53 protein-coding genes and 1 pseudogene (1 of these 54 only partly in view) are annotated in these 57,084 nt (G+C 65.4%); 20 read left to right on the top strand and 34 right to left on the bottom strand.

Annotated elements, in window-relative coordinates; all coding sequences use genetic code 11:
• Positions 1-350, top strand: the 3' portion of a protein-coding gene (locus tag ACSU1L_RS15695) for a response regulator (RefSeq protein WP_439256420.1). It extends 328 nt beyond the left edge of the window; only the last 350 of its 678 coding nucleotides appear in the window; the start codon falls outside the window, past its left edge; it ends in the stop codon at positions 348-350.
• 120 nt (positions 351-470) lie between these two features.
• On the opposite strand, the gene ACSU1L_RS15690 is transcribed toward ACSU1L_RS15695, so the two are convergent.
• Positions 471-1,043: an NADPH-dependent FMN reductase gene (locus tag ACSU1L_RS15690; protein ID WP_438252738.1), complete on the bottom strand. Its 573-nt coding sequence runs from the start codon at positions 1,041-1,043 to the stop codon at positions 471-473.
• A gap of 173 nt (positions 1,044-1,216) precedes the next feature.
• On the opposite strand from ACSU1L_RS15690, the gene purS reads away from it, so the two are divergent.
• Positions 1,217-1,465 (top strand): phosphoribosylformylglycinamidine synthase subunit PurS, encoded by a 249-nt coding sequence (gene purS, locus ACSU1L_RS15685; protein WP_439256486.1) that lies wholly within the window; start codon positions 1,217-1,219, stop codon positions 1,463-1,465.
• Complete coding sequence (gene purQ, locus ACSU1L_RS15680) at positions 1,462-2,169, top strand: phosphoribosylformylglycinamidine synthase subunit PurQ (RefSeq protein ID WP_439256419.1); 708 nt, start codon at positions 1,462-1,464, stop codon at positions 2,167-2,169. The genes purS and purQ overlap by 4 nt, the downstream gene beginning before the upstream one ends.
• 132 nt (positions 2,170-2,301) lie before the next feature.
• Here the strand turns inward: purQ and ACSU1L_RS15675 are convergent, their stop codons facing one another.
• Entirely contained in the window at positions 2,302-2,730 is a 429-nt protein-coding gene (locus ACSU1L_RS15675) for a DUF1761 domain-containing protein (protein WP_439256418.1), read from the bottom strand.
• A 106-nt stretch (positions 2,731-2,836) separates the two neighbouring features.
• Here ACSU1L_RS15675 and ACSU1L_RS15670 point away from each other — a divergent pair, with 106 nt between their 5' ends.
• The 3 genes from ACSU1L_RS15670 to ACSU1L_RS15660 all read left to right on the top strand — a co-directional run bounded on the left by ACSU1L_RS15670 (position 2,837) and on the right by ACSU1L_RS15660 (position 6,605).
• Positions 2,837-3,763 carry a 2-hydroxyacid dehydrogenase gene (locus ACSU1L_RS15670; protein WP_439256417.1) on the top strand — a complete coding sequence of 309 codons (927 nt, stop codon included), beginning with the start codon at positions 2,837-2,839 and terminating at the stop codon, positions 3,761-3,763.
• Between the two features lie 163 nt (positions 3,764-3,926).
• Positions 3,927-5,585: a glycoside hydrolase family 13 protein gene (locus tag ACSU1L_RS15665; protein WP_439256416.1), complete on the top strand. Its 1,659-nt coding sequence runs from the start codon at positions 3,927-3,929 to the stop codon at positions 5,583-5,585.
• Between the two features lie 9 nt (positions 5,586-5,594).
• On the top strand, positions 5,595-6,605 hold the full coding sequence (locus ACSU1L_RS15660; RefSeq protein ID WP_439256415.1) for a LacI family DNA-binding transcriptional regulator: 1,011 nt from the start codon (positions 5,595-5,597) through the stop codon (positions 6,603-6,605).
• A 22-nt stretch (positions 6,606-6,627) separates the two neighbouring features.
• On the opposite strand, the gene ACSU1L_RS15655 is transcribed toward ACSU1L_RS15660, so the two are convergent.
• Positions 6,628-8,127 carry a SulP family inorganic anion transporter gene (locus ACSU1L_RS15655; protein ID WP_439256414.1) on the bottom strand — a complete coding sequence of 500 codons (1,500 nt, stop codon included), beginning with the start codon at positions 8,125-8,127 and terminating at the stop codon, positions 6,628-6,630.
• A 143-nt stretch (positions 8,128-8,270) separates the two neighbouring features.
• Here ACSU1L_RS15655 and ACSU1L_RS15650 point away from each other — a divergent pair, with 143 nt between their 5' ends.
• A complete protein-coding gene (locus ACSU1L_RS15650) occupies positions 8,271-9,485 on the top strand; it encodes an amidohydrolase (protein WP_439256413.1) in 1,215 nt (404 codons plus the stop codon).
• On the opposite strand, the gene ACSU1L_RS15645 is transcribed toward ACSU1L_RS15650, so the two are convergent.
• From ACSU1L_RS15645 to putP, 7 genes are all read right to left on the bottom strand, one after another.
• Positions 9,482-10,177, bottom strand: a complete 696-nt coding sequence (locus ACSU1L_RS15645) for a GTP pyrophosphokinase (RefSeq protein WP_438252729.1) — start codon at positions 10,175-10,177, stop codon at positions 9,482-9,484. The two genes, ACSU1L_RS15650 and ACSU1L_RS15645, sit on opposite strands and share 4 nt — an antisense overlap.
• 149 nt (positions 10,178-10,326) lie before the next feature.
• A complete protein-coding gene (locus ACSU1L_RS15640; RefSeq protein ID WP_438252728.1) occupies positions 10,327-11,715 on the bottom strand; it encodes a tripartite tricarboxylate transporter permease in 1,389 nt (462 codons plus the stop codon).
• A complete protein-coding gene (locus tag ACSU1L_RS15635; RefSeq protein ID WP_438252727.1) occupies positions 11,715-12,149 on the bottom strand; it encodes a hypothetical protein in 435 nt (144 codons plus the stop codon). The genes ACSU1L_RS15640 and ACSU1L_RS15635 overlap by 1 nt, the downstream gene beginning before the upstream one ends.
• 13 nt (positions 12,150-12,162) lie before the next feature.
• Positions 12,163-13,104, bottom strand: coding sequence for a hydroxymethylglutaryl-CoA lyase (locus ACSU1L_RS15630; RefSeq protein ID WP_438252726.1), 942 nt, complete (start codon positions 13,102-13,104; stop codon positions 12,163-12,165).
• Complete coding sequence (locus tag ACSU1L_RS15625; RefSeq protein WP_439256412.1) at positions 13,101-14,363, bottom strand: hydroxymethylglutaryl-CoA reductase, degradative; 1,263 nt, start codon at positions 14,361-14,363, stop codon at positions 13,101-13,103. The genes ACSU1L_RS15630 and ACSU1L_RS15625 overlap by 4 nt, the downstream gene beginning before the upstream one ends.
• A 92-nt stretch (positions 14,364-14,455) precedes the next feature.
• On the bottom strand, positions 14,456-16,282 hold the full coding sequence (locus tag ACSU1L_RS15620) for a helix-turn-helix domain-containing protein (RefSeq protein WP_439256411.1): 1,827 nt from the start codon (positions 16,280-16,282) through the stop codon (positions 14,456-14,458).
• Positions 16,283-16,381: 99 nt separating this feature from the next.
• Positions 16,382-17,914: a sodium/proline symporter PutP gene (putP, locus tag ACSU1L_RS15615; protein ID WP_439256410.1), complete on the bottom strand. Its 1,533-nt coding sequence runs from the start codon at positions 17,912-17,914 to the stop codon at positions 16,382-16,384.
• Positions 17,915-18,333: 419 nt separating this feature from the next.
• On the opposite strand from putP, the gene ACSU1L_RS15610 reads away from it, so the two are divergent.
• A complete protein-coding gene (locus ACSU1L_RS15610; protein WP_439256409.1) occupies positions 18,334-20,337 on the top strand; it encodes a hypothetical protein in 2,004 nt (667 codons plus the stop codon).
• Between the two features lie 146 nt (positions 20,338-20,483).
• Here ACSU1L_RS15610 and ACSU1L_RS15605 read toward each other — a convergent pair whose 3' ends face one another.
• From ACSU1L_RS15605 to ACSU1L_RS15580, 6 genes are all read right to left on the bottom strand, one after another.
• On the bottom strand, positions 20,484-21,539 hold the full coding sequence (locus tag ACSU1L_RS15605) for a DUF998 domain-containing protein (protein WP_439256408.1): 1,056 nt from the start codon (positions 21,537-21,539) through the stop codon (positions 20,484-20,486).
• 204 nt (positions 21,540-21,743) lie between these two features.
• Positions 21,744-22,685: a siderophore-interacting protein gene (locus ACSU1L_RS15600; protein WP_439256407.1), complete on the bottom strand. Its 942-nt coding sequence runs from the start codon at positions 22,683-22,685 to the stop codon at positions 21,744-21,746.
• The gene (locus ACSU1L_RS15595; protein WP_439256406.1) at positions 22,675-23,475 is read right to left on the bottom strand and encodes an ABC transporter ATP-binding protein; all 801 of its coding nucleotides are present in this window, start codon (positions 23,473-23,475) and stop codon (positions 22,675-22,677) included. Before ACSU1L_RS15595 ends, ACSU1L_RS15600 begins: the two co-directional genes overlap by 11 nt.
• Complete coding sequence (locus ACSU1L_RS15590) at positions 23,472-24,494, bottom strand: FecCD family ABC transporter permease (RefSeq protein WP_439256405.1); 1,023 nt, start codon at positions 24,492-24,494, stop codon at positions 23,472-23,474. Before ACSU1L_RS15590 ends, ACSU1L_RS15595 begins: the two co-directional genes overlap by 4 nt.
• Positions 24,491-25,516, bottom strand: coding sequence for a FecCD family ABC transporter permease (locus ACSU1L_RS15585; RefSeq protein WP_438253061.1), 1,026 nt, complete (start codon positions 25,514-25,516; stop codon positions 24,491-24,493). The genes ACSU1L_RS15590 and ACSU1L_RS15585 overlap by 4 nt, the downstream gene beginning before the upstream one ends.
• A 17-nt stretch (positions 25,517-25,533) precedes the next feature.
• Positions 25,534-26,607, bottom strand: a complete 1,074-nt coding sequence (locus ACSU1L_RS15580) for an iron-siderophore ABC transporter substrate-binding protein (protein ID WP_439256404.1) — start codon at positions 26,605-26,607, stop codon at positions 25,534-25,536.
• 133 nt (positions 26,608-26,740) lie between these two features.
• Here ACSU1L_RS15580 and ACSU1L_RS15575 point away from each other — a divergent pair, with 133 nt between their 5' ends.
• Together ACSU1L_RS15575 and deoD are read left to right on the top strand one after the other, a co-directional pair.
• Entirely contained in the window at positions 26,741-27,766 is a 1,026-nt protein-coding gene (locus tag ACSU1L_RS15575) for an FUSC family protein (RefSeq protein ID WP_439256403.1), read from the top strand.
• A gap of 28 nt (positions 27,767-27,794) precedes the next feature.
• A complete protein-coding gene (gene deoD / locus ACSU1L_RS15570) occupies positions 27,795-28,505 on the top strand; it encodes a purine-nucleoside phosphorylase (RefSeq protein WP_438252710.1) in 711 nt (236 codons plus the stop codon).
• A gap of 15 nt (positions 28,506-28,520) precedes the next feature.
• On the opposite strand, the gene ACSU1L_RS15565 is transcribed toward deoD, so the two are convergent.
• Both ACSU1L_RS15565 and ACSU1L_RS15560 read right to left on the bottom strand, forming a co-directional pair.
• Positions 28,521-30,152, bottom strand: a complete 1,632-nt coding sequence (locus ACSU1L_RS15565; protein WP_439256402.1) for a SulP family inorganic anion transporter — start codon at positions 30,150-30,152, stop codon at positions 28,521-28,523.
• On the bottom strand, positions 30,149-30,511 hold the full coding sequence (locus ACSU1L_RS15560; RefSeq protein ID WP_439256401.1) for an ArsR/SmtB family transcription factor: 363 nt from the start codon (positions 30,509-30,511) through the stop codon (positions 30,149-30,151). The genes ACSU1L_RS15565 and ACSU1L_RS15560 overlap by 4 nt, the downstream gene beginning before the upstream one ends.
• A gap of 74 nt (positions 30,512-30,585) precedes the next feature.
• Here ACSU1L_RS15560 and ACSU1L_RS15555 point away from each other — a divergent pair, with 74 nt between their 5' ends.
• The gene (locus ACSU1L_RS15555; protein WP_439256400.1) at positions 30,586-30,960 is read left to right on the top strand and encodes a zinc ribbon domain-containing protein YjdM; all 375 of its coding nucleotides are present in this window, start codon (positions 30,586-30,588) and stop codon (positions 30,958-30,960) included.
• Positions 30,961-31,107: 147 nt separating this feature from the next.
• Entirely contained in the window at positions 31,108-33,636 is a 2,529-nt protein-coding gene (locus tag ACSU1L_RS15550) for a DEAD/DEAH box helicase (RefSeq protein WP_439256399.1), read from the top strand.
• 37 nt (positions 33,637-33,673) lie between these two features.
• On the opposite strand, the gene ACSU1L_RS15545 is transcribed toward ACSU1L_RS15550, so the two are convergent.
• Genes ACSU1L_RS15545 through ACSU1L_RS15520 form a run of 6 tightly spaced genes read right to left on the bottom strand, consistent with a single transcriptional unit; the run spans position 33,674 to position 40,562 of the window.
• Positions 33,674-34,348, bottom strand: a complete 675-nt coding sequence (locus ACSU1L_RS15545) for an N-acetylmannosamine-6-phosphate 2-epimerase (protein WP_439256398.1) — start codon at positions 34,346-34,348, stop codon at positions 33,674-33,676.
• Entirely contained in the window at positions 34,345-35,292 is a 948-nt protein-coding gene (locus ACSU1L_RS15540; RefSeq protein ID WP_439256397.1) for an N-acetylglucosamine kinase, read from the bottom strand. Before ACSU1L_RS15540 ends, ACSU1L_RS15545 begins: the two co-directional genes overlap by 4 nt.
• A gap of 27 nt (positions 35,293-35,319) precedes the next feature.
• Positions 35,320-37,470, bottom strand: coding sequence for an alpha-N-acetylglucosaminidase (locus ACSU1L_RS15535; protein ID WP_439256396.1), 2,151 nt, complete (start codon positions 37,468-37,470; stop codon positions 35,320-35,322).
• An 8-nt stretch (positions 37,471-37,478) separates the two neighbouring features.
• Complete coding sequence (locus tag ACSU1L_RS15530; RefSeq protein ID WP_439256395.1) at positions 37,479-38,300, bottom strand: carbohydrate ABC transporter permease; 822 nt, start codon at positions 38,298-38,300, stop codon at positions 37,479-37,481.
• Entirely contained in the window at positions 38,297-39,232 is a 936-nt protein-coding gene (locus ACSU1L_RS15525) for a carbohydrate ABC transporter permease (RefSeq protein ID WP_439256394.1), read from the bottom strand. The genes ACSU1L_RS15530 and ACSU1L_RS15525 overlap by 4 nt, the downstream gene beginning before the upstream one ends.
• 4 nt (positions 39,233-39,236) lie before the next feature.
• Positions 39,237-40,562, bottom strand: a complete 1,326-nt coding sequence (locus ACSU1L_RS15520) for an ABC transporter substrate-binding protein (RefSeq protein ID WP_439256393.1) — start codon at positions 40,560-40,562, stop codon at positions 39,237-39,239.
• Positions 40,563-40,668: 106 nt separating this feature from the next.
• Here ACSU1L_RS15520 and ACSU1L_RS15515 point away from each other — a divergent pair, with 106 nt between their 5' ends.
• A complete protein-coding gene (locus tag ACSU1L_RS15515) occupies positions 40,669-41,592 on the top strand; it encodes a BadF/BadG/BcrA/BcrD ATPase family protein (RefSeq protein ID WP_439256392.1) in 924 nt (307 codons plus the stop codon).
• 13 nt (positions 41,593-41,605) lie between these two features.
• Positions 41,606-42,310, top strand: a complete 705-nt coding sequence (locus ACSU1L_RS15510; protein WP_439256391.1) for a GntR family transcriptional regulator — start codon at positions 41,606-41,608, stop codon at positions 42,308-42,310.
• A gap of 173 nt (positions 42,311-42,483) precedes the next feature.
• Here the strand turns inward: ACSU1L_RS15510 and ACSU1L_RS15505 are convergent.
• The 7 genes and pseudogenes from ACSU1L_RS15505 to ACSU1L_RS15475 form a co-directional block, all read right to left on the bottom strand.
• Positions 42,484-42,912: pseudogene (locus ACSU1L_RS15505) on the bottom strand (hypothetical protein); the annotation flags it as partial.
• Positions 42,913-42,956: 44 nt separating this feature from the next.
• Entirely contained in the window at positions 42,957-43,730 is a 774-nt protein-coding gene (locus tag ACSU1L_RS15500; protein ID WP_439256390.1) for a tyrosine-protein phosphatase, read from the bottom strand.
• A complete protein-coding gene (locus ACSU1L_RS15495) occupies positions 43,714-44,520 on the bottom strand; it encodes an ABC transporter ATP-binding protein (RefSeq protein WP_439256389.1) in 807 nt (268 codons plus the stop codon). The genes ACSU1L_RS15500 and ACSU1L_RS15495 overlap by 17 nt, the downstream gene beginning before the upstream one ends.
• Positions 44,517-45,326 carry an ABC transporter ATP-binding protein gene (locus tag ACSU1L_RS15490; RefSeq protein ID WP_439256388.1) on the bottom strand — a complete coding sequence of 270 codons (810 nt, stop codon included), beginning with the start codon at positions 45,324-45,326 and terminating at the stop codon, positions 44,517-44,519. Before ACSU1L_RS15490 ends, ACSU1L_RS15495 begins: the two co-directional genes overlap by 4 nt.
• Positions 45,323-46,228: an ABC transporter permease gene (locus ACSU1L_RS15485; protein ID WP_439256387.1), complete on the bottom strand. Its 906-nt coding sequence runs from the start codon at positions 46,226-46,228 to the stop codon at positions 45,323-45,325. The genes ACSU1L_RS15490 and ACSU1L_RS15485 overlap by 4 nt, the downstream gene beginning before the upstream one ends.
• Positions 46,225-47,241 carry an ABC transporter permease gene (locus ACSU1L_RS15480; protein ID WP_438252700.1) on the bottom strand — a complete coding sequence of 339 codons (1,017 nt, stop codon included), beginning with the start codon at positions 47,239-47,241 and terminating at the stop codon, positions 46,225-46,227. The genes ACSU1L_RS15485 and ACSU1L_RS15480 overlap by 4 nt, the downstream gene beginning before the upstream one ends.
• A 1-nt stretch (position 47,242) precedes the next feature.
• Entirely contained in the window at positions 47,243-48,751 is a 1,509-nt protein-coding gene (locus ACSU1L_RS15475) for an ABC transporter substrate-binding protein (protein ID WP_438252699.1), read from the bottom strand.
• Positions 48,752-48,861: 110 nt separating this feature from the next.
• On the opposite strand from ACSU1L_RS15475, the gene ACSU1L_RS15470 reads away from it, so the two are divergent.
• Positions 48,862-49,656, top strand: a complete 795-nt coding sequence (locus tag ACSU1L_RS15470; RefSeq protein WP_439256485.1) for a GntR family transcriptional regulator — start codon at positions 48,862-48,864, stop codon at positions 49,654-49,656.
• 59 nt (positions 49,657-49,715) lie between these two features.
• Here the strand turns inward: ACSU1L_RS15470 and ACSU1L_RS15465 are convergent, their stop codons facing one another.
• Together ACSU1L_RS15465 and ACSU1L_RS15460 are read right to left on the bottom strand one after the other, a co-directional pair.
• Positions 49,716-50,585: a metallophosphoesterase gene (locus tag ACSU1L_RS15465; protein ID WP_439256386.1), complete on the bottom strand. Its 870-nt coding sequence runs from the start codon at positions 50,583-50,585 to the stop codon at positions 49,716-49,718.
• A gap of 174 nt (positions 50,586-50,759) precedes the next feature.
• Positions 50,760-52,277, bottom strand: coding sequence for an SDR family NAD(P)-dependent oxidoreductase (locus ACSU1L_RS15460; protein WP_439256385.1), 1,518 nt, complete (start codon positions 52,275-52,277; stop codon positions 50,760-50,762).
• A gap of 171 nt (positions 52,278-52,448) precedes the next feature.
• Here ACSU1L_RS15460 and ACSU1L_RS15455 point away from each other — a divergent pair, with 171 nt between their 5' ends.
• Positions 52,449-53,513, top strand: coding sequence for a M4 family metallopeptidase (locus ACSU1L_RS15455; protein ID WP_439256384.1), 1,065 nt, complete (start codon positions 52,449-52,451; stop codon positions 53,511-53,513).
• Positions 53,488-53,838, top strand: a complete 351-nt coding sequence (locus tag ACSU1L_RS15450) for a protealysin inhibitor emfourin (RefSeq protein ID WP_439256383.1) — start codon at positions 53,488-53,490, stop codon at positions 53,836-53,838. Before ACSU1L_RS15455 ends, ACSU1L_RS15450 begins: the two co-directional genes overlap by 26 nt.
• On the opposite strand, the gene ACSU1L_RS15445 is transcribed toward ACSU1L_RS15450, so the two are convergent.
• The gene (locus tag ACSU1L_RS15445; RefSeq protein WP_438252694.1) at positions 53,804-54,871 is read right to left on the bottom strand and encodes a mechanosensitive ion channel family protein; all 1,068 of its coding nucleotides are present in this window, start codon (positions 54,869-54,871) and stop codon (positions 53,804-53,806) included. The genes ACSU1L_RS15450 and ACSU1L_RS15445 overlap by 35 nt on opposite strands.
• A 124-nt stretch (positions 54,872-54,995) precedes the next feature.
• Here ACSU1L_RS15445 and ACSU1L_RS15440 point away from each other — a divergent pair, with 124 nt between their 5' ends.
• The 3 genes from ACSU1L_RS15440 to ACSU1L_RS15430 are packed head-to-tail and all read left to right on the top strand — an operon-like array spanning position 54,996 to position 56,907.
• Positions 54,996-55,898 (top strand): VOC family protein, encoded by a 903-nt coding sequence (locus ACSU1L_RS15440; protein WP_439256382.1) that lies wholly within the window; start codon positions 54,996-54,998, stop codon positions 55,896-55,898.
• A gap of 7 nt (positions 55,899-55,905) precedes the next feature.
• A complete protein-coding gene (locus tag ACSU1L_RS15435; protein ID WP_439256381.1) occupies positions 55,906-56,133 on the top strand; it encodes a hypothetical protein in 228 nt (75 codons plus the stop codon).
• Between the two features lie 48 nt (positions 56,134-56,181).
• Positions 56,182-56,907, top strand: coding sequence for a ribonuclease H family protein (locus ACSU1L_RS15430; protein WP_438252691.1), 726 nt, complete (start codon positions 56,182-56,184; stop codon positions 56,905-56,907).
• The last annotated feature ends 177 nt before the right edge of the window (positions 56,908-57,084 follow it).

Genomic DNA, 57,084 nt, shown 5'->3' with positions numbered 1-57,084 from the left:
GCGGCCCGGAGGATCTGGTCGCCGCGGTGCGCGTGCTCGCCGCAGGCGACGGGATGCTGGCACCAGAGGTGACCAGGCGTGTCGTGCAGCGGTATGCGACGGCCTCGACGGGGGACGGAGCTGTGGCCACGGCATCCGCCCCTTCACTCGATCTCATCGAGCCGCTTACCGAGCGTGAGGCAGAAGTTCTCGCGCTCCTGTCCGAAGCGATGAGCAATGCAGAGATCGCGACAGCACTGTTCATCGGTGAAGCGACGGTGAAGACCCACGTCTCACGCGTGCTGCAGAAGATCGGTGCCCGCGATCGGGTGCAGGCGGTGGTGCTGGCGCTGCGGCATGGGTTGGCGTGAACCTTACATTCGGTATTTCGAGACCTCACTGAGACCGACGTACTGGAGTTCGACGCATGCGAGAAAACGACGGATGCCCCGCAGCACGAGGCTGCAGGGCATCCGATCAAGCAAGAATGCTTAGGAGTTCACGAGCTCCGCGGAGTGCTGCACGCGGTTGATGAGGCCGTTGAACGCCTCGAGGTAGCCGACGAGGAAACCAGCGGTCGAGTCATCCGTGACCTGGCCCTCTTCGGTGAACAGGCCCGGGCGGTCCTGGATGAAGCCCTCAGGCTGGCCCATCGTGATTGCGCTGAAGTGACCGAGGATCGCGCGCAGGTGCTGCTGGGCCGCTGCGGTTGCGACACCGGATCCGGAGGTGCCGATGACGGCGACGGGCTTGCCGTAGAACGACATGTCGCCGTAGGGGCGGGTCGACCAGTCCAGGGCGTTCTTCAGCACGCCGGGGATAGAGCGGCTGTACTCGGGGGTGACGATGATGACGCCGTCGACGTCGGCGATGGCCTTCTTGTACTCGGTGGCCACCTCCGGGAAGTTGCCGTCGAAGTCCGGCGAGTAGAAGGGGAGGTCCTTGATCGGGATCTCGACAAGTTCCGTGCCCTCAGGAGCGAGATTCGCGAGAACGCGCGCAAGGCGGCGGTTGATGGAGGCGCTGGAGATGCTGCCGACGATGTAGCCGATAGTGCGAGTCACAGGTGTTTCCTTCTGTTCGGGCTCAGCTGAGCCGATTGCGGTCTGCCGGTGTCAACGACCGACGCGTCGATTCTATTCCGACGCATGCAATCACTTCCCTGGGAGCACAGAGCGGATGCTACGAGGACACTAGACTGGGCATGCCCGCCTTCCCGCGACATCCGGAGCCGTTCATGCCCACCATCGTCGTCGACGTCATGCCCAAGTCCGAACTGCTCGACCCGCAGGGAAAGGCCGTCTCGGGTGCGTTTGCACGTCTGGGCGTCACCGCCTTCAGCGACGTGCGCATCGGCAAGCGCTTCGAACTCACCGTCGACGGTGAGGTCACCGACGCTGTGCTCGCCGAGGCCGAGAAGATCGCAGCAGACGTGCTCTCCAACTCGGTGATCGAGGACGTCGTCGGTATCGAGGTCGTCGAGTGACCGTCCGCATCGGGGTCATCACCTGGCCCGGGTCGCTGGATGACCGCGACGCCCAGCGCGCCGTACGCCTCGCCGGCGCCGAGCCCGTTGCGCTCTGGCACGGTTCGCACGATCTCGAAAGCGTCGACGCTCTCGTCCTGCCCGGCGGTTTCAGCTACGGCGACTACCTGCGCTCCGGCGCCATCGCCGCGCTGTCGCCGATCATGGCCGAGGTGAAGGATGCCGCCGCGAAGGGCATGCCCGTGCTCGGAATCTGCAACGGATTCCAGATGCTCGTCGAGGCGCACCTGCTGCCCGGCGGCCTCATCCGCAATGAGCACCAGAGCTTCGTGCGCCGCGATCAGAAGCTCATCGTCGAAGACACCGGCTCCGCCTGGACGAACGAGTTCACGCAGGGCCAGGAGATCATCATCCCGCTGAAGAACGGCGAGGGCGGCTACATCGCCAACGACGAGACGCTCGACCGCCTGGAGGGTGAAGGTCTGGTGGCGTTCCGCTACGCCGGGGTCAACCCGAACGGCTCGCTGCGCGATATCGCCGGCGTGCGCAACGAGGCGGGCAACGTTGTCGGCCTCATGCCGCACCCCGAGCACGCCACCGAGGCGGGCTTCGGCCCGAACACGGCTCAGGCCATGCGCTCGGGCATCGACGGTCTGGCGTTCTTCACGAGCGCCATCGCCGCCGTCAGCCGCGTAGCCGCGTAGCCTTTCCCCGCCCGGGGCGGATGCCGCGGCATCCATCTGTTACATCCGTCGGAGACTGTTACATCCGTCGGACCTTTTTCCACAAAGAGTCCGACAGGTGCAACACCCTCCTGCAGACGTAACGCGCCAGAACTAGCCGAGAACCGGCGGCCAGACTCCGATGATCACGGCCATGATCACCACGGTGACCAGTTCGTGCGCGATGTTCAGCGTCGTCAGCTGAGTGGGGCGACCTTCGAAGGCGTCGTGCGTGATGAAACGGGCGGCGGTGAATCCCGCCCACAGCAGGATGGCCGTGACGACGGCCGCGCTGAAGAATGACCCCTCGTAGAAGTGCCAGGCGATGGCGGATGCTCCGGCAAGAACCCCTGCCGTCATGAAGCTCACGAGAACTGTGGTGATGATCGGCCACAGGGCGCTCTTGGCAGAGCCTTCGATGTCGACATTCGCCAGCCGCGCCCAGCGGGTGCCGAACACCTTCGGGGTGTACCAGATCGACCCGACGATCATGCTCGAGAGCATGGCCAGCAGCACCGCCCAGTAGTTGATCTCCGGAATCATGACTCCTCCTTGAGAATCTGCGCGACCGAGCGTCGCCGTTGTGGCCGAGGCTACTCCCCTGCCCGGTCACGATCGATAGGCCCTCCGCGGTCGATAGGCTCAGAGTGTGAATCTCTTCGTCACCGTCCCCACCGCCCGCCTGGCCGAGAACATCGGCACGCTGCCCGAGGGCGTGGAGCTCGAGGTCTGGGATATGCACTCCCCAGCGCCGCGCGAGCGCATCGATCTGGCGGTTTCTCCGTACATGGGCAGCTCGAAGGTACTCGGCAACCTCGAGGGCCTCGACATCGGACTCGTGCAGAGCCAGTCGATCGGATACGACGGGGTCGCCGATGTCCTGCCTGCGGGGATGCCTTTCGCCAACGCCGCAAGCGTGCACGAGGCATCCACCGCTGAGCTCGCACTCGCCCTCACGCTGGCCGCGCAGCGGCAGTTCCCCCGGTTCGTGCTCGCGCAGCAGCAGGGCGAGTGGTCACCGGTATTCGCGGAGAGCCTGGCCGACCGCAAGGTACTGCTGGTCGGATTCGGCGGCGTCGGCGAAGCCATCGCGCTGCGCTTGGAGCCGTTCGAGGTTGAGCTGACGGTAGTCGCGCGCACCGCCCGACCGGTGTGGCACGAGCGCCTGGGCCGCGTGCAGGTGCATGCGATCGATGAGCTCGAGACGCTGGTCGCAGATGCGGAGATCGTCATTCTGACCCTCCCCGGAGGCGCGGCAACGCATCATCTGTTCGACGAGCGGATGCTCGCACGCATGCCCGACGGCGCGCTTCTGGTCAACGTAGGCCGCGGCACCCTCATCGACACCGATGCACTGGTGCGCGAGGGCGGCCGCATCCGTGCAGCCCTCGACGTCATCGATCCGGAACCGATCCCGGCGGGGCATCCGCTCTGGAAGACCGACGGCGCCCTCATCTCACCGCACGTGGGCGGAGCATCCACTGCCATGAATCCGCGCATCGCGCGTTTGATCCGCAAGCAGGTCGAGCGGATGCTGCGCGGCGAGGCCCCGGTCAACGTCGTGATCGGCAGCTGACACCGGCACGGATGCAGGTCCGATTCACGGATGCAGAGGCATTTCACGGCGTGTCGCCCTGCGCCCGTACGATCGCCCTGCAAGTGTGCCGGAGGGCAGGATCACCGAACCGATTCGATCGGCGCTCTAGCGCATCTGTAAGCGCTTGCAGTAGGCTCGTCGCATGACAGAGCTTGAGCAGTCCGCGGCGCCCGGTTCCGAGTGGTGGCGCAGCGCCGTTATCTATCAGATCTATCCCCGGTCATTCGCTGACGCGTCCGGCGACGGAATCGGCGACCTTCCCGGCATCACCGGCCGGCTGGACTCGTTGCAGGAACTCGGCATCGACGCCATCTGGCTGAGCCCGTTCATGACGAGTCCGCAGAAGGATGCCGGTTACGACGTCACCGACTACCGCGACGTCGACCCACTCTTCGGCACCCTCGCCGACTTCGACGCGATGCTCGCCGCAGCTCACGCCCGCGGCATCCGCGTCATCGTCGACCTGGTCCCGAATCACTCCTCCGACCAGCACGTCTGGTTCCAGGCGGCTTTGAAGGCGGCCCCCGGCAGCCCCGAGCGCGCGCGGTATGTCTTCCGCGACGGCAAGGGCGAGAACGGCGAACTGCCCCCGAACAACTGGGAGAGCGTCTTCGGCGGCGGCATGTGGGAGCGTGTCACCGAGGCCGACGGCACGCCCGGCCAGTGGTACCTGCACATCTTCGATGCGACCCAGCCCGACTTCGACTGGACCAACGAAGAGGTGCGCGAGGAGTTCCGTGGCGTGCTGCGCTTCTGGCTCGACCGCGGTGTCGACGGCTTCCGCGTTGATGTCGCCCACGGCATGATCAAGGCTGACGGCCTGCCCGACTACACGCCTCCGGCGGACGCCGGCTCGATGGGCGGCGTGGACGACGTGCCCTACTGGGGTCAGGACGGCGTGCACGACATCTACCGCGACTGGCACAAGGTGCTCGCCGAGTACGACGGCGATCGCGCCCTGTGCGGCGAGGCTTGGCTGCCCACGCTCGAGCAGACCGCCCTCTGGGTGCGGCCGGACGAGATGCACCAGACCTTCAACTTCCCGTACATGATGACCGAGTGGGATGCCGAGCGCATCCGCAGCGTCATCAGAGAGTCGCTCGAGCAGTTCGGCGACGTCGGGGCACCCAGCACCTGGGTGCTGTCCAACCACGACGTCATCCGCCACGCTTCGCGTCTGGCACTGACCGCCGACAGCCCGCAGGGCGATGGCATCGGCCCGCTCTCCGCCGGCAAGCCTGACCAGGCGACCGGGCTTGCCCGCGCGCGCGCCGCGACCACCGTCATGCTTGCCCTGCCGGGTTCGTCCTACCTCTACCAGGGCGAAGAGCTGGGTCTTCCCGAGGCGATGGAGATCCCGGACGAGTTCCGACAGGACCCGACCTGGTTCCGTACGAACGGCGAGCGCTACGGCCGTGACGGCTGCCGCGTACCGATCCCGTGGGAAGCGAATGCCCCGGCCTTCGGCTTCAACGAGACCGGTGGCTCCTGGCTGCCGCAGCCGGACGAGTGGGCCCGTTTCGCCCGCGACGTCGAGGAGGCGGATGCCGGATCCACCCTCAACCTGTACAAGCAGTTGCTGCGCCTGCGCCGCGAAAGCGCGCTCGGCACCGGCTCGATGGTGTGGGAAGACCTCGGAGCGGATGCTGTCGCATTCCGCCGCCGCGACCTGCATGTGGTGGCGAACCTCGGTTCCGCTCCGCTCGAGCTCGGCGAAGGCGTGACCTTCGTCGCGCAGAGCCAGGCGTTCGAGGGGACCGCGGTGCCCACCGACACCGCAGCCTGGTACCGGAAGGCCTGACCGCCGCACATGGTCGGCATCGATGAGGTCGCGCAACTCGCCGGAGTATCAACGGCGACGGTTTCGCGCGCCCTCAGCGGTCGCGGCTATGTGTCGGCGGCATCCCGCGAGAGAGTCCACGTGGCCGCGCAGAAGCTCGGCTACGTGGTCTCCTCGCGGGCATCCAGTCTCGCGTCGGGGCGCACGCGCAACATCGGCGTGGTCGTCCCGTTCCTGGACCGCTGGTTCTTCAGCACGGTCCTGTCGGGGGTATCCAGCGCGTTGATGCGGCAGGGCTACGACATCACGCTCTACAACATCACCGCAGACAGGGATGTTCGTCGGAGCGTTTTCGAAACCGCCCTGAGACGTCAACGCGTGGATGCTGTGATCGCCGTGTCGATCGAGCTGAACGACGAAGAGACCGACCGGATGCTCGCACTCGGGTTGCCGATCATCGCCATCGGCGGCCCCAATCCGAAGCTCGACACGCTCAGCGTGGACGACCTCGCGGTTGCACAGCTTGCGACCGAGCATCTGCTGAGCCTCGGGCACACCGCGATCGCGCACATCGGGGCGAACCCGGAGTTCGATATCGACTTTCACATTCCGACCAACCGTCGGCTCGGTTTCGAGAAGGCACTGGCGGATGCCGGAGTCGCTCTGAAACCAGAGTTCCTGGAGCCGGCGGACTTCACCGTGGACGGTGGCTACCGCGCCTGCAAGCAGTTGCTCGGGCGTCCGGGGCCGCGCCCGACCGCGGTGTTCGCTGCATCCGATGAGATGGCCATCGGTGCCCTTTTGGCAGCCCGTGATCTCGGGTTCCGCGTACCGGAAGATCTCTCGATCATCGGCATCGATGGTCACGAGCTCGGGGCGTTCTTCGGTCTGACAACGGTCGATCAGTTCCCGCTGGGCCAGGGTGAACGGGCGGCTGACGCCGTGCTCACAAAGCTCGCAGCCGATGCGGCAGCGCCCGCCCAAGAGCACGAGGAACTGCCGTTCGAGCTCATCGTGCGCGGGACGACCGCCCGGGTCTGAAGCGGCGCGGTCCTGGCTGCGGCTACGCCGCCGGGAACCCACCGCTCAACCGGCCGTGGAAGACTCCGGTCGCATCGTTCATACCGACGAGCTCGACCTGCTTGTCGAGTCGGGCGTACTTCGTCACGATGGCATCCAGAGCCGCGACCGTCGAAGCATCCCAGATGTGAGAGCGCGACATGTCGATGATGATGCGGCCCGGGTCATCGGTGTACTCGAACTGGGTGGTCAGGTCGTTGCTCGATGCGAAGAACAGCGCCCCGTCGACCACGTAGTGTGCGCGGTCTTCGTCAATCGTGCGGGTGACCGAGACGACGTGCGCGACGCGGCGGACGAACAGCACAGAGGCGACGATGACCCCGGCGACGACGCCGATGGCGAGGTTCTCGGTCAGCACGACCATCACGACGGTCGAGACCATCACGATCGTCTCGCTCTTGGGCATGCGCTTCAGTGTCGAGGGGCGGATGCTGTGCCAGTCGAAGGTCGCAACGCACACCATGATCATCACGGCGACCAGGGCCGCCATCGGGATGATCGCGACGATGTCACCGAGGGTGACGACCAGGACGAGCAGGAACACGCCCGCGCAGAACGTCGATATCCGCGTCCTGGCACCGGACACCTTCACGTTGATCATCGTCTGCCCGATCATCGCGCAGCCACCCATGCCGCCCAGGAAACCGGACAGCATGTTCGCCACGCCCTGCCCCCATGCCTCGCGCGTCTTCCGCGAGTGCGTATCGGTGATCTCATCGACGAGCTTCGCGGTCATGAGCGATTCCAGAAGCCCGACCAGCGCCATTCCCAGCGAGAACGGGGCGATGATCGCGAACGTCTCCCAGGTGAGCGGAACATTTGGGAGGAACAGCTCGGGAAGGCTCCGCGGCAATTCGCCCTCGTCGCCGACGGTGGGAACATCCAGCGCGAACACGACGACGACCGCGGTGATCAGAACGATCGACACCAGCGGACCCGGGATGACCTTGGTGATGCGCGGCATGAGGACCATGATCGCGATTCCTGCCGCGACGAGCGGATACACCAGCCATGGCACATCGATCAGGTGCGGAAGCTGCGCAATGAAGACGAGGATCGCGAGTGCGTTGACGAATCCGACCATGACGCTGCGCGGGATGAAGCGCATGAGCTTGGCGACGCCGAGTACCGCGAGCAGCACCTGGAAGATGCCCGCGAGGATGACGGTCGCGATGAAGTAGTCCATCCCGTGCTCGCGCATCACCGGGGCGATGACCAGAGCGACGGCGCCGGTGGCAGCGCTGATCATGGCCGGGCGTCCGCCGACGAACGCGATTGACACGGCCATCACGAACGCCGAGAACAGGCCGACCTTCGGGTCGACTCCGGCGATGATCGAGAACGCGATCGCTTCGGGGATGAGAGCAAGTCCCACAACGAGTCCGGCGAGCACTTCCCGGGTCAGCAGTCGCGGGCTCTTCAGCGCGTCGAGCACAGACGGATTCGCACGGTAACGGGCACGGTCGTCAGCGGTTGTGGTCATGAAGACTCCAGGGGTGATTGCCCGGAAGGGGGCGGCTTCCACCCTAGCTCGGAGCCCTAGCTCGGAGCCCTAGCCTGCTGCCCTCGCCCGAGGCGGGCTCAGGACACCGTGAACTGCGCGCGGAGCGCCGATAAGCTCAGCCCATGAGCATCGACCTCGAATCGCTGTACATCGACCTCCACCGGCATCCCGAACTGTCGTTCCAGGAAACGCGCACCGCCGGCATCGCCGCCGGCCACCTGCGCGATCTCGGGCTCGAAGTCGAAGAGGGCGTGGGCATTACCGGTGTTGTCGCGCTGCTGCGCAACGGCGACGGACCTGTCGTCTGGATGCGCGCCGATATGGATGCACTGCCCGTCCAAGAGCAGACCGGGCTGGCCTATGCCAGCACCGCGACCGGAATCGATCCAGCCGGAAACACGGTCCCCGTCATGCACGCGTGCGGCCACGACATGCATGTGACCGCGATGATCGGCGCCGTGGAGCAGCTGGTCGCAACTCGCGGCGAGTGGTCGGGAACCGTTGTCGTCGTCATGCAGCCCGCCGAGGAGTACGGCGCCGGTGCGCGGGCGATGCTGGATGCTGGCATCCTCGACCGCTATCCGAAGCCCGACATCGTGCTCGGCCAGCACGTCACTCCCCTCGCCGCCGGCATCATCGGCGTTCGCAGCGGCACACAGATGGCAGCATCCGACGGCCTCACCGTGACGCTGCACGGCCGTGGTGGGCACGGATCCCGACCGCACACGACTGTCGACCCCGTGGTGATGGCTGCCGCCACCGTCATGCGACTGCAGACGATCGCCTCCCGGGAGACCGATCCGCAGGATGTCGCGGTCGTTACGGTCGGCTCGATCCACGCCGGGCTAAAGAACAACATCATCCCCGCCGAGGCGGCGCTCGAGCTCAGTCTGCGCTACCCAAACGACGAGGCACGGGCGCGTGTGCTCGCGAGCGTGGAGCGAATCGTCCGGGCCGAGGCCCTGGCATCCGGAGCCGAGCGCGAACCCGAGATCCGCACCGACCACGTCCTGCCGCCCACCATCAACGACGTGGATGCTGTGACGCGGGTCACCGCAGCGTTGAAGCGCACGCTCGGCGAAGCCGCCGTGATCGACCCGGGGATGATCACCGGCAGCGAGGATGTGTCGTGGTTCGCGCGCGATGCCGGCGCACCGCTGGTCTTCTGGTTCTGGGGAGGCATCGACCCCGCGACGTTCGCCGCGGCGGTCGCCAGCGACTCGGTCGCCCAGACCATTCCCACCAACCACTCCCCGTTCTTCGCGCCGGAGATTCACCCGACGATCGAGGTCGGCGTCACCGCGCTGGCCACCGCTGCCCGGGAATTCCTCGACTAAACCTGCACGGTTCTCGGCGGCGGCGCTGGCAATTCCCGCTGCTGCACGCCGTGCGCTTCGCGGTGTAGGCGCTCCATCTTCACATCGAGCTCGCTCGCGGCCTCGGCCGCATCGGTCAGGCTGTCGACGAGATGCGCAGGCACCTGCTTGGCGAACTTGTAATAGATCTTGTGTTCCAAGCTCGCCCAGAAGTCCATCGCGATCGTACGGAACTGCACCTCGACCGGAACTAAAAGCGGTCCGGTCGATAGGAACACGGGCACTTCGAGAATCGCGTGCAGACTCCGGTAGCCGTTCGCCTTCGGCTTGGCGATGTAGTCCTTCACGACACGAATGGTGATGTCATCCTGTGCAGCGAGCAGGTCGAACAGCCGGTACACGTCTGCGACGAAGCTACAGGTCACGCGAACACCGGCGATATCGGTGATCTCTTCACGGATGCGGGCGAAGTCCGGGTCGTCGATTCCCCTGCGGGCGATCTTCTCGACAATGCTGTCGGGGCTCTTCAGCCGCGTCTTGACGTGCTCGATCGGGTTGTAGGCGTGATCGTGGGTGAACTCATCCTGCAGAATCGAGATCTTCGTCTCGACCTCGCGGATGCCGAACTCGTACTCCCGTAGGAACCGCTGAAACTCGTCACGGAGCTCCTTCACGTGGCCCAGGTCGGCCTCGGTCACATCGACGCTCGTCATAACCCCGACGTTACGCGTCCGCGTTCAGAACGCGCTGTGCGTTTCGCTCTCGGCGGATGCTGGAGCATCTAAGCCCGTGCCCGTAGAACTACACGCGAAGAAGCCGCCACCCCTGCGGGTGACGGCTTCTTCGTCGAACGCTCCTGCGATCAGCCCGCGAGCAGCCCGGCGATCGCCGGCACGGTGAGCACGGCCACGTAGTAGCCCATGAATTGAACGCCGGTGTGCACCTGGAACAGCTTGTTCAGCAGCCCGCCGACAAGACCGATCGTGAGGGCCACCAGCAGCGCGATGATCCCACCCTCGTAGAGGCAGATCACGGCGATGAGACCGGCGAATGCGCCGATGATGGCCTCATGCGAGACCTTCTTCATGATCCAGGACGCCGCGCGGTGGGCCTGCGTCATCGCGAACGGGTAGGTGATGATCATGGCGATCAGCACCGCGGCGAGCCCGAAGAAGAGGAACTCCCAAGCTCCGAGCATGTTGTGCAGGTTGTTCGTCTCGCCCGTCTCGGCATTGATCGTGTACACCGGCGGTGCATTGAACAGCGGGTTCGCAGGACCTGCGGCCATCGGCGACAGCGGCAGGCCGATCGCGATCAGCGGGATCAGCGTCTCGGCGATGTAGGTGGATTCCGTCGTGCCGTTCTTCACCGCCATCATCGTCGTCAGACGGCGATACCCGTTCTTGATGCGTCCACCGAATGCCTCACCCATCAGCACCGTCATCGCCACAGGCGAAATCACGAAGGTTGCGCTGGAGATCACCGCAGCCCCGGCCGTGCTGGCCAGCTGGCCGCGATCGAGCACGCGCATCGGGTTCGGCATCCGCCCCTTCCAGGTGCGCACATCAGGCGCGAGGTCGAATGAGCGCGGTGCATCGCGCTTCATCAGCACGCGGCCGGCCGGCGTCGAAGCCAGGACGAGGTCCGCGATGAGCGGGCCGATTGCGATGCCGAGGAAGAAGCTGATCGACAGGCTCTTGCCGAGAATTTCGGAGGAGAAGCCCTGCAGACCGACGACGATCAGCACGAACGGCACCAGCGCGATCAGCGCACCCCAGCGTCCCTTCGAGAGCACCGCGATGAGCACAGTCGCTGCCAAGAAGAGCCAGGGGGCCACCGAGCTGATCGCCGCGGAGAACGGCGTGAGGATCCAGGCGAAGAACACGGCCAAAGGAACGGCGATGATCGCGGCGACCACACCACCGGAGATGGCTTTGCGCAGAGCGATGTGCGGCACGCCCAGCTCCCTGAGCATCTGCGCATCGCGCAGCAACGGGGCGGCAAGCGTGTCACCCGGTATGCCCAACAGGGTTGTGGGAATGGCGTGCGTGATGTGCTTGGCCGCGATAGCTGCCATGAAGAACGCGAAAACACCGGCCGGCGGAACGCCGAGCAGGATGACCAGAAGCGTCAGCGGGGCGATCGTCGCCGTCTCATCCGTTCCGGAGACCAGGCCGATGAGCGCGAAGATGACGGTGCCGAGCACTGCCATGCCCAAGGCCCACAGGGTGGGTTCAAGGAAGGTTTCCATCACACCACCTCCCCGGCTGCGAGCTTGCGCTGGTTCTTCTCATGCTGGGCGCGCAGGTCGTCATACAACCCGAGCTCCTTGACCTCGGCGAGTGTCGCTCTCGGGAGTTCGTCTGGGTCACCGAGAGGGCCGAGCTCGGCTTCGATGGAGTCCATCGCAGCTTCGCGAGATCCGGTGGGAGCCTCCCCGATGCTGACGATGCGCTTGGGCTTGAATAGGCGTGCCGCGATCACTGCTGCGAGCACGCAGGCGGCCAGCCCGGTCACCAGTGCGTAGGAGCCGCCGAGCGCATCTCCGCCGGTGAGCTCTGCGAAGCCCCACTCTGCGACGAGGAAGACCGGCACGGCGATGCCGACACCGAGTCCGATCGAGGCGAGAAGGTGCTTGCTATCGACGGTGTCGCCCCACACCTCCAGGAGTTGTCTTTCTGACAAGGGAATGTCCTCTCTATCGGGTCAGCGCCGCTGCGACTCGTGACGTGGTGGGCTTGGAGAGCACCTGGGAAAGCCAGGCGCTCGTCTCGGTAAGTGCATCAAGGTCGATGCCAGTGCGGATGCCGAGCCCGGTGAGCATCCAGACAAGATCGTCGGTGGCGAGGTTGCCGGTGGCGGACTTCGCGAACGGGCATCCGCCCACGCCTCCTGCTGCGGCATCGAAGATGCGCACACCCTCTTCCAGACCCGCGTAGACGTTCGCGAGCGCCATGCCGTAGGTGTCGTGCATATGCAGTGCCAACGCCGAGGTCGGGATTCCGTCGGCGACGAGCGCTCTGACGACACCGCGAACCTGGCCGGGGGTGGCGACGCCGATGGTGTCGCCGAGCGAGAGGTCTGCGATGCCCCAGTCGCGCATGAGACGCGCGAGACGCACGACCTCTCCGACGGCGACCTCACCCTCCCACGGGTCTCCGAAAACCATCGACAAATAGCCGCGAACGCGTACTCCGTCGGCTGCAGCGCGCGTCACAACCTGCTCCACGGCCTGTTCCATCCGCTCTCTCGACGCGCCGAGGTTGGCCTCGGAGAACGACTCGGTGACGCTCAGGAACACGGCAATATCGTCCGCTCCCGCCTCACGCGCAAGGTCGTAACCCCGCACGTTCGGCACGAGAACAGGGGTGCGTGCCGCGAGATGCTTCGTGCGGGAGAAAACCTCACGGGAATCTGCCATCTGCGGCACCCGGTCGGCACGTACGAAGCTGCCGACCTCGATCACCGGAGCACCGGCCGCGGCCAGACGCTCGATGAGTTGGACCTTGGTATCGACGTCGACGAGCGTCTTCTCTGCCTGCAGCCCATCGCGAGGGGCCACTTCCCAGATCTCCACGTCGTCGGCAAGGCCCTGGTGCGGGGCAACGGTAGGGAGGCCGAGGCTGCGGGTGGTCGTCATCGCGCGGCTCGAAGTTCGGCGAGGATCTGCTCGGCGACATCGGCGCGTACCGCACCCCGCTCCACCAGTGCGGCGGCAACCCGGTCGACCTCATCGGCGCCGGCGCCAGCCGCGACGGCGACATTGCGGGCGTGCAGGCCCATGTGCCCGCGCTGGATACCCTCGGCGGCCAAGGCACGGACAGCGGCGACGTTCTGCGCAAGTCCGATCGCGGCGACGATCTCGCCCAGCTCTCGCGCGGTGGTGACCTCGGTCATCGCCACTGCTGCGCGGGCTGCGGGGTGCGACTTGGTCGCTCCCCCGACGAGACCCACCGCCATCGGCAGTTCAATCGTTGCGGTGAGGTTGCCGTCGGCATCCTGTTCGAAGCGCGACAGCGCACGGTACTGGCCGTCGCGTGCTGCGTAGGCATGTGCGCCGGCTTCCACTGCTCGGGTGTCGTTGCCCGTGGCGAGAACGACGGCAGAGATGCCGTTCATGATGCCCTTGTTGTGGGTCGCGGCGCGATAAGGGTCGTCATAGGCGAGGGCCGCGCCGGCGACCATGTTCGCGACGATCTCCGGCCCGCCGACCTCATCGGGGTGGATGGTCAGGCGTGCGCGGGTGAGGCGCAGGTCCGCGAGGTTGGTGAGAATCCGTAGCAACGATCGCCCGCCGGCGATCTCTGCAAGCCTGGGCGCGATCGCCTCGGCCATCGTGTTCACGGCATTCGCGCCCATGGCGTCGCCGACGTTGACCACCAGGTGCACGATGAGGTGCTCGTCGAGCAGCCCATGGATCGTGCGTACCAGCAGGTCGCGTGCGCCGCCGCCGACCGATACGAGCTTGGGATCCTGCTCGTCCGCCAGCGCGAGGATTTCGTCCTTCGCTTCGAGGATGCGTGCACGGGCGCCGTACGGATCGGCGACATCGAGCAACTGGATCTGGGCCTGCATGAGGGGCTCGGTGGAGGTGGTGACGATGCCGCCGAACCGGCGCGCCATGCGCGCGATGTTGGATGCGGCGGCCACGACCGAGGGCTCCTCCGTGGCCATCGGCACCAGGACCTCACGGCCGTTGACGATGACGTTCGTGGCCACACCGACCGGGATACTGATCTGCCCGATCACGTTCTCGACCATGCGGTCGGCCTGCTCGATACTCAGCCCGTCTCCGGCCAGGGCGCTCAGATCGACGTCGCCGATCGCTTCCGTCACGGTCTTTCGTCGTTCCTCGACAGTCAGATTGCGTAGTCCGCTCAGGCGGGATGTCGTAGCCACGTCGTCGTCCTTTCATGTGGCAGTCGTTGCCACCCAACTTCGACATCTAATCAGCGGCCGCACCCCTCGACATAGATCCGATTCGGACACATTCAATCGATGTGCAATGTCTGTTCTGCAGCTCTTCTGGCCCGCTCCACCCGTACGGCGAGCTCCAGCCGGAAGCGCGTTTCCGGCTGGTTCAGCTCGTCGCCAAGCAGCATCTGCATCCGCTGAATGCGCTGCTTCAGCGTGTTGAGGTGGATGTGCAGCGTGCGTGCGGTGGCAGCCAACGACCAGCGCTCGTCGAACAGTGCGGCGAGGGTGTCCACGAGGACACTGCCGTGTGTCTGATCCCAGCGCAGCACCGGCGAGAGCATGCTACCCACGAAGTTGGCCAGCGCGGCACCGTCACCCCCGAACAGCAGCGCATACGGCGAGAGCGAGACCGCGTCGAGCACGCCGGAGCTGATGCCGAGACCTCGTGCGAGCGCCGCAACATGCCACGAGTTCGGCGCCTCTGCGGCTGCCGCATCGAGCGTGGTGGATCCGGTGGCGAGAGCGAACGGCGCCGCATCCGCACAGATCTCCTGCACGACGCGCGCGACGGCGACCGGTGACGACTGCGCGGGCTGCGCTCCGAGCGGCGCGAGAACCGTCACGCCATGCGGCGATGTCGCGACGAGCCAGTCGGTATGCGAGCGCAGCCGTGCGACCAGTCGCGTGCGATCTCCTGCGGCGCATGGCAGGACGATGGTGACCCACGGATCATGGATGGCATAGTTGCGTGTGGCCGCACGACGAATCCCCGACGCCCGGTTGGTCGGCCCCTCGAGCAATTCGGTGGCGAGCTCGCCGCGCACACGCTCTTCTGCATCATCCAGGGCGTCGAGGCGCAACCGGACGAGCGCAGCCATGAGGGCCGCGCGTTCGACCGTGCGCCGCTCGATCTGCGTCAGCATCCGCTCGCCGCCGGCCACCAGGAACGTGCTGGATCGTGTTCCCGCTCCGAGTACCGCGGCCACCAGTTCGATCCGGGGATGGGCAACCATGACGCTGCGACCGCTCTGAGCGGCGTCGGTCGCGGCTCGTCGCACCACGGGGTCGGCGGGCAGGTCCTCATCGCCCGCCAGCGCCACCTGCCGACCAAGTGCCTCCGCGAGCGCATCGACGATTGCCTCGGCACCGTGCCCATCGACGACCAGTCGGGTGAGCGCATCGTGCAGGCCCGCCGCCCACTCGACGTCCCGCTGGCGTGAGGCTGCCTCCGCCGTCGCCTCAGTCGCGTCGCGCAGCAGTTGCGCCTGGTGCAGCGCGAGGGCGGCGTGTCCGGCGAAGGCCGAGAGCAGCGCGACCTCGTCCGGACGGAAGGCATGGGGCACACGACTGGCAGCGAACAGCACCCCGAGAACCCTGCCGTTGACGACCAGCGGCGCTCCGAGCAGCGAGCGCAACTGCTCCTCCCTCATGATCGCGTCGATCGTCGGATCGTGGGGCACGCTTGTGAGCGTGGAGTAGTCCTCTACCCACTGCGGATGCTGAGTGTGAACGGCGACGCTGGCGAGGCCGACACCGGCAGGCACGACCATGCCGAGGAACCGGGGAGAGATAGTCCCGGTCTCGGCACGGACATAGAGCTCGTCCTGGACAGGCTCGTAGACGGAGAGATAGGCGACGTCGACCTCCATGAGCTCGTGCGCGCGATCCACAATGCGCTGCAGCATGAGGTCAGGATCGGTCACCGAAAGCAGGTCGCGAGTCGACGACATTACCGCGCGCAGCTCGGCACCCCGCTGACGAAGTGTCGCCAGGCTGCGCCCCAGGTGCACCAGTGCATCCGCAGCATCCGCGTCGCCTTCCAGCGCGGTTCGCAGCGCATCGGAATCGACGGCTGCGCCGTCGGCCAGCGAGCGGATGATCGTGGCGAGGTCGGAGGACATGCTTTCATTCTCCCGCGCGGCAGGCGTGCCCCTCTGCACGCCGGGCGAGCGCCACGAGGGGGCGGATGCCGCAGCATCCGCCCCCTCGTCAGGCAAGCCCTACGGCGTCATGCGGTTCGTACGCGCTCCGCGCCCCACCCCGTTGACCGTCAGCAAGGTGCCGGTGTCAGTGAACTCCTGCAGGATCTCGTCCTGGCGCTCCGTCCCGTCCTTGTGGGTGATGAGGCTGACTACCACCGCGACGATCATCGCGCAGATGAAGCTGGGCAGCAGTTCGTACATCTCGGGCCACACGGCCTTCCAGATGAAGACGCCGGCGGCACCGACGAACATGCCAGCCAGGGCGCCCCAGTTGGTGAGCTTGCGCCAGAACAGGCTGAGCAAGATCAGTGGGCCGAAGGCCGCACCGAAACCGGCCCATGCGAACGAGACCAGCCCGAGGATCGTATCGTTGGGAATGATCGCGAGCAGCGCGGCGATGATGCCGACGCCGAGCACAGTCAGTCGTCCGAGCATCACCAGCAGCTTGGGCGACGGCTCTTTCTTGACCACTTTGAAGAGGTCTTCCACGAGAGCCGACGAGGCGACGATCAGCTGGCTGGAGATCGTGCTCATGATCGCCGCGAGCACCGCCGCCAGCACGAGGCCTGCGACGAACGGGTGCAGCAGTGTCTGCGCCATCACCAGCACCACCGTCTCAGGGTTACCGAGATCGATGCCCTGGTGTGCCATGTAGGCGATGCCGACGAAGCCAGAGAACACTGCGCCGATCAGCGAGATGATCATCCAGCTCATCCCAATGCGGCGGGCAGCCTTCGCCTCGCCGGGGTTACGTAGTGCCATGAACCGCACGATGATGTGCGGCTGGCCGAAGTAGCCCAGTCCCCAAGCGAGCGACCCGATGATAGCCAAAACCGTTCCACCGGTCAGAGCAGTTCCACCGATGAGCGAGATGTGGTTCGGGGCAAGGTCTTCGACGTACGTGGCCACCTCGCCGAAACCGCCGACGGCGATGATCGCAGCGACCGGGACGACAATCAGGGCGATCACCATCATCAGTCCTTGCACGACGTCCGTGAAGGAAGCGCCGAGGAACCCGCCGAACAGCGTGTAGAGAAGAGTGACTCCGGCAACCAACACCATGCCGAGCAGGTAGTCGGAGTTGAACGAGCTCTCGAAGAAGAAACCGCCGGCCACCATGCCGGAAGAGATGTAGAGCGTGAAGAACACCAGGATCACGACACCGGCGAGGATGCGCAGCATCCGCGACGAGTCACGCAGCCGGTTCTCGAAGAAGCTCGGAATGGTGATCGAGTTGCGCGAAACCTGTGTGTACGCGCGAAGCCGCGGGGCGACGAGCAGCCAGTTCAGGTAGGCGCCGATCGTGAGGCCGACGGCGATCCATGCCTCGATGAGTCCGGAGAGATAGATCGCGCCCGGAAGACCCATGACGAGCCAGCCGGACATATCGGATGCTCCGGCGCTCAGCGCCGCGACCCACGGCGGCAGATCCCTCCCCCCGAGCATGTAATCCTCGTGGTCCTTCGTCCGGCGAAATGCCAGATAACCGATGATGAGCATCGCGGCGAAGTAGAGCCCCAGCGCGATGAAGATGAATACCTGATCGGACATCGTCGTCCCTCTTTCGTTGCAGATCGGTGCAGCGGTTCTGCCTCGATACTGACAGGGACGGATGCCGGGGGCCACCCCTATTCGACGATGGTGGACGATCACGGTCAGAGTTTTGCTGAATCGCGTAATGTTGCGACGTTTCGTGCGTCTCATCTCTAGGCGCAGTTGTGCCCGCACATCTGCATTTAGTCACTTCTGTAAGTTCAGGAGTTCGCACAGGGGGAAGAATGAAAGCCCATCGTCACCGGCGACGCATCGTCGCCACGGTCGTAACTGCCGCGATGGCGGCTTTGGGAATCGCCGGTGTTTCACCGGCTTTGGGAGTCGAGCAACCGGTTACAGCCTCGGCATCTCAGCAGGTGAGCCTGAGTGCCATTCCCCCAATAGCAGAGGCAGATCCGTTCTCTGCCCCTGCCTGCGTGGGGTCAGACCCTTCCGAGGCAAGCTTGACGGTCACGGGCGCCCAGCTCGACAACTACAACGACGGCGGCATCGCGGTTTTGTACGACGTCAGAGGCACCCGGTTCAACACCAATGGCGCCCCCTTTGGCTGGGGATCCCCTGCAGGGTGTGGCGTTCGCTATGTCGAGAATGTCGGTGCGGTCTCTGAATGGATGTACTGCACGGATAAGGAGGCCGCGGCCTGTCTGCGTGTCGACGAAAATGGCAACCTCACTGACACACCAGGTGTCGCCGTGCCGCCGATGGAGTGGCAGCCGAACAACGAACGCCTGACCGAGGACCAAGAGCGGATAATCGCGTACATCATCAACACTGACCTCGCGGTTACTGCTAAGCCTGATGCCGACCCGGCGCGGGCAACAACTCTTGCCTCCAACGCAACGGAGGAGGACCGTCGGGCTCGTCAGGATCTCGTGTGGTGCGTGTCTGACCGCGAATTCTTCGAATCGGAAGACGGCGCCGATGCCGATTTGGCTTGGTGCGATGACAATATGAGCCCCGAACGCCAGGCGGAGATCTTGCATCTGATGCCTGACGATCGAGAGCACGTTTTGAGTATCTCTGGTGACGGAGTCGACGTGCCTGTCGACGAGATTGCGGAGTTCGCGGTCACCACAAACTTCTTCGACCAGAACATCGCGGTTACAACTTCGGGCGGGCCTGTGGCGCTGTGCGAGAACAACGAGAGCAACGCAACGCTCACAAACGGGACTCTGACTGTGACAAGTGACGACCCCGACGCAACAGCGACAGTACTTCTCTGCGTCACCGGCAGCGCTGCAGGTGAAACCACGGTGTCTCTGGAGGCCACCCCTCCCGCGCGTGAACATCTCAGCTGGTCCCAGGCGCAGGCGCCAGAGGGCGAAAAGCCGTGCCAGGTCTTTGCCGCCCTCGAGCGCGACCGGATGGAAACGCTGAACGTGGAAGCCAGCGCCAACTTCGTCGATGAGGAGGCTGACGCAGCAGACGCTGACGCTACCGACGCTGACGCGACTGACGCAGACGCAACTGACGCCGATGCAACGGATGCAGATGCAACCGACGCAGACGCAACGGACGCAGACGCAACAGACGCAGACGCCACTGACGCTGACGCCGACGCCGATGCGACTGACGCCGACGCCACGGACGCAGCCGCAACAGACGCAGACGCCGACGCCGACGCCGACGCCGATGCGACTGACGCCGACGCCACGGACGCAGACGCCACAGACGCCGACGCCACGGATGCTGACGCCACAGACGCCGACGCCACAGACGCCGACGCCACGGATGCAGATGCGACTGACGCAGATGCAACTGACGCCACCGACGCAGACGCAACTGACGCCACGGACGCAGATGCGACTGACGCAACAGACGCAGCCGCAACAGACGCAGACGCCGACGCCGACGCCGACGCCGATGCGACTGACGCCGACGCCACGGACGCAGACGCCACAGATGCAGACGCCACCGACGTCGACGCCACGGATGCAGATGCGACTGACGCAGATGCGACTGACGCCGACGCCACGGATGCAGACGCCACGGATGCAGATGCGACTGACGCCGACGCCACGGACGCAGACGCCACAGATGCAGACGCCACGGATGCAGATGCGACTGACGCCGACGCCACGGACGCAGACGCCACCGACGCCGACGCCACCGACGCAGATGCGACTGACGCCACGGACGCTGACGCCACCGACGCAACAGACGCAGACGCCACAGACGCCGACGCCACCGACGCAACAGACGCAGGCGCCACGGATGCTGACGCCACCGACGCAGACGCCACGGATGCAGACGCCACTGATGCAGACGCTAGCGACGCAGACGCGACCGACGCAGCCGGCGGTACCGACGGGGGACTTGCTATAACGGGTGCTTCCCCAGCTGGACCCCTAAGTCTCGCTGGCTTGCTGCTCGCGATCGGTGCTGTTGTTCTCCTCAACAGGAAGAAGCGAGTGGGCTGAGCTTGGGGTATAGCTACCCGGGCCGATATGCGTATCTCTCGGCCCGGGTAACACGTATCGACGTGATCGCCGGAGCACCGCCCCGGTCAGTGATCCTGGATACCGAACTTGTGGTGCGTGAAAGCGCCTGACCTTCAGCGCCGCCGTCAGGCGTGCAGTAGTGATCCGCGCGCCGAGGCCCGTGGGCTCGACGGAGTCAGCACCGCGAGGATGCGCACGAGAGTGGTCAGCCACAGCAGCCCGAGACCGATCACGATCGCCTCGAGCACCGTGAGCGAGTACAACTTGAACCCGTCCGCGAGGACGAACGCGACCACGAGCAGCAGCGCGATGCCGACCGTGACCACCAGCAGCGGACGCGGTGGCCCCGGCATCGCAACGGTCGTCGCGACTCCGGCCGCGACGAACAGCACGAGCGTCGAGGCGGCCGCGATGTTGTGCACCACGACGATCTGCTCGACCGGGAACAGGCCGACCCCGGCGAGCGCGACTCCGGTCCCCACCCACAGCAGTGACACAGCCGCAATGCGGCCGAACCAGGCGTCGCCGCGGATGCGGTGCAGATCACGTCCGATATACATGCCGACGGTCGCAGTCAGGATGCCGGCGACGACGAGCGTCCCGTTGAACGCCCAGGCCCCGTCGCCGATGCCGAGCTGTGAGAAGTTCAGCTCCCACCAATGAGGATCAGCTGCGGTGAGCATGGCGAACAGCGTGCCGATGGCGAGATAGCTGAACAGCAGTGTTGCGAGGTCGGTGGTGCGCAGGCCAATGCCGGCGTCGAATGCGAGGCGACCGCCAATCGCGCTGGCCACCGCGATGACGAGGGCACCACCGAATGCCGGAAGCTCCAGTCCCTGCAATCCGACGCCGAGCACTTCACTGGCCAGCAGCACGCCCAGTGCTGTGACCCCGGCGAAGGCCAGGGTGAGGGCAACGGCGGAGGATGCCGAGATGATGATCTGCCAGCGCGGCATCTCCTGGTTCTGACCGCGGCGATGCAGGAATGTCGAAACCGCGAAGGATGCTGCGGCGATGCCTCCCGCGACGAACGCGGCGGGTAGACCCACCGAACCGTCACCCGCGATCGGGCGTGGGCTTCCCCACAGCACGAGCGTTCCCAGCGCTGCCCCGATGACGAAGCAGATGAGGGTCGCCCAGATCGCACGGGTCTCCCGTGTCATCTCGGGTTCCTGCGCCATCTGCGGATCCTGCTCCATGCTTCGATCAAACCACGCACTGCCGACGTCACCCCCCGTTCCGGTCGCAGTTGATGTCGCTAAACCCGCGGAATAGCAGCACCAAGTGCGACCGGAACAGGTGGGTGGTGGGTGCACGGGGCGCGCGGGCACCGGGCGCGCGGGAGGTGTGGACGCGCGGGCGCGCGGGGGCGCGGTGCGCGCGGGCTAGCCGCGCATGGCGACGCCGCGGCGCCAGTAGCCCATGAAGGCCACCTGTGCGCGGTCGATGCCGAGCTCCTTCACGAGGTGGCGGCGCAACGTCGTGACGACGCCGCTCTCCCCCGCGATCCAGAAGTACCTGTTGTCGCCCGAAGCAGTGGGCGCAACGTCCTCGCCGCTGCCCGAGTAGATCGGCGTTTCCCACACCAGGTCTTCGCCCTCAGCATCCTGCACGACGATCTCGGCGTGACCGGTGTCTCCCAGATAGTCCAGCACGGTCGGGATGACTCGCAGCCCGTGCGCCGCGTCACCGCGCGGTAGCCAGTGCACGTCGACTCCGGCGGGTGCATTGATCGTCAGCTGGTCTGCTGCCGCCGGAACCTCGATGAACGCGATTCCACGCAGATCGCGCGGAGCATCCTCCAGGATCCGCGCGATCGCCGGGGCAGCCGTCTCGTCCCCGACCAACATCACGGAGGATGCACCGCCCGGAGCGTACTCAATACCGTTGCGGTCCTCCCGCCCACGCCGCGGCCCGACGATCAACAGCTCATCACCAACCTCGGCGCGGCTCGCCCACAGCGAGGCCGGTCCGGTGAGTCCCGGTTCCAGATGCAGCACGAAGTCGACGACGACCTCGGTGCTGGCATCCATCACTCGCAAATCACGCACCGAATAGGTGCGCATCGAGCCGCGCTCCTCCTCCGGGACGGCGAGATACGCACCCCACCAGTCGTCGGTGTCACGCGCGACCGGAGGCAGAATGCCGGATGCCGGCGGGAAAACCAGCTTGATCCGCGCGTCATAGATATCTCCGGGCGTGCCGAACTCGACAAGTTCCGAACCGCCGAAGGTGACGCGCACGAAGCTCGGCGACACCCGCTCAACAGCTCGCACCTCGGCGCGGGCGAGGACATAGGAGGGACGAGTACGAGTTTCAGCGGACATGATGCCTCCCGATCGGGGTGACCATCGGCTTCCCGGAAACCGGGTCGGTCGTGATCTGATTAGCCATGCCGAAGACCTCTTCGACCAGCGTGTGGGTGAGAATTTCATCCGGTGCGCCCAGCGCGTGCACCTTGCCGTCACGCATCGCGACGAGCTCGTCGGAGTAGCGGGCGGCGAGGTTCAGATCGTGCAGCACCATGACAATGGTGGTGCCGCGCGAGACGCTGAGGTCCGTGAGCAGGTCGAGCACGTCGACCTGGTGAGCGACATCGAGGAACGTGGTCGGCTCGTCGAGCAGCAGGATATCCGTCTCCTGTGCGAGAGCCATGGCGATCCAGACGCGTTGGCGCTGACCACCGGAGAGTTCGTCGACGCTGCGATCGGCAAGATCGGTAATGCCGGTGACAGCAAGCGCATCGGCGACAACCTCGTAGTCGTGTGCGCTCCACCGCGCGAGCATCTTCTGGTGCGGATGCCGGCCACGGCCCACCAGGTCGGCCACGGCGATGCCCTCCGGTGCGATCGGCGACTGCGGCAGCAGTCCCAGCACCCGTGCGATCTCCTTAGTCGGGCGCGAGTGCACGGATCTGCCATCGAGGACGACCTGACCGGATGCCGGCGACAGCAGACGTGCGAGCGAACGCAGCAGCGTCGACTTGCCGCATCCATTCGATCCGACGATCGAGGTGATCTTTCCCGGAGCGATGGCCAGATCAAGCCCGTCGATGACGGTGCGGTCACCATAGGCGAGCGTCACTGCCTCGGCGGACAGCGTGTGGGCCTCGGTCACAGCGAGCCTCCCGAACAGTTGGTGCGGATGAGTAGATAGATCAGGTACGGCGCACCGAGAATTCCGGTGATCACGCCGACGGGGTAGCGCGCGTCGAAGACGAACTGACCGATCAGGTCGCCCGCGAGCACGAGCACCGCACCCACGAATGCGGATGGCAGCAGGAGGTTCGCCCCAGGTCCGGTGACGCGAGCGGCGATGGGTCCGGACATGAATGCGACGAAGGCGATCGGTCCGGTCGCGGCTGTCGCGAAAGCCAGCAGCGAGACAGCGCCGATGATGAACATCAGCCGTGTCGCGTGCACCCGCACGCCGAGGCCTGCGGCCGACTCGTCGCCGAGCTGCAGCATCCCGAGCGCTTGGGCCTGGCTGAACAGCAACGGCAGCACGACAACGCTGGCAATGACGAGCGGGACGATATCGTCCCAGGACGCATTATTCAGACTGCCGGTAAGCCAGCGCATAGCCGTCTGAATGTCCCACTGCGCAGCCCGGGAGAGCACGTACGACACGACGCTGTGCAGCATCGCTGCGACGCCGATCCCGATCAGAATCAAACGGATGCCGGCGAAGCCGCCCTTGTTCGAAAGCAGGTAGATCGCCAGGGCGGTGATCAGGGCGCCGGCCAGTGCGAGAACCGAGACCATCGGGCCGGTGAGGCCGAGGACGACGATGCCGACGACGGCTGCTGCACTCGCCCCCTCGGTGATGCCGATGATGTCAGGGGATGCGAGCGGGTTGCGCAGCAGCGTCTGAAACGCCACACCGGCGATTCCGAACGCGAAACCGGCGAGGATGGCGAGCACGGTGCGCGGCAGGCGGAGTTCACCGACGGTGAAGGATGCTCCCGGCACGGTCTCACCCAGGATCACTCGGATGACCTCACCGGGGGTGTAGAAAGTGTTGCCCACCATGAGCGCGATCGCGGCGAGTGCAAGCAGCAGCACGGCCAGCACGATGCTCGCGATGGCGTGACGGCGGTGGCGCGCGCGGCGACCGGCGATGATCGCAGCCGTCACAGCTCACGCACCTTCTGCCTGCGGACGATCCAGATGAAGAAGGGCGCACCGATCACCGCAGTGATGATGCCGACCTGAATCTCTTCTCCGGAGGGGGCGATGACGCGGCCGACGATGTCACTTGCGAGCAGCAGCGCCGCGCCCGCGATCGCGGAGAACGGCAGCAGCCAGCGATGATCCGTGCCGATCAGGAGGCGGCACAGGTGCGGGATGACGAGGCCGACGAAGCCGATAGGGCCGGCGATCGCGGTGGCGGCTCCGGCGAGGATCACCGCACCGAGAGCCGAGATGAGCCGCGTTCGAAAGACGTTCTCTCCGAGGCCTGCGGCCATGTCGTCACCGAGCGCGAGCGAGTTCATCCCGCGAGAGCATGCGAAGCAGATGAGCGCGCCGATGCCGAGCGCCGGCGCGATGACCGCGATCCGGGGCCATTCAGCACCCCCGACACCGCCGATCATCCAGGACTGGAACGTCTGCAGCAGGTCAGCGCGCGGCAGCATGATGGCGCTGATGAGCGCGCCCAGCGCAGCCGAGGTCGCAGCCCCCGCCAGGGCGAGTTTCAGCGGAGTTGCGCCGCCGCGCCCCAATGATCCGACGGCGTAGACGAAGACGCCGGCCACGGCCGCACCCGCGATCGCGACGAACATCTGGCTGGATGCGCTGGACAGGCCGAAGAAGGCGATGCCGAACACGACGGCGAGGGAGGCGCCGTTCGAGATACCGAGAATCCCCGGTTCGGCGATGGGATTGCGCGTGACAGCCTGCATGGTCGCCCCGGACAGGGCGAGGGCTGCGCCGACGAGAATCGCCAGCACCGTGCGCGGGATGCGCTTGATGATCGCCGCCTGAGCGATGGTCTCGTCGTGTCCGCCGAGGGCGGTGAGCACATCGTCGATCGAGACCGCACGCACCCCGAAAGACAGCGAGAGGATGCTGAGGACGACAATGACGCCCGCACCGATGAGCAGCCAGACGATGCGGGCAAGCGCCGGGCGCCGCAGTTCTGCGGCACCCGGCGTCATGGTCGTGGCGACTGAGGTCACTCGCTCAGCAGCGGCGCCTCGAGGATCGCGAAGTAGTCGTCGATCCCCCAGCCGATGGACAGCGGCGACGGGTTCGCGGAGGCCGCGATCGGCGTAGCATCCGGAAGGATCGCAATCCGCCCCTCGGCGACGGCGGGGATCTTCGACAGCAGCGGGTCGGCCTGGAGCGTGGCGATCATCGACTCGTCTCCATAGGAGATGAATACGTCGACGTCGTTGAACTTGTCGGCTTCCTCCGCGCTGAGCGTGAGGTAGAACTCGGTGCTGTCAGCGTTCTTCTCGAGGACCTCCGGCACCGGAAGGCCGAGGTCCATGAGGAAGCCAGGGCGCGTATCAGCGGGGGTGTAGAAGCCGACCTGGCTCAGATCGCTCGGGTCGAGGTAGGTGAACAGGAGCTTTGCGTCCTTGAGCGCCGGGTGGGCCTCAAGCGCAGCATCCGTCTCGGCGTGGATCTCGTCGATCAGAGCGTCGCCCGCCTCGGCGAGGCCGAGCGCCGTCGAGTTCATCGTGATCATGTCCTCGACCGAGGTCGCCCAGGCAATCTCGGGGTAGGCGATGACCGGTGCGATCTTGGAGAGGGTGTCGTACTCCTCCTGCGTGATGCCGGAGTATGAGGCCAGAATCACGTCGGGGTTCGTGTCGGCGACTGCTTCGAAGTCGACGCCGTCCGTCTCGTCGAACAGCACGGGAACGTCGCCGGCTTGCTCGGCCTTCTCATCGCCGATCAGCGAGACGTCAACGCCGAGTTCGGTCATCTCGTCCTCGACCCACGGGAGCACCCCGTTGTCATTGTCGTCGCCCCAGGTCGCCTTGCTCATACCGACCGGGACGATGCCCAGAGCGAGCGGCACTTCGTGATTCGCCCAGGCGACGGTCGCAACCCGTTCCGGCTTCTGCGTGATCGTCGTCTCGCCGTAGATGTGCTCGACCGTTACCGGGAACGCATCATCGGATGCCGGATTCGAGCCAGCGGATGCGTCGGTGCTGGTGGGGGCGGGCGACGAGCAGGCTACGAGGCCGACGGCCAGAACAGCTGCTGCGCTGATGCCCACGGGACGGGAAATGCGCACAGGCTTCCCTTTCGGGTTGGTGGTTTCGGGTGACGTGAAGCGTGGAGACTTTGGTAAGCCTCGCCTAATGTAACACGAGGTTAGGGTCACCTCACAAGAGTGAGTTTTGACATTACGGCGCTAACGTTGCCTCATGCGGATGACAGTGCGCAGCGCGAAGCGCGCTCCCCTGCTGCAGGTCGTGAAGTCGGCTGTGGCGACGATCGGCGCGTGGTTGATCGCCGGATGGCTGATGCCGGGACCACTGCCCGTGTTCGCCGCGATCGGCGCCCTGCTGGTCGTGTTGCCGAGTGTGAACCAGTCATTCACCAAGGCCATCGAACGCAGCCTCGGAGTCATCGTCGGCGTTGTCATCGCGTCAGCGCTCAGCCTGCTGCTGGGCCCGCAGAGCTGGGTCGTGCTGCTCGCGATCGTCGTGGCGATGCTCGTCGCCTGGGCTTTCCGCGCGACACCGGGGGTGGGCAACCAGGTTGCCATCTCAGCGATGCTCGTGCTGGCACTCGGGTCCTCAAGCCCGCAGTACGCGGTCGATCGGATCCTGGAGACGTTGATCGGCGTCGCGATCGGGCTCATCGTGAACGCGCTGATCGTGCCGCCCGTCCTCACCGCTCCGGCACGCCGTGACCTCGGTCTGCTCGGTGCTGAGCTGGCCGCGAGCCTGGATCGGCTGGCCGTTGCGCTGCCCACGGCCCGAACGCCGCAGCAGCTGCAGGAGCTCATGCTGGAAGCACGGCTGCTGCGTCCGATGAAAGAGGCCGCCGAGGAATCGGTCACCGCCGGCGAGGAATCACTGACCCTGAACCCGCGCCGCGCCGCTCGTGGCGATCTCGCCGAGATGCGCACCCTGCTCACCCGGCTGGCACCGATCGTCACGCAGGTGATCGGAATGACGCGGGCGTACTTCGACCACTATGACGATACTCTCGCCGACGAGCCGACCGTGCGCGCGATTGCCGAGCAGCTGCGCCGCGCCGGGCACGACGTGCGATTGGCCGTGCAGCTCGCTGAAGTCGCGCCGGAAGAGACGACCGAGACATCGGCGATCCAAGCGCTGACGGCTCCGCTGCGGGTGAGGCCGCCGGCATCCGGTCACTGGATTCTGATCGGCTCACTCATGGAGGATCTGCGCCGCATCCGCGAAGCGCTCGTCGAGGACTGAGCCCGCGAGGGGTGACTACGCTCGACACATGAGCACCCACATCGCCGCTGAGCCCGGTCAGATCGCCCCCGTCGTCCTGTTCCCCGGAGACCCGCTGCGGGCGCAGTGGATCGCGGAGACTTTCCTCGAGGATGCCGTGCTGTATTCGGAGACCCGAGGGATGCTGGGATTCACCGGCACCTGGCAGGGCCATCGCATCTCGGTGCAGGGGTCCGGCATGGGTCAGCCGTCGATGGCGATCTACGCCAATGAGCTGTTCAACGAGTACGACGTACAGAAGATTGTGCGCGTCGGCTCCTGCGGTGCGCTGACTGAGAAGCTGGCGGTGCGCGACATCATCATCGCCAATGGCGCCTGCACCGATTCGGGCATCAACCGCGTGCGCTTCAACGGCCTGGACTACGCGCCCGTTGCAGACTTCGCGCTCCTGCGCGCAGCGGTGGAGGCGAGCGAGGAGCTGTCGATTCCGTCGAACGTCCACGTCGGCTTGCTGTTCTCGAGCGACCAGTTCTACAGCACGCGGCCAGAGCTCAGCGAACCATTCGTGAAGCACGGCGCGCTGGGCGTGGAGATGGAGACCAGCGGGCTCTACACGCTCGCGGCGTACTACGACCGTCAGGCGCTGAGCATCTGCACCGTGTCGGATCACCTCATCACCGGCGAGGAGACGACCGCGAAGGAGCGCGAGCAGACCTTCGGCGACATGATCGAGATCGCGCTGCGCGCGGCGACGGCCTGAGACCCGACCCGAGCCTCACCCCGCCGAGGCCGCCCGCACGATGTGGCTGCGCGCATGCGCGACAGCGGTGCCGAGATCCTCGAACAGGTGGTTCTGGTGACGCAGGGATGCGATCACGCCCACGCGCTCGGCGAGCTCACGATGCTGCGGCGCGATGCCCTTCACCAGCACGGTGATGCCCCGCCGCTCCAGCGAGGTGATCAGCTCGGTGATCACCTGCGCGCCGGTCGCATCGAGAACCTGCAGCTGAGACATCCGCAGCACGACGACCTCGACATCGCGCAACTCATTGACCCGCTCCATGGTCTTCTCGGCTGCACCGAAGAACAGCGCACCCTCCAGTCGGAACACCGCGATGCGCTCATCCCCCGGCTGCGCCGCACCCGGCAGCTCCTCGCGATACACACCGCTGGTGCGCGCGAGCTGACGAAGCGCGAAGAAGCCGGCCGCGACAAGGCCGATGAGCACGGCGTAGATGAGATCGACGCTGACAGTGATCACCGCGGTGAGGCAGAAGACGACAGCATCCGCCCGCGTCGAGCGCATCACGGTGCGCACCGTCGACGGCGCGACCATGCGGCAGGCGGTCACCATCAGCACACCGGCGAGAGCTGCGAGCGGAATGTGCGAGACGACGGATGCTCCGACCAGGGCTATCGCCAGCAGCAGCACGGCATGGACAATCGACGCGAGCCGCGTGCGCGCCCCCGCCCGGACGTTCACTGCGGTGCGGGCGATGGCGCCGGTCGCCGGCATCCCGCCGAATAGTCCCGCGGCGAGCGAGGCGAGTCCCTGCCCGACCAGCTCGCGGTCGGCGTCGTAGTGGCCGGTGTCGGCGAGCGTGGATGCCACGCGCACGGAGAGCAGCGACTCGATCGCGGCAAGCGCGGCCACGGCAGCGGCGGGACCCGCCAACGACAGCAGCACCGCGGGGTCAAGTGTGGGCAGGGTCGGCGCGGGCAAGCCCGTCGGCAGCTGTCCGATGGTGTCGACGGGCAGAGCCAGCCCGATCAGGGAAGCAACGACGATCGCGAGCAGGGAACCGGGAAAGCGCGGATGAATCTTCAGCGAGACGAGCATGATCACGACGACCACGACGACGAGCAGCAGCGACCAGCCGAGCTTCGGCCAGCCCACCATCATCAGTGATTGCCACGCGGCGATCGCGGCATTTGTGCTGTCACCGATCGGGGTGCCGGTCGCGGTTGGCACCTGCTGCAGGAAGATGATGATGGCAATGCCGAGGGTGAAGCCCTCGATCACCGGCCACGGAATGTATCCGACGGTGCGGCCCAGGCGCAGCACGCCGGCGAGGAGCACCATGATCCCGGCGAGCAGGCAGACCGCGGCCAGGGCACCTGCGCCATGCTGCGCGAGGATCGGTGCGAGCACGACCACCATGGCGCCGGTCGGCCCGGACACCTGCACGTGGGACCCGCCGAACACCGCTGCGACGAAGCCCGCGATGATCGCGGTCACCAGCCCGCTTGCTGCTCCCGCGCCCGAGCTGACACCGAAGGCGAGTGCCAGCGGTAGCGCGACGATGCCGACAGTGATCCCCGCGAGGATGTCGCCTTTCCAGCTGCGGCGCAGTCCGTGATAGTCGGATGCCGCCGGCAGCAGCGTCAGCGCAGATCGAAGGCTCATGAACGGACCAGGATCTCGGGGAGCCCTTCCCGCGCGATCAGTTGTTCCTGGGTGGTCTCGAGTATCTCGGCTAGCAGTGCCCGGGCGACGTGGAGCAGATTCGCCACCTGCGGGTAGGCGAGGCGGTAGAAGACGAGGCTGCCGCGACGTTCCGAGATGACCAGTCGGTTGCGGCGCAGCACGGACAGGTGCTGGGAGACATGTGAAGCCTCGATGTCGATGGCTTTGAGGAGCTCGGAAACCGAGGCTTCAGGCGTCGCGGAGAGCACCTCGAGGATGCGGATCCGGATCGGGTGTGCGAGGCCCTTGAAGAGCCCGGCCTTCACCTCATAGAGCGGCCGATTCGGGTCGGTGAACATGCGGCGAGCCCTCCTTCGGCATCATCAGGCCGTGGCGGTCTGATGATTTCATCATATCGCGGTATCATGGCGGCATGGCTGATTCGCTTCCCCTGTGCCCCGAGTGCTCCAGCGAGCACGCCTATGAAATGGGCGCGCTGCTCGTCTGCCCGATGTGCGGACATGAGTGGTCTCCGGCTGAGGCCGATGCCGCGTCCGCCGATGCTGATGCTGACGCCTCTGCTGGCGATGCCGCTGTCGTGAAGGACTCCGTCGGCAACGTCCTCACCGATGGCGACTCGGTCGTGGTGACCACCTCCATCAAAGTGAAGGGGTCGCAGGGAATCAAGGCCGGCACCAAGGTGCGCGGCATCCGCCTCATCGATCCGGTCAACGGCCACGACATCGACTGCAAGGTCGACGGATTCGGCCCTATGCTGCTGAAGTCGAGCGTCGTCAAGAAGGTCTGAGCCGGGTCTTTCTGGTTCATAACTCCTGAAAACTGGCGCAGATCGGGCCGTTTCGGCCGATGTGATCGTCACCACGCAGCATTTCTCAGGAGTTGTGCGCGGCGAGGGTGCGTGCCCATCGGTTGAGTGAGAGATGATCGAAGGACCATGACTTCCTCCGCGCGCCTCGATCCGACCTCCTTGCGCGACGATACGGGGGCCGTCGACCCGGATGCCGTCTACCTGGCGTTCGTCGAATGGGCAGAGTCCACCGGCATCCAGCTCTACCCGGCGCAGGATGAGGCGGTCATCGAGATCGTCTCCGGGAACAACCTGATCCTGTCGACGCCGACCGGCACCGGAAAATCGCTCGTCGCGATCGGGGCACACTTCTCCGCTCTTGTCCACGGACGCCGCAGCTATTACACCGCTCCGATCAAAGCCCTGGTGAGCGAGAAATTCTTCGCTCTCGTCGAGACCTTCGGCCCCGAGAACGTCGGGATGATCACCGGCGATTCGTCGGTCAACGCGGATGCGCCGATCATCTGCTGCACGGCCGAGATCCTGGCGAACCTCGCGCTTCGCCAGGGACCGGATGCCGACGTCGGACAGGTCGTCATGGACGAGTTCCACTTCTACGCCGACCCCGAGCGCGGGTGGGCGTGGCAGGTTCCGCTGCTGACGCTGCCACAGGCGCAGTTCGTGCTGATGTCGGCGACGCTCGGCGATGTCACTGAACTTGCCGAAGACCTGACCCGGCGCACGTCGCGCGAGACCGCCGTGGTGACCGGAGTCGAGCGCCCGGTGCCGCTGCACTTCTTCTATGAACTGACCCCGATCCACGAGACCGTCGAAGATCTGCTGAACACCAGCCAATCGCCGGTCTATGTCGTGCACTTCTCACAGGCCGCGGCCATGGAACGCGCGCAGGCACTGTCGAGCACGAAGATCGCGACGCGCGAGCAGCGCGATGAGATCGCAGCACTGATCGGCGAGTTCCGCTTCACCACGGCATTCGGCCGGACGCTGTCCAAGTTCCTGCGTGCCGGCATCGGTGTACATCACGCGGGCATGCTGCCGAAATATCGGCGACTTGTCGAACAGCTCGCCCAGCGCGGGATGCTGCGTGTGATCTGCGGCACGGACACCCTCGGCGTCGGGATCAACGTCCCGATCCGCACGGTGCTGCTGACGGCGCTGACGAAGTTCGACGGCACGCGGATGCGTCAGCTGAATGCGCGTGAGTTCCATCAGATTGCGGGCCGCGCCGGTCGCGCCGGGTTCGACACCGCGGGCACCGTGGTTTGCCAGGCTCCGGAGCACGAGAGCGAGAACGCCGCCGCGATCAAGAAGGCCGGCGACGACCCGAAGAAGAAGCGCAAGCTCATCCGCAAGAAGGCTCCGGACGGCTTCGTGTCGTGGGGAGAGCCGTCGTTCCGCAAGCTCGTGGACGCGGAACCGGAGACTCTGACTTCGCACATGCAGATCACGAGCGCGATGATGCTCAATGTGATCGGCCGTGGCGGCGATGTGTTCGGAAATATGCGCGCACTGGTATATGACAACCATGAACCGCGATCGCGCCAGCGTCAGCTCGCGATCCGGGCGCTCGGCATCTATCGCACGCTGCGTGAGTCGGGCATCGTCGAGCAATCGGATTCTGGCGAGATTCGTCTCACCGTTGATCTGCAACCGAACTTTGCGCTGAACCAACCGCTGTCGCCGTTCGCACTGGCAGCCTTCGAGCTACTTGACCCGGATGCCGCGACATTCGCGCTCGACATGATCTCGATCGTGGAGTCGACCCTCGATGACCCGCGTGCGGTGCTAAGCCAGCAGGAGTTTCTCGCCCGCGGCGATGCCGTGGCGGAGATGAAGCGCGAAGGCATCGAGTACGACGAGCGCATGGAACTGCTCGAGCAGATCACGTATCCGAAGCCGCTCGAGGAACTTCTCGGTGCGACGTTCGAGACGTACAGTGCCGCGCAGCCGTGGATTCGCGACTTCGAACTGCATCCGAAAGCTGTCGTGCGCGACATGTATGAGCGAGCCATGTCGTTCGGGGAATATGTCGCGTACTACAAGATCGCTCGGTCAGAGGGCGTGGTGCTGAGGTACCTGTCGGATGCTTATCGTGCGGCGTCGCAGACCATTCCGGAGGAACTCAAGAACGAAGACCTTCGCGACCTGATTGAGTGGCTCGGTGAGCTTGTGCGCCAGGTCGACTCGAGCCTGCTCGATGAGTGGGAAGAGTTGCGTGCCGGCACGGATAACGGCATCGTCGATCTGCATCGTGCGGATGACGATCCGATCGTGCCACCTGCTCCGAAGCGGCTCACGAGCAACGTGCGTGCATTCCGAATTCTGGTGCGCAACGAGCTGTTCCGTCGCGTGCAGCTGGCCGCGCTCGAAGATGTCGATGCCCTGGCCGCGCTTGACTCCGAATTCGGCGCCGATGGGTGGAACGATGCGCTCGACGCCTACTTCGCCGACCACGACGAGATCCTCACCGGAGCGGATGCCCGCAGCTCGAAGCTGCTGCTCCTGACTGAGGGCGCCACGAGCTGGACGGTGCGTCAGATCATCGACGACCCGGCTGGCGACCACGACTGGGGTATCTCCGCGACGGTGGATCTTGCGGCATCCGATGAGGCCGGCGAGGCCGTGGTCACGGTGAGCGGGGTTGATCGGCTTTAGCGACGGCGCGATTGCCGCGTCCGGTTGCGCCGCCCTCCTATCCGCGCATCGCGTCCGCGAACCACGACGTGATCGTGCTTGGGTGGGTGATGGCCGTCCCGACGCAGACGGCCCACGCTCCGGCATCCCGAGCAGCGGTGACATCGGCCGGCACTCGGACGCGCCCCTCGACGATCACCGGCTTCGTGCATCGTTCGACGATCTGTGCGATGAGGTCCAGATCCGGACCCGCCGACTTCGGACGCTCTCCCGTGTATCCCGCCAGCGTCGTCCCGAGGATGTCCGCGCCGGCAGCCTCAGCCGCGAGTGCGTCATCCACCGAGCCGCAGTCGGCCATGACCAGCACGTCGCTCCTCGCACGCACACCAGCGATCGTCTCCGCGAGAGTGAGCCCATCCGGACGCGGGCGTCGCGTGCCGTCGATCGCGACCACGTCGGCACCCGCATCCACGACCGCGAGCGCGTGCTGCAGCGTGGGCGTGATGAACACCGCGTCGTCGCCGTCCTTCCACAGGCCGATGATCGGCACCTCGAGGTCGGATGCTGCGCTGATGTCATCGACACCCTGCAGGCGGATGCCGGCGGCTCCCCCGATGACGGCGGCCCGGGCTATCTGAGCCATCGTCGCCGGATTGCGCATGGGCTCCCCTGGATACGCCTGGCAGGATACGATCAGTGCTCCGGCCAGAGCTTCTAATACCCCGCGCTTCATCGCTGCTCCCGTCTTGCGAGCGCAAGTGCGCCCTGTGTGCCGCTCGCTGCGAAGCGCAGCCGATCGCCGTACTCGGGCGTCAGGAGTTCGCGGACGGCCCTGCCGGTCGGCAGCGATTCCTCAAGGATGCTCCCGGCCAGCACCACGGGCCCGTCCTGGGCGCGCGAGAGCAGCCCGCACACCGTCCGGACCAGGTGCCTGGCCGCCTCATCGACGATCTCGGCCGCATCTGAGGACCCTTCGGCGCATGCCAGGGTGATGAGAGGAGCGAGCTCCGCGAGAGCCAGCGGCCCCGAATCATTCACGATCCGGATCAGAGCCGAAGCCTGTGCCTCCCCCGGCCATGCCTCCGCGCTCTGCTGCACTCCGGGCCGCGTCGTCAGGCCGAACTGGTCGATGACCAGCGATGCGAGCGTCGAGATCCGACCCTCCTGCAATGCCGCCAGCGTCGCACGCACCGCAGCGCGTCCGAGCCAGACCCCCGCCCCCTCATCACCGAGCAGCCATCCATAGCCTCCGCGGCGCTCAACCACCTGCCAGCCATCGATCAGCGCTGCAGAAGCACCGGTTCCTGCGATGAGCACGACACCGGTATCTCGATCGGTCGCTGACGCGTAGGCGGCTTCGAGATCCGAGACGATGCGCGGAACTCCGGTTAGGCCGCACTGCGCCCACGCCGCGTCGAAGCCGGCCCGTCGCGCGGGCTGCTCTCGCAGCGCAGCACTCCCGGCCATCCCGATCACGCCTCCGCGGATCCGTGCCGGATCCACGTCGCCGAGCGCTGCGCGCAGCGCGGCGGCGAAAGCGAGGTGCGCCGTCTCAGGCTGCGACACGGGATTCCCACCGCGGGCCGTCCCCTCTCCCCGCACAGCACCGACCGCATCGGCTATGACGATGCGCGTCGTCGAGCCACCGAGATCGCCTCCGAGGACCAGGTCGCTCATCTCACCCACCTGTGATGGCCGCTCGAGTCACGGCTGCGCCACTGCGGCGACGGCACGATTCCACTCCCGCAGCCGGACTGCGGTATCGAGGACGCGCTCCGACACCGGTTCCTCGAACTTTGGCGCATGCTGCCACGCCGCTTCGAACTGCGACAGCTGCTCGTTGAAGGCATCGACGTCGAGTTCCGACTCCCAGGCCGCCTCCAGCGCGTGCACCCAGCGCGCCCAACGCTCGCCGTAATAGCCGGAGATGAGACCGCTCCAATGTTTGCCCGCGTAGTCCTGGATCGGAAGACCCGGCGCGAACCACGAGGTGTTGATCAGCGTGGCGTCATGCACGAGGATCTGCTCCTCCGCTTCGCTCGTCGCCCAGCCGCGTGCAGCGTCCAGCCACGTGCGGAACCGATAGCCGGGGTATCGGTCTGCGAGCTCATCCATCGACCGGATGCTGTCGAGCAGTGCACCCGCAGCCGCGTCGAACTCCGCTCGGTCGCGCTTGACGAAAGCCGAGCGCGCACGGATCTGGATGCCGTTCGCGGTGCGGGAGAGCACCTCGAGTCCGAGATCGACGATGTCGCGCTCGAGCCCCGGTGTCGCGCCGTCTGCGAGCGCTGCCTCAATGAGCAGTTCCCACGCACGGATCATGTCGGCCGAGAGATCCTTCGGCTCGAAGTCTTCAGTGGTGTTGCCCGTCCATTCAGCGGCGAGGTCGCCCTCCACTCGCGGGCGGCACATGATGACCGAACGCACAGGACCGGTGCGCTCACCGTGTGTGTACACCTCTCTCAGGAGAATGCGCCAGGCCTCGCGGATACCATCATCCAGCCGCCCGTAGCGGATCCGCGCATAGTCGTCGATCCACGTATCCAAATCGATCGCCTCACGGCGCCACACGGCGTCGGCCATCAGTTCGTAGGCGACCGGGTCGTGGTCGAGGGCCTCGGGCGAGAGGCCGATGCCGGCCATGCTCCGCGCGGGCTGGTTGAGAATGCGGAAAGGCTCGTTCGCCACGAGGTCGAGCGCACCGTGCATACCGGGGCGACCCCCGAAGTTGTGCAGCATGGTCCATACCCAGGGACGACCCTCGAACTCCTCGGTCTTGTCCCACACCGGCGAGTGCTCGCCCCAGGTGTCCTGGATGAGCGTGTTCATGACGGGCATCTCGTTCAGCGCGGCGGTGATCCGTGCCGGCGTCCAGTACTCGGTGCGGTACTGGAAGGCCCAGCTCATGAGCACCCAGACCGCTGCAGGGTTGTGGCCGGTCAGCATCTTCGTGATCTGCGCGGCGCGCTTGGCGACCATCGCCGCTCCGGGCTCGACGCCGTCCTCAGCGGGGAGCTGCGGCAGGCCCTCGATGAAGGGGTCGATCGCGTAATAACCGTCGCTGCCGAACAGTCGCTCCTGCTCGCGCAGCAGCGCACTGCCGAGCTTCTCGAACGTCGGGTCGTCGGTGCCGAGCACGTAGTTGAACCGGTCCATCCACTCAACCTCGAACGAGGTCTCGCCCTTGAGGATCTCCGGCACGTAGCCGGCGAATCCCGGCAGCACCGGCTTCATACCCAGGCTCCGCTGGCGATCCATGATGCGCTGTCCGAGCTCGACGTGCGAGTCGATCCATTCCACAGTCATCGGGCCACCGTGGTAGCGCACGGATCCATGCCAGGTGAACGGCAGGAAGGCCGCGCTCCCCATGAATGCGAGCACTTCTTCCTCGCTCATGCCGAAGTCCTGGAAGACGCGGTACCAGACGCCCTCGTTGCCGACAACGTTCAGCGGCAGATTGATGCCGTGCAGCGCCATCAAATCGACCTCGCGCTCCCAGCGCTCCCAGTCCCAGAACGCCGTCGTGTACGAGAATGTGCAGAAGTTCATGTGGTAGCGGTGCTCCCACGGCGACGTGCGCTCGGTGAGCTCGAAGTCGGGAAGACGAGCGGGCAGCTCCACTGCTCCGGTATCGCGTGCGATCTGCAGGCCGCACGCGCTGCTCAGATAGAACCGCAGGGCAGAGGCGATCGCGACGCCGTTCGTGCCGCGCAGCGTGACGATTCCGTCGGATGCTGAGACCGCGAAGGAGTCTTCATCCCCTCCGGTCTGCGGATCGATCTCGACACGGAAGTCAGATGCTCCTTCGCCCAGCAGGCGGTGAAGCAGGCTCTCTGACGCAGTCTGCGTATTCATGTTGGCAGTCAACCTTTCAGTGCTCCTTGTGTGAGGCCCTCAACGAAGTAGCGCTGGAGCGCGATGTAGAGAACGAGGATGGGCAGCACCACGATGATGGATGCCGCGGACAGCAGGGGGATGTTTATCGTGAACTCCCCGATGAAGAAGCCGAGGCCAGCAGGGGCTGTGCGCTTGGACGAATCCTGGATGAGGATCAGAATCAGCAGGAACTGCTTCCAGCACCACATGAACACCAGCACGGCGAGAGTCGTCATCGCCGGACCCGAAAGCGGAAGCAGAACGATACGGAGGATCGTGGTCGAACGGGCTCCGTCGATCTGCGCTGCTTCCATGAGCTCTCTGGGCAGCGACGCGAAGTGCGTATACATCCAGAAGACGCTGAACGGCATGTACAGCGCGGTCTGCACGAGCACGAGACCGGTGAAGGTGTCCGTCAGCCCCACCGACTGCAGGTTGTAGTACAGCGGGATGATCACGAGCTCGATCGGGATCGTGAGGCCAGCGACGAAGAAGGCGAGTACGCCCTTGCTCCATCGCAGATTGAGGCAGGCCAGGCCGAAGCCCGCCAGCGTCGCGATGATCAGCGTGAGCGGAACGATGATGACGGCGAGGATGACACTGTTCCAGAGCAGCTTGTCCATCCCGGCCGAAGTCCATGCTTCCGCGAAGTTCGACAGGGTGGGCTCGTCCGGCCAGCCGATCCCCTGAATAGCACTACCCGAAGGGTAGAGCGCCGAGAACACGAGCGCGACCAGCGGAACCATCGTGACGACGACGAGCACAGCGACGATGGCATAGGCGAGAGTGCGGCCGAGATGGCGAGTCATTCTTCCCTCGTGATTCGATTGACGATGAGGACGACGGCAAGGATCATCGCGCTCAGGCAGGCGCCGACGGCGGAGGCCAGACCGATGTCATGCTCGGTGAAGGCGAGTCGGTAGATGACCAGGCTCGGCACCAGCGTGCGGTCGGCCGGTCCGCCGTTGGTCGTGGTGAAGACCAGGTCGAAGCTCGCGAGCGCCGCAACGATCGTGATCGTGAGCGCCACGCGGATCTCGCCGCGCAGGCCCGGCAGTGTCACGGCGAAGAACTCCTGCACTGGCCCGGCGCCGTCCAGGCGAGCGGCCTCGTACAGCGAGTGATCGATCTTCTGCACTCCGCTGGAGAAGAGCAGCATGCACAAACCGGTCATCACCCACGTGCCGATGAGGCCGACCGCGACGAGGGCGAAGCCGAAGTCGGCGAGCCACGCGCGGGTGATGGCCTCGAGACCGACCGCACGCAGCAGCTCGTTCAGCGGACCGCTGTCGGCGTACATCCATCGCCACACGATGCCGACGACGACGAGGGGGAAGATCTGCGGCAGGAACAGCAGCACGCGGGCCGCAGTCATCCAGCGCGATTTGATCTTGGCCACGATGCCGGCGACGAGAAGCCCGATGCCGATCGGCAGGATCGAGAAGAACGCCACGAGGATCAGAGCGTTGAGCAGCGTACGACGGAGCCGCTCATCGGCGAATACCTCGACGTAGTTTTCGAACCCGACCCAGGTGCTCGGCGAGATGCCGTTCCAGTCGTACAGCGAGTACTGCAGGGTCTGCACGGCGGGGATGATCGCGAAGATGATGTAGAGCACAAGCGCGGGCAGGACGAACCCGTACCCGGCGATTCGAAGGCGACGACGCGGGCGCCGGCGCCGGGGCGACGACGTGGTCGTCACCCCGGCGCGCGGAGCGCGCGTCTGAACTTCAGAGGTCACTCGATCATTCCGAGTGGTACTCGTCGCGGAAGCCCTGCAGCTCCGCGAGGAACGCGACGGGGTCGCCGGCGCCCGCCGTGAGCGCCTGGATTCCGGGTGTCATCCGGTCGATGATGCCGGGCGCTGCCGAGTCCGGGAAGCGCTTCATGCCGTCGTCAGCCATCACCGCGGCGAACGCGTCGAGCAGATCGCGGGTGGCGCCTTCTGCTTCGACCTTGGTATCGACGTGCGGGGGCATGTAGCCCTGATCGACGGCGACCTTTCCGCCCTCAGCGGATGCCATGTAGTCGAGGAATGCCACAGCGGCATCCGGGTGCTCGGTGCGGTTCGAGACCATGAACGCGACCGAAGATCCTGACATCGTGGCGGGAGAATCCGCCGTCTCACCGGGCATGGTGAAGAATCCGCCATCGTCACCGAGCACGTCGTTGACCTGCGTGACCGCCCAAGTTCCGTTGAACAGGAACAGCGTGTCGCCCTCGACGAAGTTCGCTGTCGACTGCGCCTGGCCGTTCGCGTTCGCGTCGGCCGGGAGGTATCCGCGAGCAGCCCAGTCGGCGAGCTTCTCTGTGGCGGCGAGAGCGCCGGGACCCGTGATCGAGCCGCCTTCCTGGCCGTTAACCCAGGCTCGGAAGTCATCCGACGGCATCAGGACATCCAGCAGGTTGGCCCACAGGTGCAGCGTTCCGGTGTCGAGGCCGCCCGCCTCCATCGGCGTGTAACCGGCGGCGAGCGCCTTGTCCATCGCGTCTTCGAGGTCGCCGAGAGTCGCGATCGGCAGCTCGATGCCCAGCTCTGCGGCAAGGGCCTTGTTCACGAAGATCCCGGTCTCGGAAAGAGCCGTCGGCACACCGTAGAGGTCTCCCTCGCCGAAGCGCTTGCCGTCGTCGCTGAACTCGGAGAACGCGAGGGCTGCACCGGGGAGAACGTCATCCCAGCCATAGGCCTCGCGGTACTGCTCGAGCGACAGCAGCTCACCGCCTGGTACGAGCTCTTTCATCACAACGCCGTACTGGGCGATGTCCGGCGGAGTGTTCGATGTCATCGTCAGGTTGATGCTGGTGTTGTACGCCGCGAACTCCGCGTACTCGGGTTCGATGGTGACCTGCGGGTACAGCTCATTGAACCCTTCGATGTACGCCTCGACCATCTCGCGAGGTGCGGTGGTCGCCATCCGCAGAGTGACCTCCTCCGGACCGATCTCCGTGGAGACCTCTCGATCCTCTGCGCCGGCGCTGTTCTGCGTCGCCTGTCCGCCTGGGGCGCACCCTGCGATGGCGAAAACAGCGATAGCTGCCACCGACAGCTGCGCAAATCTGCGAAATTTCATCGACTACTCCGTCCGAATATTTTCCTGCAACGAGTTCCGTTGCTCAAGATCACAACAACCCTAGGGATCTAGTTAAACACTAGGTGTACACGATAAGCTAACAGCCATGATCGGAATCGTCAATAATCAGCACCGGGGCCTGAACAGCGTCGATATCTGTATAGATATCGGGGGGACCGGTGTCCGCGCCAGACTGCTGCGCTCAAGCGATCATGCTGTGGTCAACTCTATGATTAGTTCCAAATCCCTCGGGGAGCTGGTCACACAGCTTTGCGCGCTCGACATCCGCTGCGAACGCGTCGCGGTCGGCGCGACCGGAGTCTGGGGGGATGCATCGCGCTTCGATACCGCGGCTCTCCAACCGCTCGGCGCTCACGAGGTGCGCATCGCAGACGATGGGCTGACCGCGCATCTGGGCGCCCTGGCAGGCCGCCCGGGCATCGTTGTGGCGATCGGCACCGGGCTCGTCACCGTGCGCATGACGGCAGATGGCCCGTTCACGCACATAGGAGGATACGGACTTCTGCTCGATGACCGCGGTTCCGGCGCGTGGATCGGCCAGCGCGCGGTGCGCCATGCCATCGACACCCACGAAGGTGTCAGCGACCACCAGAGCATCCTCGAGCTCTGCATCCGCGAACTCGGTCCGATCACACTGTGGTCCGAACGCATTCTGAGCACCGGACCCCGCGCTCTTGCCGCGCTCTGCTCACCACTGGCACTGCATGCCCGCGAGGGCGACGCCGACGCCGCGGCGATCTTCACCGCGGCCGGAACGCATATCGCTGACCGCCTGCACGCGGCAGTCAGGTCCGCAGCCACCGATGACGAGGCGATCACCACGACATTCACGGGCGGAGCGGCAGCCGCGCTCGATCTGCTCATGCCCGGGATCAGGTCGCGCGCTCTCGACCTCCCCCTCGAATTCGTCCCTGCCGAGGGAAGCCCGCTCGATGGCGCTGAGCGCCTGCTGCGCATCGAGAATCCGTCCGCAGAATCAAAGCTGTTGCACGTCATCACACGCCGATAGGGTCAGATCGAACATGGTTGCCAAGTATCAGCAGATTCTGCACACACTCTCCTCGCGCATCGACACGATGAGCGCTGGCGATGCGCTGCCCAGCGAAGAAGAGCTGTCGAAGGAGTTCGGTGTCTCTCCTATGACGACCCGGCGCGCGCTCACGATCCTCCTCGACGCCAAGCGCATCGTGGGCATCCGCGGCAAGGGCACGTTCGTCGCGCAGCGGCCGATGACCAGAACCATGACGCTGATGTCCTTCAGCGAGGCGATGCGCTCTCATGGCCGGGTGCCGCACTCGCAAGTGCTCGGCATGTCGATGGAACCGGCCGACGAAGAGACCGCAGCGAGCCTGCAGGTTGCCGAAGGAACCCACGTCTACAGCATTCGCCGCCTGCGTTTCGGAGATGATGCGCCCATCGGGGTCGACGTGTCGACGCTGCCTGCCGACCGGTTCCCCGGGCTGCTCGGGCACGACCTCAGCGGTTCGCTGTACACGGTGCTGCGCGACCACTACAGCACGAACATCGAGCGCGCAACCTCGCGGATCAGCGCCGTGCTGCCCGATGCCGAGACCGCCGGAATGCTGGACATCGAAACCGGCACGCCGTGCCTGGCGGTGAAGGCCACAGCCAAGGACGAACACGGCACGATCGCAGAAACAACCAGATCGCTCTACCGCAGCGACCTGTACGAGCTCACCGTCGACCACCATCGCGAGGCACGGTAACAGTAACGACCCGCTCCGTTTCGCCTGGCGGCGAGGCCGAACCATGTCTCACCGGGCGACACTCTGGGGGCGCTCGCACACATGTCGGACGGATCCGGCGAAAACGTCCGGCATCCGTGCATCCGGCCCCCAAACTGTCCGGGCGCCGGGCGCCGGGCGTCACCGACGCGCGCTCACCACGGGTTCGGCTTGTAGTCCTTCAGGAACACCCCGTGCTGATCGACGCCGAGCTCGCCCTGCACGATCGGATCGTACACGCGCGCAGCGCCATCGACGAGGTCGAGCGGTGCGTGGAAGCCCTCCTCGGCGAGACGCACCTTGGTGTGATGCGGGCGCTCGTCGGTGATCCAGCCGGTGTCGACGGCCGTCATCAGAATCCCGTCCTTCTCAAGCATCTCGCCGGCACTGGTGCGGGTGAGCATGTTGAGCGCCGCCTTGGCCATGTTGGTGTGCGGATGCCCCGGACCCTTGTAGCGGCGCGAGAACTGCCCCTCCATCGCCGAGACGTTCACGATGTACTTGCGGGAAGCCATCGAGGCCCGAAGCCTGCTGATCAACAGGAACGGCGCGGTCGTATTCGCCAGCTGCACCTCGAGCATCTCGAATCTCGCAGCATCCGATGAGGCGGGCGAGGCCGTGGTGACTGTTACCGGGGTTGATCGGCTGTAGCCGCGGCATCTGGCATTTTCGGTCGCCGCCCCTGCACCACCAACGCCGCGCGCAGGCTCTCAAGCTGCGCCTGACTCACTCCGTGTGCCAGCAGGAAAGCCGCAATACTGCCGTACTCACATTCCAGAGCGTCGAGTGCGTCGGCGAGAAGCTCGGGCGGTGAAGCCGTGGCGCGGTGGGCGACGATTCCGGGTAGGTTCTCGACGTCAGCATCTGCAAAGAGATCAGCGAGATACTCAGGCCCTAGGTGGCTCTGGGATGCCGCGAAGTCATCGAGTATCAGCGCGCGGTCGACCCCCAACACATCCAGTACAAAAGCGCTGAGCATGCCGGTGCGGTCCTTACCAGCGGTGCAGTGGATGAGCACGCCTTGCTCGGCCTGCTCGGCGATCGCCGCGAATGCGGCGACCAGAGATGGGGCGAAATCGCCGGTCATATACGTGTAAAGCTCGGGCAAACCATCGAAGGTGATGTCCCGCAGCCGGTCGTCGAACACCGGCATCTCTCGCACGGCGAGGTCGTCATGCCGCCAGGCCCCGGGTGTGCGGTCGCGCTCTCCCCTATCGCGCAGGTCGATAACGCAGGTGATGCCGAGTCCGGCGATCAGATCGCTCGCATGTGCGCGCGCGGCGAATGGTGCTGCCGAACGCCACATCAGGTCGTCACGCACCCACTCTCCGCTGCTGGTGGGCAATCCGCCCACGGGGCGCAAATTATGTAGGCGTGCAGTGGTTTCAGTGGGGAGCGTCATGCTCGCCCTCCTCTCGAGATGCGGTCTTTCGTACCGGAAGTACCGGAACGCTAGCGATGAGTTCGCGGGTATACGGATGCTGCGGCGCATCCAGCACCTGCGAGACGGGTCCGTGCTCGACGATGTTTCCCGCCGACATGACGGCTGCATCGGCGCACAATCCGTCGACGATTCCTAGGTCGTGCGAAATGACGGCAATGGTCAGTTCTTCATGGGCGACTAGTCGCCTAAGAAGCCGCAGCACATGGGCGCGCACCGACACATCGAGCGCGCTCACGGGTTCATCGGCGATAACAACTTCGGGTCGCACGGCGAGCGCACGAGCAATAGCGACCCGCTGACGCTGACCGCCCGAGAGTTCTCGGGGAAGCCGCTGGGCGACGTCTGCCGGAAGTTCAACGGCGGCCAGCAACTCGAAAGTTCGCGCCTCAGCATCCCACTTCGGCCGCAATGCACGCACGGGTTCAGCGATGATCTTGCCTACTGGCATCCGGGGATTCAGCGATGTGAACGGATCTTGAAGTACGACCTGAACGCTGCGGCGAAATTCTCGCGCTCGACGACCGCGCCCGGTTGGAACCGGTTCGCCGCGGTACAAAACGGTTCCAGCTGTCGGGCTTTGCAGCCCGAGCATGATGCGTGCGAGTGTGCTTTTACCCGATCCTGATTCGCCAATGATGCCGAGGTTGCGGCCCGATTCAATCGTCAGGTTCACGCCATCCAGCGCCGGTCGCCGCATGCCGGGGTGCACCATCCGCACGTCTTCGGCCCTGAAGAGTTCGCTGTTCATGCGGCCACCGCCACACGGGTCTTGACCTGCGGCTGCCATCCTGTCGCATACGCCGCATCAATGAGATCGGCGGTGTACCCCTCTCGCGGGCGCTGGATAAGCTGCTCGGCGGTACCCTCCTCGATGATTCGCCCCGCGCGCATCACGACAATGCGATCGCAGTGCGACGCGGCAACGGCCATGTCGTGTGTCACGAGCAAACTGCCGGCGCCGCTCTGCTGAACCAGGCCACCCATCAGGTCGAGCACCTTCGCCTGCACCGTGACATCAAGCGCGGTGGTTGGTTCATCAGCCAACAACAGCGACGGACTCGTCGACATGGCCATCGCGATCATGACGCGCTGGCGTTGTCCGCCGGAAAGTTCATGCGGGTACCGACGAATCATTGAATCTGGTTCAGGAAGCCCCACGCTTTCCGCCAGGCGAACGGCGGTTGCTCTGGCATCCACACGGCGCAGCAGTCCGTGGGCTCGCAGCGGTGCAACGAGGTGTCGACGAATGGGAAGCAGCGGGTCGAGCGCGCTCTGCGGCTCTTGAAACACGCAGCCAACTCGCCGACCTCGCAGGTCTCGGAGCGTGCGCTGGTCGGCGCCAATTATCTGCGTGCCCTCGACCGTGATACTGCCACTGACCTGTCCGCGCGCAGGCAGCAGCCCGAGCACCGACATACAGGTGAGCGATTTGCCTGATCCGGATTCACCGATCAGCCCCACTCGCTCTCCTCTTTCGACTCTTAGCGATATTCCATCGACGAGACGGCGGTCGCCGATGCTGATTGTGAGGTCGCGGATATCCAAGAGAGTCATGCGGTCACCTTCTCGGTGTCGGGGGCGGAAACAGTGTCGGGGACGGATGCAGCATGTCGGCGTTGCGCACGCGTGACGGGCCTGCTGCGCTGGCCGGGTTCGAGGGCATCCCGCAGCGCATCGCCCAGCAGTGCGAACCCAATCACGAGAGTGGTGATCGCAAGGCTCGGGGCAATCAGCACTTCGGGGCGCACGAGCACCTGTGACTGCAGGTCGGCAAGAGTCCGACCCCACGACGGCGTCGGTGCAGGGGTTCCGAAACCGAGGTACGAGAGCCCGGCTTCGGCGAGCGCGGCAGCCGCAAGGAGCTGCGTGGCGCGAATCAGAAGCGTGGGTGCGACGTTGGGCAAGACGTGCCGCGAGAGGATACCCAGGGTGCCGACCCCGCCAGAAGAGGCGAGCGTCACGTAGTCAGCGGCGAGCGCACCACGCAGTTCGGGCACCATCGTGCGGGCGATGACGACGGCACCGCCGAGGCCGATCGCGACGGACGAGGCCCAGAGGCTTGCTCCATATGAGGTAACCAGGATGATGGCGAGCACCAGCGTGGGGAAGGCAATGGCCACATCAATTGCTCGTTCGAGGGCTGCCCCCAGTCGCCGCCCCGCGAGGGCGGTCGCCATAGCCAGCGGCAGGCCGACCGCCACGGCGATCGCTGTGGCAAGCACCGTCGCAGTCATAGTCGATTGGGCACCGGCAAGCAGAATGCTGAAGAGATCGCGCCCTCCGGCATCCGTTCCCAACAGGTGCTCTGGCGAAGGCGGCAACCAGCGGTTGATCGGGTCGAAGGCGGCCGGGTCATAGGGCGTCCACACCAGCGAGAGCAGGGCTGCGAACGTGGGAATCGCCACGAGTACGAGGCCGATGGCGCCCAGCGGATGCCGGATGAAACGAGTGATCACTGGGTCCTCCGGATACGAGGGTCAAGAACACGGGAAAGAGTGGTGAGTGCCATCGTGCTGATCATGACGAGCGCGGTGAGCACGAACAGGGTGCTTTGAATAGAGACGATGTCTCGGTTACCGACATCCGCCAGCAGCATTCCTCCGACACCAGGAAGCGCGAAGAGCTGCTCAACAATGACCGATCCCATGAGAACGCCAGCAATTTCGAGCCCCAGCACGCCGAGCAACGGAAGCGACGCATTGCGCAGGCCCTGTCGCAGCAGCACTGAGCTGAGCGGCCAGCCCTGGGCGAGCCCGGTTCGCACCCAGTCCTTCATGAGCACGTCGATGGTGGCGCTGCGCACGAAGCGCACCAGTACTGCGGCCTGCCCGATGGCGATGGCCGTTGCCGGGAGGATGAGTGAGCGCAGCGCTTCTGCGGGGTCGGCCCAGCGATCAGCGGGGAAGCCCTGCACCGGCAGGAGGCGTGTGGGAAGAGCGACGGCGACGACGAGCAACAGCCCCAAAACGAAAGTGGGAATGGCTGCGGCGAGCTGGCTGAGCCCCGCAATCGCACGACCAAAAGCGTTCTCTCGATATACCGCCGCGAGAATGCCGACGGGCAGCGCGATGACGACGCTAAGCAGCAGAGCCAAGATACCCAAGGGCACGGTGACCTGTAGTTTCTCGCCGAGTTCTGCGGCGACCGCGCGACCGTCGAGCCCGGAGACTCCGAGGTTGCCGGTAAGTACGCCGCCGATCCAGTCGAAGTACCGCTCCCAGATGGGTCGGTCTAGGCCCAGTTGGGCACGCAACGTGAGGATCTGTTCGGGCGTAGCATCCATCCCGCCCAGCATCGCGGCCTGGTCTCCTGGAAGGATCGCCAGAAGGCCGAAGATCACGATGCTCGCGGCAAACAGGGAGAGCAGCAGGATGCCGATCTCTCCGAGTACTTCGGCCACGACGTGCCGGGCGCGAAGGAGTTCTTCGCGCCCGGCACGTGGCCGACTCAAGGTCGCCGAGATGGTCACGTTACTCCGCGACGGTGATACCGCTGACGCGGAAGTTGTTCGAGATGCGGTCCACAGGGAATCCGGCAACGTCGGCATTCGCGACAACGACGGTCTGCGCCGTGTAGAGCCAGTCGCTAGCCGAGTCCTCAGCAACCAGGGTGACGAGTTCGCGCATCTTTTCGTCGCGTACGTCGGTGGTGGTGGCTGTGCGCGCTTCGGCAACAAGAGCCTGCGCCTCGGCGTTGTCGTAGCTCCAGTAGTAGTTCGGGTTGCCGTAATACGTGGCCGTCGACGGGTCGACGTGCAGCACCATCGTGAGCTCGAACTGCTTGTTCGTGTACGCATCTTCGAGCCAGGTAGCGAACTCGACGGTGTCGATCGTGACGTTGACCCCGATGTCGGCGAGCTCAGCAGCGATGAACTCGGTGATGATCGTGTCGTAGGTATTCGACACGGTCAGCGTCAGGTCGAGGTCGCTGTAGCCTGCTTCTGCGAGAAGATCTTTCGCAGCTTCCGGGTCGAACGGCGCCGAGTCAGTCATGTCTACGAACCACGGGTCGCTCGGAACCGTGATGCTTCCGGCTTCAGTAGCCTGACCGACGATTTCAGCAAGCTCTGACTTGTCGATTGCCTGGCGCAGGGCCTGGCGTACGCGCTGATCTGACAGCGACTCGACAGTGTGGTTGAACCCGAGGGTCATCCAGCTGGTCGAGTCACCCTCGACAACCTGGAAGGCGTCGTCTGCGCTGAACAACTCAGCCGTTTCAGCTGTCGCTCCGGCGATCATGTCGATCTCGCCGCTCTGCAGAGCGGTAGATGCGGTGGTCTCATCGGAAATGTAGTGGAAAACCACACCGCCGTTTGCGGGAGCGTCACCCCAGTAGTCGTCGGCCGGCGTGAGGGCGAGGGTTGCGCCGCGGTTCCACTGGTCGAGCGTGTACGGGCCCGTGCCGTTGGTTTCGGACGCAAGGTCTGCGTCAGACGCACTGGACACAACGTATCCGGCAGCGGTGGTGAGGGTGTCCAAGAAGTTAATGTCGCGCTCTTCGAGCGTGATCACGACGGTGGAGGCATCGGTTGATTCGACGCTTGCCACCTGGGTCATACGCTTGGCATCCGGGTTGACCGATCCTTCGGCACTGGCTGCCTGAAGGGATGCCACGACGTCATCCACGGTCATGGGCGTTCCATCGTGGAATGTGACGTCGTCACGAACGGTGAAGGTGTAGGTCAGGCCGTCTTCGCTGACCTCCCACTCCGAGGCGAGCGCCGGAACGATCTGGAGGTCTTCGGTAATACCGACGAGACCTTCGTAGACGTTGCCCCGCATGACTTGCACGAGGCCTGCGCCCGAGGTGGTGGTCACATCGAGGCTGGTGGGTTCGAGGCCGACGCGGATGTCGACGATTGCATCGGATGCGACCGAGGTGGGGTCACTCGCCGGTGTAGTTGAACCTGCACCGCTCGCACAACCGACCAGGAGGATTCCGCCGAGGACCATACCGGTCGAGGCGATCATTCTGCGCATGACGTACCTTTCTCTTGCAGGTAATTTTTCGGATCCCTGCGTGCTGTGATCAAGACGTCTATATGTCTACGGATCGTCGATGACGCGATGAGGAGTTTCAGGTGAACGGTATGCAAAGTGGTCGTAGCCGTGTGGACAACAGCGGGCCGGTTTACCGTCGGATTGCGACAGAGCTGTGGGAAGAAATTCAGTCGGGTGCGCTCGCGGCCGGTTCACGGTTACCCAATGAAGCCACGCTCGCCGAGCGCTTCGGGGTGGCTCGACTTACCCTGCGTCAGGCGATTATCGAACTGCAGCGCCTGGGTGCCGTCGAGATCCGTCGCGGCGTAGGGACGTTTGTCGTGTCCCCTCCCGATCTGGTCGAGATTGTTGCCACCCTGCCGCGATCCCGTCAACAGTCGGATGCCACCGCCGATGCCCTCGATTCGGCAGCACTCCGGCGCTCCGCAGCCCCCGTGCGCCAAGTGGATGAGCGGGTTTTGTCGTTCGGTCCTGTATCTGGTTCGCTCGCCGAAGAAGCAGCCGGCCACCTGGGGATTCCGGTCGCTGATGTGCACAGGATCGACACCGTGATGGTGCGCGGCGGACGCCGCTGGATCGCCAACTCGTACTGGCACTCTGCGCAGTGGTCGCAAGTACTGGATCGGGTCGGTGAAAACGGCCTCGTCGTGCGCGCATTCGCCGATGGATTCGGCCTTGACCTGCGCTATTTATGGCGCGCTTTTAGTGCTGTTGCCGCCGATTTCGACGACGCCGATGTGCTCGATGTGCCCCTGGGAACCGCGCTTTTGGTGCGCGATGGCGTCTCCGCCGATGCGTACGGCACCCCCGTGTTTTATGTTCGCCGCAGACTGCGCGGCGACGAAGCAAAGTTCGTGTTGCGCTATGACAACGACGCAGTTTGACGGTTTGGGCGCTGCCCGCGGCATCCGAATCTCAGGACTTCGCACGAATCGGGTCGAGCTTAGCGCCCGGCGGCGGCGATGATGCGGACGACCGCTTCCTCTTCGAATTTGAAGACTTCAGCATCCGCCGCCATCCGCTGCTCGAAAGGCACGACGCGCACGCGGTCAGCCGAGATATCAACGGTCGCTCCGCCGTAAGCATCGATGGCGGATTCTTCGGTGCGGCGATCAAAAGCCCGGGCGATATTTGCTACCCCTGGGGCGACGACGATCGGCACGCCACCAACGGTTTCAACGACCGGCAAGTGGTAGTGACCGCTCAGGATGACCCGCACATCGGTGCCACGAATCGTTGACAACAGCCACGCGGTATCGTGCTCATCAAGGCAGAGAGCCTGCAAGAGATCGGTCTGCGCGTCAATCGGCGGGTGATGCACGACCACGACAGTGCCGTGTTCGGCCGGGCTCTGGATCGCCTGTTCGAAAAATTGCTTCTGCGCCTGATCGATGGCGCCGTACCCTCGGCCGGGCACCGAGCTATCCAGCACGATCACGCGCCAGCCGTCATGCTCAGCGACTGAGGCGACGGGGGCTTCTGCACCTTCGAGGGTTTGCTCGCCAGCATCCGGTTGTCCGCCGCCCAGCACCGCACGGAAGGGCGCACGGCGATCATGGTTCCCCATCGCGAACACCGCACGGGCGCCGCGCTCGCGCGCCCATTCGCCAATCAGATCACGAGCGCGCCGGTACGAACCCTCAGACCCGTCTTCGCTGACATCGCCCGAGCACACGACCAGATCGAAGGGGCGATCTGCCATATGCGCGAGCGTCAGGCGTAGCCGTTCGGCGGTGTCAACGACCCCGTAGTGCAGGGTCTCATCCCCGAAAAGATGGGTGTCGGTGAGGTGCAAGATTCGCAAAGCAGACATAACACCAGGTTTACCGCGTGGAGGTTAACAGCGGGTGCGAATTCGGGCGCGGGCGCAGCCGTTGCATCCGTCGGAGGATGTTGCAGATGCAGGAGGAATCGGACCAAAAGGTCCGTCAGGTGTAACACCCTCCGACGGGTGTAACAGGGCGGATGCCCCGAACGCCCAGCCCCATCACCAGGGGTTCGGCTTGTAGTCCTTCAGGAACACCCCGTGCTGATCGATGCCGAGCTCGCCCTGCACGATCGGGTCGTACACGCGCGCAGCGCCATCGACGAGGTCGAGCGGTGCGTGGAAGCCCTCCTCGGCGAGGCGCACCTTGGTGTGGTGCGGTCGCTCGTCGGTGATCCAGCCGGTATCGACGGCTGTCATCAGAATGCCGTCCTTCTCGAGCATCTCGCCGGCACTGGTGCGGGTGAGCATGTTGAGCGCCGCCTTGGCCATGTTGGTGTGCGGATGCCCTGGGCCCTTGTAGCGGCGCGAGAACTGCCCCTCCATCGCCGAGACGTTCACGATGTACTTGCGGTGCGCATCAGACGAAGCCATCGAGGCCCGAAGCCTGCTGATCAACAGGAACGGCGCGGTCGTATTCGCCAGCTGCACCTCGAGCATCTCGAGCGGGTCGACCTGCTCGATCGACTGCACCCAACTGTTGACGTGGTCGATGTCCGGCACGAGGCCGCCCGCATCGATCGCCGAACCGTCAGCGTGTTTGGCCAGCGAAGACGACCCCGGCGCCATCGCGAGTCGTGCGAGGTCTTCGGCGGTGAGCGCCTGCCCGCCCTGCTCGGCCACGGTGCCGCCGAGAGCGGCCACCGACAGCAGTGGGTTCGAATCCACCGAGGCCTGCAACGCCTGCGGATGCGGATCGACAGTGTGCCCGAACGTCTCCATCTCGGGCAGCGGCCCATCCGGCAACGGCTGCATCTCAGCATCCGCCAGCAGAGAATATGCACCCGGCGAGCGCCGAACCGTCTGTGCGGCGTTGTTGATGAGGATGTCCAGTGGCCCCTGCGCGGCGACCGAATCGGCCAGCCCGATCACCTGGGCAGGGTCACGCAGATCGATGCCCACGACACGGAACCGGTGCAGCCAGTCCGAAGCATCCGGCAGCGACGAGAAGCGGCGCACGGCATCACGCGGGAAGCGGGTCGTGATCGTCAGGTGCGCGCCGTCGCGGAGCAGTCGCAACGCGATGTGCATCCCGATCTTCGCGCGGCCACCGGTGAGCAGGGCGCGCCTGCCGGTCAGGTCGGTGCGGGCGTTGCGCTTGCCGTGGCTGAAGCGTGCGCAATCCGGGCAAAGCTGGTGATAGAACGCGTCGACGAGCGTGTAGGGCTGCTTGCAGATGTAGCAGTTGCGGGGTTTGAGCAGCTCGCCGGCGATCGGAGCATCCACGTTCGAGGCGAGATCATTTCCACGAGTCTCGTCGTCGATCCGGTCGGGTGCGCCGGTGGCGGTGTTCGCCACAACTGCCCTGTCGGCCGCCGCGATCGCGTCGCGGATCTCCTTGCGGCGCACGCGCTTGACGGCCTTGAACATCGCCGCGGTCGCACGGCGGACGGCGATGTAGTCGGGATGCTCTTCGCTGATCTGGTCCATGGATGCGAGCACCCGCAGCGTGGTCTCAAGATCGGCGGGATCGAGGCCGTCGCCGAGATCAGAGGTGTCGGCAGCAGGCACATCGGTCATTGGGCTGATTTTACGCGAGAGTGCTGGGAGTCTGACCCGAGGCATCCCGTGCCGAATCCCAGACGTCCGTCCGCTCCGGCGGCGTGTCGCCGCCCCAACACGCCGCCGCGCACACACTCCGTCTGGGATCCGGCACTCGAAAGCGTCCGTCCCTGCGCGTATGGTCGCGGTATGGACCACTGCGCACACGGAATCGTCCCGGCGTACCTGCTCGCGCGCGTCGCGCAGTCGGGGCGCTTCACCAAGGCGGCGGATGCTGCGCGACAGACCCTGCTCGCTGGTCGGCCGCCGTTCCGCGCCAGGATCAACCTGTCGATCGACGAGCACGGCGACCTCATCGCGGAGTTGACGGATGCTCCGAACCGCACGATCAGCGACGCACAGAACACCGAGAAGCTCCCCGGACTCGTCGTACGCAGTGAGGGCGAAGCCGCTGTCGACGACACCACTGTCAATGAGGCGTTCGACGGCCTCGGCGCGACGTTCGAGCTGCTGCTCGCGGCGTTCGAGCGCAACTCCCTCGATGGGCTCGGCGCACGCCTGGACGCCACCGTGCACTACGGCATCGACTACGACAACGCCTTCTGGGACGGCGAGCGCATGGTGTTCGGTGACGGCGACGGCGAGGTGTTCCAGGGCTTCACCGGTTCGCTCAGCGTCATCGGCCACGAACTCGCGCACGGCGTCATCCAGCACACCGCGAATCTCGAGTATCAGGGGCAGCCGGGTGCCCTGAACGAATCGATCGCCGACGTCTTCGGCGCGTTGACCGAACAGTTCAGCGCAGGCCAAACCGCAGATCAGGCGACCTGGCTGATCGGCGCTGGCATCTTCACCGACGCGGTGCAGGGCACAGCGCTGCGCTCGATGCTCGAGCCGGGCACCGCCTATGACGATGACGAGCTCGGCAAGGACCCGCAGCCCGGACACATGCGCGATTTCGTGCAGACCACCGAGGACAACGGCGGTGTGCACATCAACTCCGGCATCCCGAACCGCGCCTTCGCACTGACCGCCCGCGCCCTGGGTGGCCACGCTTGGGAGCGTGCGGGCCTGGTCTGGTACCGCGCACTCACCGGTGGCCTGTCGCCGACAGCGACGTTCCACCAGTTCGCCGATGCCACCGTGGCCGCAGCCATCGGGGAGTACGGTGAGTCAGACGTCGCCGCGGCCGTGCGCGACGCCTGGAGAACCGTGGGAGTCTTCGAGGATGAACGAGATCGACGCGCCGAATGACAGCGCAGGAACCGCCTCGCCCGTGATGATCGCCGTCGTGCGATCAGGTGGTGTCGCCGGCATCCGTCGCCGCTGGGAGGTGGAGCCGCTTCATCCGGACGTCGATGTCTGGATCACGTTGATCGAACGCTGCCCATGGAGCGACCCGAAGGAAACCTCACCCGGCGCTGACCGCTATGTGTGGAGCATCCGGGCTCGCATAGCCCGCGAGGAGCGCGAACGTGAACTGGCCGAATCCGAGCTGACCGGCGCGTGGCGGGAACTCGTCGACGCGGTGCGCGGCGCAGCCGCTACTGCGCCGGACGCTCCAACGTCACTCGAGTGACCGGCAGCGCCTCGGGGTGCTCCTGCTGCAACCAGGTCACGATCTTCTCGCGCACGAGGCAGCGCAGATCCCACTGATCGTCGGAGTTCTTCGCCGAGATCTTGAACCGCACCGTGACGTAACCGCCCTCGGATCCGGTGACCAGGACGTTCGCGGAGCGGCGGTCCCAGGCATCCGATCCCTCGATGATCTCCATGAACTTCTCACGGACAGCATCCACCGGCACGCGCCAATCAAGGTCCATGTAGACGGTGCCGAGGATCTTCTCCGAACGCCGAGTCCAGCTCTCGACCGGGTTCGTCGTGAAGTAGGTGCACGGCAGGATGAGCCGGCGCTCGTCCCAGATGTAGACGACGACATACGACAGGTTGATCTCGCCGATCGTTCCCATTTCGCCTTCGATCACCACGACGTCGCCGACTCGGATTGCGCCGTTGAACGCGATCTGCACCCCGGCAATCAGGTTTCCGAGGGTTGACTGCGCGGCAAGACCGGCGACGATGCTGACGACACCGGCGGATGCCAGGATGCTCGTACCCACCGCCCGCACCTCCGGGAATGAGAACATCACCACACCGACCGCGATGATCGAGATCAGTACCACGACCAGGCGGTTCAACACCGTGAGCTGGGTCTTACGGCGTCGCCCCTCGGCACTTGTGGCGTCGCTGCGGGTGCCGTCGTATTGCATGAGTTGTTCCATGCCGAAGGTGACCAGCGTCGACAGCGACCACGCCCCCACCAAGACGACCGCGATCAGCAGAACACGTTCGAGCACCGCCCACCACTCGAGCTGGGCAGGCTCAGTGAAGGCGAATGTGATCCAAACCGCGATGAGAAATACCAGCACCATTCCGGGAGTGCGGATGCGCCGCTCAAGGTCCCGGACCCACGCTGCACTCCCATGCGCCCGACCGGCGATGAACCGCGCGCCGATCACGACAGCGGCGACAGCGATGACAGCGATCAGCAAGGCGATCGCCGTGCCCAGCCAGGAACCCCAGTTGAAGTCGATTGCAATCGAGGACGCCATCCCCCCACCCTAGATGCGCCGCCCGAACTGTGCTCAACCCCCTTGCATCCGCCAGCTCTCGGGAGCACGCTGGATTCGAGCAGGACAACCGTGCGAGGGGATCCGAACGCAACAAGGAGTCGTCATGTCCCAAAAAATCGTCCCGAACATCTGGTGCAACCAGAACGCCGACGAGGCCGGCGCGTTCTACGCCGATGTCTTCCCCGACACCACCGCGACGGTGGGGGCAACGTATCCGAACGAGGTCGACGATTGGCAGGCGCAGTTCGCCGGTAAGACGCTCACCGTCGACGTCGTGATCGACGGGTATCTGCTCACCCTGATCAACGCCGGGGATGAGTTCCGCCCGAACCCTTCGGTGTCGTTCATGCTGAACTTCGATCCGTTGCGCTTCGACGGCGACCGCGACACAGCACGCGCGAGCCTCGATGAGACGTGGGCGAAGTTCAGCGATGGCGGTTCCGTGATGATGGAGCTCGGCGAGTATCCGTTCAGCCCGCGCTACGGGTGGGTTCAGGATCGCTACGGCGTCAGCTGGCAGCTGCTGCTGACGAATCCGGAGGGCGAGCCGCGGCCCTTCGTGATCCCGCAGCTGATGTTCGCCGGTCCCGTCCAGAACCTGGCGCACGAGGCCGCAACGTTCTATTCATCACTGTTTCCCTCCGCCGGAGTGGGCTTCATCGCGGAGTATCCGGAGCAGACCGGACCAGCGGATGCCGGCAGTGTGATGTTCGGCGAGTTCCGTCTGGCCGGGCAGTGGTTCGCGATGATGGACTCGGCGATCGTGCAGGACTTCACCTTCGATTGCGGCGTATCCCTCGAGGTGCGCTGCACCGACCAGGCCGAGATCGACGAGTACTGGAACGCGCTGAGCAGCATGCCGGAGGCTGAACAGTGCGGCTGGCTGGCCGATCGCTACGGGCTCTGCTGGCAGATCGTGCCGGAGAACATGGGCGAGCTGATGGCGCGCCCAGGCGCGTACGAGAAGATGATGCAGATGAAGAAGCTCATCATCGCCGACTTCTGAGGAATCCATGGGACTGTTCACACAACGACCTGAAGAGAAGACCGCCTGGGCGGCGCTGCCCGGTGAGCCGCAAGAGACGGATGCTGTCGATCACCTGGATGCCCCCTCCGCTGTCGATCCACTCGATATCGGTCTCGGACTCGGTTTCGCTGCCGAGGTGACCTCGATCGTGTTCCCTGTTGCACCGCCGGCCCCGGAGGCCGCTGTCATCGAGACAGCTGAGCCGAAAGACTGACGCGCCGCCGCGCCCGGGCGACGGCGGCCGGGCGGTTACGGTTGAAGGATGACGATCACCGCCGCAGCAGACGGCTCCGCCCTGGGAAACCCTGGCCCCAACGGCTGGGCCTGGTACATCGACGATGCGAACTGGGCGGCCGGCGGATCACCGCACGGCACGAACAACCAGGGTGAGCTGCAGGCCGTGCTGGAGCTGTTGCGGGCGACTGCCGGTAGCAACGAATCGCTGCTGATCATGTGCGACAGCAAGTACGTCATCGACTCAATCACCAAATGGATGCCGGGGTGGAAGCGCCGCGGATGGCGCAAAGCCGACGGTGCTCCCGTGCTCAACCGAGACCTGATGGAGTCGCTCGATGAGGCGATGCAGGGCCGCGATGTGAAGTTCGTCTGGGTCAAGGGCCACGCCGGTCACGACCTGAATGAGGCCGCCGATGTACGGGCGAATTCGGCCGCGAAGGCGTATCAGGCCAAGCGCGAGCCGAACCGCGGGCCCGGGTTCATGATGGGCGGCGCGGCCGCTTCGACCGGCTCAGCGAGCGACGGTCAGCCGGCTGCTGAGCCCCAACCGGTCCCTGAGCTTGCCGAAGGGTCCGGCCGCCCCCAGCAGCTGTGGGCCGAGGCATCCGATCTTCTCGACGGCCTGAACGTCTCGGCCGCCGAGCCCGTCACCGTGCAGGTCACGCTGACCGCCGACGAGCATTCCCGCCTGCGCGATCGCGCCGCAGCCCAGGCGATCTCGCTGGACGAGGCGCTGCGCCGCCTGATCTGACCGCCCGCACGGCTGCTCCCGCCCGTGCTCCGGTCGCACTTGGTGCTGCTATTTCGCGGGCGGATTCATATGGTGGGAGCAACGCTCTGATTGAAGGAGCTGTTCATGGTCACGTTGTTTCCGCTGAGTGCGCGTACTGAGTTCGTTGATTTGGTGTGCACAGGCGTGTCAGTGTTC

This window comes from Microbacterium sp. A94 (assembly GCF_051842855.1).
Taxonomy (GTDB): Bacteria; Actinomycetota; Actinomycetes; order Actinomycetales; family Microbacteriaceae; genus Microbacterium.
Note: the sequence above shows the minus strand (reverse complement) of the source record. Positions and strands in the feature narration are given on the sequence as shown.

Coding starts and splice junctions, on each gene's coding strand:
- ACSU1L_RS15650 (WP_439256413.1), top strand. CDS start 8,271: ATGAGCATCGACCTCGAATCGCTGTACATCGACCTCCACCGGCATCCC.
- ACSU1L_RS15430 (WP_438252691.1), top strand. CDS start 56,182: ATGACGATCACCGCCGCAGCAGACGGCTCCGCCCTGGGAAACCCTGGC.
- ACSU1L_RS15535 (WP_439256396.1), bottom strand. CDS start 37,470: ATGAATACGCAGACTGCGTCAGAGAGCCTGCTTCACCGCCTGCTGGGC.
- ACSU1L_RS15475 (WP_438252699.1), bottom strand. CDS start 48,751: ATGCGCAGAATGATCGCCTCGACCGGTATGGTCCTCGGCGGAATCCTC.
- ACSU1L_RS15550 (WP_439256399.1), top strand. CDS start 31,108: ATGACTTCCTCCGCGCGCCTCGATCCGACCTCCTTGCGCGACGATACG.
- ACSU1L_RS15500 (WP_439256390.1), bottom strand. CDS start 43,730: ATGACGCTCCCCACTGAAACCACTGCACGCCTACATAATTTGCGCCCC.
- ACSU1L_RS15510 (WP_439256391.1), top strand. CDS start 41,606: ATGGTTGCCAAGTATCAGCAGATTCTGCACACACTCTCCTCGCGCATC.
- ACSU1L_RS15665 (WP_439256416.1), top strand. CDS start 3,927: ATGACAGAGCTTGAGCAGTCCGCGGCGCCCGGTTCCGAGTGGTGGCGC.
- ACSU1L_RS15605 (WP_439256408.1), bottom strand. CDS start 21,539: ATGGCGCAGGAACCCGAGATGACACGGGAGACCCGTGCGATCTGGGCG.
- ACSU1L_RS15555 (WP_439256400.1), top strand. CDS start 30,586: ATGGCTGATTCGCTTCCCCTGTGCCCCGAGTGCTCCAGCGAGCACGCC.
- ACSU1L_RS15655 (WP_439256414.1), bottom strand. CDS start 8,127: ATGACCACAACCGCTGACGACCGTGCCCGTTACCGTGCGAATCCGTCT.
- ACSU1L_RS15540 (WP_439256397.1), bottom strand. CDS start 35,292: ATGAGCGACCTGGTCCTCGGAGGCGATCTCGGTGGCTCGACGACGCGC.
- deoD (WP_438252710.1), top strand. CDS start 27,795: ATGAGCACCCACATCGCCGCTGAGCCCGGTCAGATCGCCCCCGTCGTC.
- ACSU1L_RS15440 (WP_439256382.1), top strand. CDS start 54,996: ATGTCCCAAAAAATCGTCCCGAACATCTGGTGCAACCAGAACGCCGAC.
- ACSU1L_RS15600 (WP_439256407.1), bottom strand. CDS start 22,685: ATGTCCGCTGAAACTCGTACTCGTCCCTCCTATGTCCTCGCCCGCGCC.
- ACSU1L_RS15465 (WP_439256386.1), bottom strand. CDS start 50,585: ATGTCTGCTTTGCGAATCTTGCACCTCACCGACACCCATCTTTTCGGG.
- ACSU1L_RS15515 (WP_439256392.1), top strand. CDS start 40,669: ATGATCGGAATCGTCAATAATCAGCACCGGGGCCTGAACAGCGTCGAT.
- ACSU1L_RS15455 (WP_439256384.1), top strand. CDS start 52,449: ATGGACCACTGCGCACACGGAATCGTCCCGGCGTACCTGCTCGCGCGC.
- purS (WP_439256486.1), top strand. CDS start 1,217: ATGCCCACCATCGTCGTCGACGTCATGCCCAAGTCCGAACTGCTCGAC.
- ACSU1L_RS15575 (WP_439256403.1), top strand. CDS start 26,741: ATGCGGATGACAGTGCGCAGCGCGAAGCGCGCTCCCCTGCTGCAGGTC.
- ACSU1L_RS15675 (WP_439256418.1), bottom strand. CDS start 2,730: ATGATTCCGGAGATCAACTACTGGGCGGTGCTGCTGGCCATGCTCTCG.
- putP (WP_439256410.1), bottom strand. CDS start 17,914: ATGTCCGATCAGGTATTCATCTTCATCGCGCTGGGGCTCTACTTCGCC.
- ACSU1L_RS15630 (WP_438252726.1), bottom strand. CDS start 13,104: ATGACGACCACCCGCAGCCTCGGCCTCCCTACCGTTGCCCCGCACCAG.
- ACSU1L_RS15565 (WP_439256402.1), bottom strand. CDS start 30,152: ATGAGCCTTCGATCTGCGCTGACGCTGCTGCCGGCGGCATCCGACTAT.
- ACSU1L_RS15620 (WP_439256411.1), bottom strand. CDS start 16,282: ATGTCCTCCGACCTCGCCACGATCATCCGCTCGCTGGCCGACGGCGCA.
- ACSU1L_RS15445 (WP_438252694.1), bottom strand. CDS start 54,871: ATGGCGTCCTCGATTGCAATCGACTTCAACTGGGGTTCCTGGCTGGGC.
- ACSU1L_RS15660 (WP_439256415.1), top strand. CDS start 5,595: ATGGTCGGCATCGATGAGGTCGCGCAACTCGCCGGAGTATCAACGGCG.
- ACSU1L_RS15520 (WP_439256393.1), bottom strand. CDS start 40,562: ATGAAATTTCGCAGATTTGCGCAGCTGTCGGTGGCAGCTATCGCTGTT.
- ACSU1L_RS15640 (WP_438252728.1), bottom strand. CDS start 11,715: ATGGAAACCTTCCTTGAACCCACCCTGTGGGCCTTGGGCATGGCAGTG.
- ACSU1L_RS15450 (WP_439256383.1), top strand. CDS start 53,488: ATGAACGAGATCGACGCGCCGAATGACAGCGCAGGAACCGCCTCGCCC.
- ACSU1L_RS15545 (WP_439256398.1), bottom strand. CDS start 34,348: ATGAAGCGCGGGGTATTAGAAGCTCTGGCCGGAGCACTGATCGTATCC.
- ACSU1L_RS15530 (WP_439256395.1), bottom strand. CDS start 38,300: ATGACTCGCCATCTCGGCCGCACTCTCGCCTATGCCATCGTCGCTGTG.
- ACSU1L_RS15435 (WP_439256381.1), top strand. CDS start 55,906: ATGGGACTGTTCACACAACGACCTGAAGAGAAGACCGCCTGGGCGGCG.
- ACSU1L_RS15585 (WP_438253061.1), bottom strand. CDS start 25,516: ATGACGCCGGGTGCCGCAGAACTGCGGCGCCCGGCGCTTGCCCGCATC.
- ACSU1L_RS15490 (WP_439256388.1), bottom strand. CDS start 45,326: ATGACTCTCTTGGATATCCGCGACCTCACAATCAGCATCGGCGACCGC.
- ACSU1L_RS15470 (WP_439256485.1), top strand. CDS start 48,862: ATGCAAAGTGGTCGTAGCCGTGTGGACAACAGCGGGCCGGTTTACCGT.
- ACSU1L_RS15645 (WP_438252729.1), bottom strand. CDS start 10,177: ATGACGAGCGTCGATGTGACCGAGGCCGACCTGGGCCACGTGAAGGAG.
- ACSU1L_RS15495 (WP_439256389.1), bottom strand. CDS start 44,520: ATGAACAGCGAACTCTTCAGGGCCGAAGACGTGCGGATGGTGCACCCC.
- ACSU1L_RS15560 (WP_439256401.1), bottom strand. CDS start 30,511: ATGTTCACCGACCCGAATCGGCCGCTCTATGAGGTGAAGGCCGGGCTC.
- ACSU1L_RS15460 (WP_439256385.1), bottom strand. CDS start 52,277: ATGACCGATGTGCCTGCTGCCGACACCTCTGATCTCGGCGACGGCCTC.